At 45.2% G+C, this 57,671-nt stretch carries 53 protein-coding genes (1 of these 53 cut by a window edge); 30 read left to right on the top strand and 23 right to left on the bottom strand.

What is annotated here, in order from left to right:
• The 3 genes from QUA53_RS14730 to QUA53_RS14720 all read right to left on the bottom strand — a co-directional run.
• On the bottom strand, nt 1-253 hold the 5' end (the start) of the coding sequence (locus QUA53_RS14730) for a 16S rRNA (cytosine(967)-C(5))-methyltransferase (RefSeq protein WP_333098002.1). 1,097 nt of this gene lie to the left of the window's left edge; the window shows 253 of its 1,350 coding nt (coding positions 1-253); it begins with the start codon at nt 251-253; its stop codon lies beyond the left edge, outside the window.
• Between the two features lie 115 nt (nt 254-368).
• The gene (locus QUA53_RS14725) at nt 369-1,085 is read right to left on the bottom strand and encodes a Uma2 family endonuclease (RefSeq protein ID WP_333098005.1); all 717 of its coding nucleotides are present in this window, start codon (nt 1,083-1,085) and stop codon (nt 369-371) included.
• A gap of 167 nt (nt 1,086-1,252) precedes the next feature.
• Complete coding sequence (locus QUA53_RS14720) at nt 1,253-4,204, bottom strand: tetratricopeptide repeat protein (protein WP_333098007.1); 2,952 nt, start codon at nt 4,202-4,204, stop codon at nt 1,253-1,255.
• Nucleotides 4,205-4,575: 371 nt separating this feature from the next.
• On the opposite strand from QUA53_RS14720, the gene QUA53_RS14715 reads away from it, so the two are divergent.
• Entirely contained in the window at nt 4,576-4,845 is a 270-nt protein-coding gene (locus tag QUA53_RS14715; protein WP_333098010.1) for a hypothetical protein, read from the top strand.
• Between the two features lie 190 nt (nt 4,846-5,035).
• Nucleotides 5,036-5,740 (top strand): hypothetical protein, encoded by a 705-nt coding sequence (locus QUA53_RS14710; RefSeq protein WP_333098012.1) that lies wholly within the window; start codon nt 5,036-5,038, stop codon nt 5,738-5,740.
• A 453-nt stretch (nt 5,741-6,193) separates the two neighbouring features.
• On the opposite strand, the gene QUA53_RS14705 is transcribed toward QUA53_RS14710, so the two are convergent.
• Together QUA53_RS14705 and QUA53_RS14700 are read right to left on the bottom strand one after the other, a co-directional pair.
• A complete protein-coding gene (locus QUA53_RS14705; protein WP_333098014.1) occupies nt 6,194-6,640 on the bottom strand; it encodes an NADAR family protein in 447 nt (148 codons plus the stop codon).
• 48 nt (nt 6,641-6,688) lie between these two features.
• Nucleotides 6,689-7,402, bottom strand: coding sequence for a hypothetical protein (locus QUA53_RS14700; protein WP_333098015.1), 714 nt, complete (start codon nt 7,400-7,402; stop codon nt 6,689-6,691).
• Nucleotides 7,403-7,523: 121 nt separating this feature from the next.
• On the opposite strand from QUA53_RS14700, the gene QUA53_RS14695 reads away from it, so the two are divergent.
• The 6 genes from QUA53_RS14695 to QUA53_RS14670 all read left to right on the top strand — a co-directional run bounded on the left by QUA53_RS14695 (nt 7,524) and on the right by QUA53_RS14670 (nt 12,532).
• The gene (locus tag QUA53_RS14695; protein ID WP_333098016.1) at nt 7,524-8,594 is read left to right on the top strand and encodes a dipeptide epimerase; all 1,071 of its coding nucleotides are present in this window, start codon (nt 7,524-7,526) and stop codon (nt 8,592-8,594) included.
• A gap of 158 nt (nt 8,595-8,752) precedes the next feature.
• Nucleotides 8,753-9,826 carry a DUF1611 domain-containing protein gene (locus tag QUA53_RS14690; RefSeq protein ID WP_333098018.1) on the top strand — a complete coding sequence of 358 codons (1,074 nt, stop codon included), beginning with the start codon at nt 8,753-8,755 and terminating at the stop codon, nt 9,824-9,826.
• A 19-nt stretch (nt 9,827-9,845) separates the two neighbouring features.
• Nucleotides 9,846-10,475: a restriction endonuclease subunit R gene (locus tag QUA53_RS14685; RefSeq protein ID WP_333098020.1), complete on the top strand. Its 630-nt coding sequence runs from the start codon at nt 9,846-9,848 to the stop codon at nt 10,473-10,475.
• The gene (locus QUA53_RS14680) at nt 10,475-10,951 is read left to right on the top strand and encodes a GNAT family N-acetyltransferase (RefSeq protein ID WP_333098022.1); all 477 of its coding nucleotides are present in this window, start codon (nt 10,475-10,477) and stop codon (nt 10,949-10,951) included. The genes QUA53_RS14685 and QUA53_RS14680 overlap by 1 nt, the downstream gene beginning before the upstream one ends.
• A 911-nt stretch (nt 10,952-11,862) precedes the next feature.
• Nucleotides 11,863-12,150: an NfeD family protein gene (locus QUA53_RS14675; protein WP_333098023.1), complete on the top strand. Its 288-nt coding sequence runs from the start codon at nt 11,863-11,865 to the stop codon at nt 12,148-12,150.
• 94 nt (nt 12,151-12,244) lie between these two features.
• Nucleotides 12,245-12,532: an NfeD family protein gene (locus QUA53_RS14670; RefSeq protein WP_333098024.1), complete on the top strand. Its 288-nt coding sequence runs from the start codon at nt 12,245-12,247 to the stop codon at nt 12,530-12,532.
• A gap of 174 nt (nt 12,533-12,706) precedes the next feature.
• Here QUA53_RS14670 and QUA53_RS14665 read toward each other — a convergent pair whose 3' ends face one another.
• Together QUA53_RS14665 and QUA53_RS14660 are read right to left on the bottom strand one after the other, a co-directional pair.
• Complete coding sequence (locus QUA53_RS14665; protein ID WP_333098026.1) at nt 12,707-13,966, bottom strand: Rpn family recombination-promoting nuclease/putative transposase; 1,260 nt, start codon at nt 13,964-13,966, stop codon at nt 12,707-12,709.
• A 40-nt stretch (nt 13,967-14,006) separates the two neighbouring features.
• Nucleotides 14,007-14,177 (bottom strand): hypothetical protein, encoded by a 171-nt coding sequence (locus tag QUA53_RS14660; RefSeq protein WP_333098028.1) that lies wholly within the window; start codon nt 14,175-14,177, stop codon nt 14,007-14,009.
• A gap of 161 nt (nt 14,178-14,338) precedes the next feature.
• Between QUA53_RS14660 and QUA53_RS14655 the strand changes: the two genes are divergently transcribed.
• The 3 genes from QUA53_RS14655 to QUA53_RS14645 all read left to right on the top strand — a co-directional run bounded on the left by QUA53_RS14655 (nt 14,339) and on the right by QUA53_RS14645 (nt 18,610).
• Nucleotides 14,339-16,693 (top strand): NACHT domain-containing protein, encoded by a 2,355-nt coding sequence (locus QUA53_RS14655; protein ID WP_333098030.1) that lies wholly within the window; start codon nt 14,339-14,341, stop codon nt 16,691-16,693.
• Nucleotides 16,694-16,805: 112 nt separating this feature from the next.
• Nucleotides 16,806-17,684, top strand: coding sequence for a glycine--tRNA ligase subunit alpha (gene glyQ, locus QUA53_RS14650; protein WP_333098032.1), 879 nt, complete (start codon nt 16,806-16,808; stop codon nt 17,682-17,684).
• Nucleotides 17,685-17,842: 158 nt separating this feature from the next.
• The gene (locus QUA53_RS14645; protein ID WP_333098034.1) at nt 17,843-18,610 is read left to right on the top strand and encodes an ATP-binding cassette domain-containing protein; all 768 of its coding nucleotides are present in this window, start codon (nt 17,843-17,845) and stop codon (nt 18,608-18,610) included.
• 105 nt (nt 18,611-18,715) lie between these two features.
• On the opposite strand, the gene QUA53_RS14640 is transcribed toward QUA53_RS14645, so the two are convergent.
• From QUA53_RS14640 to QUA53_RS14630, 3 genes are all read right to left on the bottom strand, one after another.
• The gene (locus QUA53_RS14640; protein WP_333098035.1) at nt 18,716-20,293 is read right to left on the bottom strand and encodes a DHA2 family efflux MFS transporter permease subunit; all 1,578 of its coding nucleotides are present in this window, start codon (nt 20,291-20,293) and stop codon (nt 18,716-18,718) included.
• A 176-nt stretch (nt 20,294-20,469) separates the two neighbouring features.
• Complete coding sequence (locus tag QUA53_RS14635) at nt 20,470-21,741, bottom strand: MFS transporter (protein ID WP_333098036.1); 1,272 nt, start codon at nt 21,739-21,741, stop codon at nt 20,470-20,472.
• A 290-nt stretch (nt 21,742-22,031) separates the two neighbouring features.
• On the bottom strand, nt 22,032-22,544 hold the full coding sequence (locus QUA53_RS14630) for a DUF2808 domain-containing protein (protein WP_333098037.1): 513 nt from the start codon (nt 22,542-22,544) through the stop codon (nt 22,032-22,034).
• A gap of 444 nt (nt 22,545-22,988) precedes the next feature.
• On the opposite strand from QUA53_RS14630, the gene QUA53_RS14625 reads away from it, so the two are divergent.
• The 3 genes from QUA53_RS14625 to QUA53_RS14615 all read left to right on the top strand — a co-directional run bounded on the left by QUA53_RS14625 (nt 22,989) and on the right by QUA53_RS14615 (nt 26,133).
• A complete protein-coding gene (locus QUA53_RS14625) occupies nt 22,989-24,137 on the top strand; it encodes a Re/Si-specific NAD(P)(+) transhydrogenase subunit alpha (protein WP_333098039.1) in 1,149 nt (382 codons plus the stop codon).
• 296 nt (nt 24,138-24,433) lie between these two features.
• Complete coding sequence (locus QUA53_RS14620) at nt 24,434-24,727, top strand: NAD(P) transhydrogenase subunit alpha (protein ID WP_006633295.1); 294 nt, start codon at nt 24,434-24,436, stop codon at nt 24,725-24,727.
• A complete protein-coding gene (locus QUA53_RS14615; RefSeq protein WP_333098041.1) occupies nt 24,724-26,133 on the top strand; it encodes an NAD(P)(+) transhydrogenase (Re/Si-specific) subunit beta in 1,410 nt (469 codons plus the stop codon). The genes QUA53_RS14620 and QUA53_RS14615 overlap by 4 nt, the downstream gene beginning before the upstream one ends.
• Nucleotides 26,134-26,300: 167 nt before the next feature.
• Here the strand turns inward: QUA53_RS14615 and QUA53_RS14610 are convergent, their stop codons facing one another.
• Nucleotides 26,301-26,498: a type II toxin-antitoxin system HicB family antitoxin gene (locus QUA53_RS14610; RefSeq protein ID WP_333098043.1), complete on the bottom strand. Its 198-nt coding sequence runs from the start codon at nt 26,496-26,498 to the stop codon at nt 26,301-26,303.
• 57 nt (nt 26,499-26,555) lie between these two features.
• Here QUA53_RS14610 and QUA53_RS14605 point away from each other — a divergent pair, with 57 nt between their 5' ends.
• The 9 genes from QUA53_RS14605 (at nt 26,556) to QUA53_RS14565 (ending at nt 37,933) form a co-directional block, all read left to right on the top strand.
• On the top strand, nt 26,556-27,563 hold the full coding sequence (locus tag QUA53_RS14605) for a hypothetical protein (protein WP_333098045.1): 1,008 nt from the start codon (nt 26,556-26,558) through the stop codon (nt 27,561-27,563).
• Nucleotides 27,564-27,596: 33 nt separating this feature from the next.
• Nucleotides 27,597-27,782, top strand: coding sequence for a hypothetical protein (locus QUA53_RS14600; RefSeq protein ID WP_333098047.1), 186 nt, complete (start codon nt 27,597-27,599; stop codon nt 27,780-27,782).
• 56 nt (nt 27,783-27,838) lie between these two features.
• On the top strand, nt 27,839-28,186 hold the full coding sequence (locus QUA53_RS14595) for a DUF433 domain-containing protein (RefSeq protein WP_333098049.1): 348 nt from the start codon (nt 27,839-27,841) through the stop codon (nt 28,184-28,186).
• A 3-nt stretch (nt 28,187-28,189) separates the two neighbouring features.
• Nucleotides 28,190-28,531, top strand: coding sequence for a DUF5615 family PIN-like protein (locus QUA53_RS14590; protein ID WP_333098051.1), 342 nt, complete (start codon nt 28,190-28,192; stop codon nt 28,529-28,531).
• A gap of 102 nt (nt 28,532-28,633) precedes the next feature.
• The gene (locus QUA53_RS14585; RefSeq protein ID WP_333098053.1) at nt 28,634-31,303 is read left to right on the top strand and encodes a protein-arginine deiminase family protein; all 2,670 of its coding nucleotides are present in this window, start codon (nt 28,634-28,636) and stop codon (nt 31,301-31,303) included.
• A gap of 199 nt (nt 31,304-31,502) precedes the next feature.
• On the top strand, nt 31,503-32,420 hold the full coding sequence (locus QUA53_RS14580) for a hypothetical protein (protein WP_333098055.1): 918 nt from the start codon (nt 31,503-31,505) through the stop codon (nt 32,418-32,420).
• Between the two features lie 85 nt (nt 32,421-32,505).
• Complete coding sequence (gene pruA, locus QUA53_RS14575; RefSeq protein WP_333098057.1) at nt 32,506-35,481, top strand: L-glutamate gamma-semialdehyde dehydrogenase; 2,976 nt, start codon at nt 32,506-32,508, stop codon at nt 35,479-35,481.
• A gap of 124 nt (nt 35,482-35,605) precedes the next feature.
• Nucleotides 35,606-37,276, top strand: coding sequence for a glycosyltransferase family 39 protein (locus QUA53_RS14570; RefSeq protein ID WP_333098058.1), 1,671 nt, complete (start codon nt 35,606-35,608; stop codon nt 37,274-37,276).
• Nucleotides 37,277-37,453: 177 nt separating this feature from the next.
• On the top strand, nt 37,454-37,933 hold the full coding sequence (locus QUA53_RS14565; protein ID WP_333098060.1) for a hypothetical protein: 480 nt from the start codon (nt 37,454-37,456) through the stop codon (nt 37,931-37,933).
• 134 nt (nt 37,934-38,067) lie between these two features.
• On the opposite strand, the gene QUA53_RS14560 is transcribed toward QUA53_RS14565, so the two are convergent.
• A complete protein-coding gene (locus QUA53_RS14560; RefSeq protein ID WP_333098062.1) occupies nt 38,068-40,113 on the bottom strand; it encodes a S8 family serine peptidase in 2,046 nt (681 codons plus the stop codon).
• A gap of 255 nt (nt 40,114-40,368) precedes the next feature.
• Here QUA53_RS14560 and QUA53_RS14555 point away from each other — a divergent pair, with 255 nt between their 5' ends.
• From QUA53_RS14555 to QUA53_RS14540, 4 genes are all read left to right on the top strand, one after another.
• Nucleotides 40,369-41,430, top strand: a complete 1,062-nt coding sequence (locus QUA53_RS14555; protein WP_333098064.1) for a UPF0104 family protein — start codon at nt 40,369-40,371, stop codon at nt 41,428-41,430.
• A gap of 214 nt (nt 41,431-41,644) precedes the next feature.
• Entirely contained in the window at nt 41,645-42,298 is a 654-nt protein-coding gene (locus QUA53_RS14550; RefSeq protein ID WP_333098066.1) for a DUF1190 domain-containing protein, read from the top strand.
• Between the two features lie 295 nt (nt 42,299-42,593).
• Complete coding sequence (locus QUA53_RS14545) at nt 42,594-43,901, top strand: glutathionylspermidine synthase family protein (protein WP_333098067.1); 1,308 nt, start codon at nt 42,594-42,596, stop codon at nt 43,899-43,901.
• Nucleotides 43,902-43,919: 18 nt separating this feature from the next.
• A complete protein-coding gene (locus tag QUA53_RS14540; RefSeq protein ID WP_333098068.1) occupies nt 43,920-44,645 on the top strand; it encodes a hypothetical protein in 726 nt (241 codons plus the stop codon).
• Between the two features lie 147 nt (nt 44,646-44,792).
• On the opposite strand, the gene QUA53_RS14535 is transcribed toward QUA53_RS14540, so the two are convergent.
• The 7 genes from QUA53_RS14535 to QUA53_RS14505 all read right to left on the bottom strand — a co-directional run bounded on the left by QUA53_RS14535 (nt 44,793) and on the right by QUA53_RS14505 (nt 49,705).
• Nucleotides 44,793-45,542: an amino acid ABC transporter ATP-binding protein gene (locus QUA53_RS14535; protein WP_333098070.1), complete on the bottom strand. Its 750-nt coding sequence runs from the start codon at nt 45,540-45,542 to the stop codon at nt 44,793-44,795.
• The gene (locus QUA53_RS14530; protein ID WP_333098072.1) at nt 45,508-46,971 is read right to left on the bottom strand and encodes an ABC transporter substrate-binding protein/permease; all 1,464 of its coding nucleotides are present in this window, start codon (nt 46,969-46,971) and stop codon (nt 45,508-45,510) included. Before QUA53_RS14530 ends, QUA53_RS14535 begins: the two co-directional genes overlap by 35 nt.
• Nucleotides 46,972-47,500: 529 nt before the next feature.
• Nucleotides 47,501-47,740 (bottom strand): hypothetical protein, encoded by a 240-nt coding sequence (locus QUA53_RS14525; RefSeq protein ID WP_333098073.1) that lies wholly within the window; start codon nt 47,738-47,740, stop codon nt 47,501-47,503.
• Nucleotides 47,741-47,752: 12 nt separating this feature from the next.
• On the bottom strand, nt 47,753-48,439 hold the full coding sequence (locus tag QUA53_RS14520) for a hypothetical protein (protein WP_333098076.1): 687 nt from the start codon (nt 48,437-48,439) through the stop codon (nt 47,753-47,755).
• A gap of 79 nt (nt 48,440-48,518) precedes the next feature.
• Nucleotides 48,519-48,929 (bottom strand): hypothetical protein, encoded by a 411-nt coding sequence (locus tag QUA53_RS14515; protein WP_333098077.1) that lies wholly within the window; start codon nt 48,927-48,929, stop codon nt 48,519-48,521.
• A gap of 4 nt (nt 48,930-48,933) precedes the next feature.
• Complete coding sequence (locus tag QUA53_RS14510) at nt 48,934-49,272, bottom strand: hypothetical protein (RefSeq protein WP_333098079.1); 339 nt, start codon at nt 49,270-49,272, stop codon at nt 48,934-48,936.
• 73 nt (nt 49,273-49,345) lie between these two features.
• Nucleotides 49,346-49,705 (bottom strand): hypothetical protein, encoded by a 360-nt coding sequence (locus tag QUA53_RS14505; protein WP_333098080.1) that lies wholly within the window; start codon nt 49,703-49,705, stop codon nt 49,346-49,348.
• 349 nt (nt 49,706-50,054) lie between these two features.
• On the opposite strand from QUA53_RS14505, the gene QUA53_RS14500 reads away from it, so the two are divergent.
• Nucleotides 50,055-50,372 carry a TIGR03985 family CRISPR-associated protein gene (locus QUA53_RS14500; protein ID WP_333098095.1) on the top strand — a complete coding sequence of 106 codons (318 nt, stop codon included), beginning with the start codon at nt 50,055-50,057 and terminating at the stop codon, nt 50,370-50,372.
• Nucleotides 50,373-50,587: 215 nt separating this feature from the next.
• Here the strand turns inward: QUA53_RS14500 and QUA53_RS14495 are convergent, their stop codons facing one another.
• The gene (locus QUA53_RS14495) at nt 50,588-51,508 is read right to left on the bottom strand and encodes a cation diffusion facilitator family transporter (protein ID WP_333098082.1); all 921 of its coding nucleotides are present in this window, start codon (nt 51,506-51,508) and stop codon (nt 50,588-50,590) included.
• A 241-nt stretch (nt 51,509-51,749) separates the two neighbouring features.
• Between QUA53_RS14495 and QUA53_RS14490 the strand changes: the two genes are divergently transcribed.
• A complete protein-coding gene (locus QUA53_RS14490) occupies nt 51,750-52,097 on the top strand; it encodes a hypothetical protein (RefSeq protein WP_333098085.1) in 348 nt (115 codons plus the stop codon).
• Between the two features lie 126 nt (nt 52,098-52,223).
• Here the strand turns inward: QUA53_RS14490 and QUA53_RS14485 are convergent, their stop codons facing one another.
• From QUA53_RS14485 to mtnA, 3 genes are read right to left on the bottom strand one after another with little or no spacing between them, the layout of a single operon-like run.
• Nucleotides 52,224-53,081 carry a rhodanese-like domain-containing protein gene (locus tag QUA53_RS14485; RefSeq protein ID WP_333098087.1) on the bottom strand — a complete coding sequence of 286 codons (858 nt, stop codon included), beginning with the start codon at nt 53,079-53,081 and terminating at the stop codon, nt 52,224-52,226.
• A gap of 3 nt (nt 53,082-53,084) precedes the next feature.
• On the bottom strand, nt 53,085-53,603 hold the full coding sequence (locus tag QUA53_RS14480; RefSeq protein WP_333098089.1) for a type IV pilin-like G/H family protein: 519 nt from the start codon (nt 53,601-53,603) through the stop codon (nt 53,085-53,087).
• Between the two features lie 3 nt (nt 53,604-53,606).
• Nucleotides 53,607-54,668, bottom strand: a complete 1,062-nt coding sequence (gene mtnA / locus QUA53_RS14475; RefSeq protein WP_333098090.1) for an S-methyl-5-thioribose-1-phosphate isomerase — start codon at nt 54,666-54,668, stop codon at nt 53,607-53,609.
• A 532-nt stretch (nt 54,669-55,200) separates the two neighbouring features.
• Here mtnA and QUA53_RS14470 point away from each other — a divergent pair.
• Nucleotides 55,201-57,671 (top strand): DUF4347 domain-containing protein (locus tag QUA53_RS14470; protein ID WP_333248929.1); only part of this gene is annotated, 2,471 nt, incomplete at its 3' end.

Raw genomic sequence — 57,671 nt, 5'->3', positions numbered from 1 at the left:
ATAAGCCTAAATGTAGGATGGTGCGAAGTTCGGGCGGTTGTTGCGAGGATTTCTTTGTGGCTAGTTTGTCGATGATAAAGTCGATCGATCGCATTCTCCTGACGCTACCGTAAACTAATTCTGTCACTAAACGCCGATCGAGGTCGTTGAGTTGAGAATTGCCGAAAGCGCGATCGAGTGCGGCATCTGCGAATGCACCGCGGCGGTGGACTTCGCGGAGTGCGAGAAAAGCTATTTGGCGGGGATTTTGCATAATTAAGATATGGGGGTCTAGAAACCGGGTTTTTTACGATAAGATGCGTTACAGCCCGCAGATTTGGTGAAAAACCCATTTTCCGATCGCCCGTGATTCGAGGACTATTATAATCTCAAATGTCCTCTGGATTTATGCCCATTTCTCGGAGTTTTTCTGAAAGGCGATCGGCTTTTTGCTGTGCTAACTCTTTATCTTGCCGTTCTTGTTCCATTTGTTGTCGTTCTTGTTCCATTTGTTGCTGCGCTTGTTCCATTTGTCTTGATAACTCCACATAAGACAAAAACTTTAGTCCGTCAGGACGATAAATTTCCAAGTCTCCCGATGCAGTTTCAAAACGTGTCTGCAAACGCGGACTTACCCAACCCTCCATTGATTCAATATAGTTGAGTTGTCCGTCACTTCGCACCCAACCTATTAACTCATTATCCTCTGGATCGTAGACATAATATTCTTCGAATCCATAATTCTCATAGAACTTAAACAGCTTAAACATTGCTGTCATGCGGTTGCCGGGCGAAATGATTTCAAAAACAACTTGCGGCGCAATATTATCTTCAACCCACTGTTTGTATGAACCTCTGTCACCTTTGGGTCTGCCAAAGACTACCATAGTATCAGGTGCTTGGCGATTTTTGTTATCTCCTTCGACGGGATACCACAGCAAATCACCTGCTACAAAGACATTTTGGTTGTCTTTGAATAAGGCATCTATTCCACCTTGAATTTTTACTATTAATTGGAACTGTTTGGTATTGTCAGACATCGGTTTTCCGTCGCTGTCTGGGTAGATGATTTCTGGCAAAGTTTGAGGGGGAATTGTTGTTGTCATGGGGATGACTCCATTGCTAGTAGCATCAATTTCTATTTTATATCTATTTTATAGGACTTACGCATGGGGTCCAGAAACCGGGTTTTTTTACGAAATTACTTCGTTCGTACTCGAAGATTAGGTAAAAAACCCGGTTTCTTTGTGGGAGTGCGTAAGTCCTGTTTTACTTATTCGGGTTTGGTTGACACCAATGGTTCTAATAAATTGCGTTCTTCTATGGCAAGTTCTAGCAAAACTCGTCTGTCGCCCTTGGTTTCCTTATAGCGGACTGTTGCATCCAGCAGGCGGATGGGAACTTGGAATTCTTCGTAGTTGCTGGTTAGTTCTTGCCACAATTCTAACCAAGTGCGTGCGGCTTTGTAGCTTACCATTTCTGACATAAGCGCGGGAATATTTCGCACAATTCCATTTCCTAAAAGTGAGAGAGATTTGTGTTTTTCGTAAACTGCAACTAGGCTGGTGATGCGATTTTTCCATATCGCTGCATCGTGCGTGTTTACGAACAGGTTGCTGGTAATTAACTCGGCATCATCTGCATCAGCTTCCTCGCCGGGTTCTAGGCGTTGGAATGCGTCGTATAAGGCGGCGATACCTTCATCCCAACGATTTAATCCGAGAATGGCAATGGCGCGATAGAAGAAGACGGATGAATCTTTATCTTCAAGTGCGATCGCTTTATCGCAAGATATTAAAGCTTCTTCATAGCGGCCGAGATTATTCAGTACAAAACCTCGATTAGCCCAAGCCCAGTCATAATTGGCATCAATTTCGAGCGCCCGATCGTAAGATTCTAAGGCTTCATCATAGCGCTTGAGGTTGTCTAGTACATAGCCCTGTAAAACCCAAGCCGGCTGATAATTGGCATCAATTTCGAGCGCCCGATCGAAGGATACTAAGGCTTCATCATAGCGCTTGAGGTTGTCTAGTACATTGCCTCGGAAAACCCAAGCCCACTGATAATTGGCATCTAGTTCGAGCGCCCGATCAAAGGATACTAAGGCTTCATCATAGCGTTTGAGGTTGTTGAGTACATTGCCTCGATGAGCCCAAGCCCACTGATAATTGGCATCAATTTCGAGCGCCCGATCGTAAGATTCTAAGGCTTCTTCATAGCGTTTGAGGTTTTTGAGTAGATTGCCTCGTAACACCCAAACAGGCGAATCATTGGGATCAAGCTCTATCGCCCTATCGTAACATTCTAAGGCTTCTTCATAGCGTTCGAGGTAGTTGAGTACATTACCTCTGTTAGCCCAAGCCCACTGATAATTGGCATCAAGTTCGAGCGCCCTATCGTAAGATTCTAAAGCTTCTTCATAGCGTTTGAGGTTGTCGAGTACATCGCCTCTGTTAGCCCAATCCCACGGATCATTGTCGTCAAGTTCGATCGCCAGATCAAAGGATTCTAAGGCTTCTTCATAGTGTTTGAGGTTGTTGAGTAGATAGCCTCGCTTAGCCCACTGCCACGGATCATACTCGTCAAGTTCGATCGCCCTATCATAGGATACTAAGGCTTCATCATAGCGTTTGAGGTTGTCGAGTACATCGCCTCGATGAGCCCAAGCCCTCGCATAATTGGAGTCACTTTCAATAGCCTTATCTAAACATTCTAATGCTTCATCGTAGCGTTCCAGGCTATTTAAACAGCGTCCCTTTTCTACCCAATCCCTTGCCTGGCCGCGACTTGTTACCAATTTTTCCGCATATTCTAAAGCCGAAACATAGTCTTTCTGTTCAAAACAATTTTCAATTTCATCAAAATAAGCCTTCAGACGCGGGTCTTCCTCATTTCTGTCAATAGCCTCAAGCGCCCGCGTATAATATTCTCGTTCCATCACAGCATCAGGTGGAATCGGTTTCAAACCTTGCCGATACATAAAATGACTTTCTTTCTCCGCCAAATCAACATCAGCCATCCTCAATCCCAATCGCTGCAGCAATTCTTGCCGCGTATACCAAACCCGAATAAAATCCACAATTAATCGAATCGGTTGATTTCGCTGCTTCTTTACCTCCAGACAAAAACGCATCAATGGTTCCCGCAATTCATACCACGATTCCCGTCCTATCTCCTCAGTTTTTACATAACCCTTATCTCGCAAATCTTTAAGTTGGCTAGATACAGTTCGCTGCTCAATAAAACAGCGCTTAGCAATTTGTTTGACTGGTGCAGCACCACCTCGATCGCACAAAAAGTCAACAATCTTTCGCTGCTGATTTGATAGATATTTCATCCTATCCTGATAGTAGGGCGTGAGGCTATCCAGCATTTCCATGAACGGTTCTACCAATTTATCGAGCGATTCAGGAGTCATCAGAAAAGCCGAAAAAACAATATACACGCGAGGACTGCCACCAGAAAGGTAATGCAAAACTTTAATGCGATCGCGCCCTGTTGGACTTTGAATAAAAGATGCTAAATCACTATTTCCTTCTAAGGTGGCAATATGATTTAATAAAGCTACAGCATCATCGAGCTTAAACTCATCTAATTCATGTAAATCAAAAAAATTATAAAAAGGATTATTAGAGTGCTTGACTCCATCAAACAAACTTTGTGATGTTGCCAAAATTGTCAAAAACGAATAATTGTGAAGATACGCCCTCAACTGCTTCTGCCCGAAATCCCCCAAGCCGCTAAACACGTCTTCTAAATTTTCGACAATCAACAACAGCACCCGCTTGCCAACAAAGTCTCTCAGCAATTCTGCTGCCTTAAATTCAGCTTGCTCCGGCGACAAATCATAAAGCTTTTCAACATCATCATGTAACTCAGCTTCATATGCAGCCGGATATTTTTTAGCAATTGCTCGGAATATTCCCCGCAATAAATCCAAAAAAGACGCAATCCCCCATTCTTCTTCCTGCAGCCACGCAATTAGCAATTTATCCCGCAAATCCTCCATCTTAACAACGCGATGATAAATCAGGGAAACCAAGTGTGTTTTGCCAATGCCGCGCGGCCCAATTAGCAGTTGAAAATGCTTGTTATTTGTTAGCGCGCTCTCTCGAATTAGCTCTACTAATCGTTCGGCTAGTGTGTGACGCTGTACTAAGATAGCTTCCAGGGTTTCTGGTGCCATCAAGCTAGGAGTAAATCGAGAGATAAATGTATTTTTCATAATATCTATTGGGTTTAATTGCTTCCCCGCCTGTGCCTGGGAACCGATATCTAGAGGCTCTGCCTCGTCGGTTGCGGAGGAAAACAGGAGGCACAGCCTCCGGATCAGCGTCCCCAGGCAGAGCCGGGAACGAGAAAATGCTTGTTATACAAGGCTTTTAGACTTTGTACGTCTAATTTGCCATAGGTTTTAAAAATATACGTTATTTTTGTTGTATATTTTTAAAAGCAGTGTTAGACTGCCTTTAACAAGCAAACAAGCGCCCCTAGCTGTTACTAGAGACGCTTTCGATCGCTTATCAGCGGGAGTCACTGGCTGGAACCAGTAGCACTCTCATGTTGTTTATGGTCTATATAGACCGAGGATTTCTCATGACTAATTATAACAGCGAACAGCTCAATCTGTTCACCCAGCCGATCGCAGTTTTGGTGGAAATGGGCTGCACTGTTGAACGTGCCGCCAAATTAGTAAAATGCTCAGAAAGCTCAATCTACTTCCCGCTAAGGCAAAATAAGCCGTATTTGCGGGAGGTTCCCACAGGTAAATGGCAAGTTTACTCTACGGGCAAAAAAGATAGATCAATTCTTGTGAATGTTGCCTTCATTTATTCTCCAAAAGATAAGTATTGGAGACTTGCTTGAACTCAAATCTCAAGGCTGCGTTAGTCCAAAGCTTAACGCAGCCTTCTGCCTCTTCGGTGGCTGAGGAAAACAGCAAGCAGAGCCTCCAAATCTGCGTCCCCAGGCAGAGCCTGGGAACAAGAAAAAATCTCAAAAATATTCCTTAAGACTTGTTACAATACACAAAACTTCATACTTTCCCCAACACTGGATGACCTTTTTCAACGCCTCCGAACCCCTAATCCGCTGCAAACAGGAACATCTCGACGTACAAGACCGCGAAGGCCTGTTGCAACTCCGCTGGCAAATTGGAAATATTACTCTTTTCTCAGGACTTTATACCCGCATCGACCAAACTTTTCTGCTTTGGGGTTTGGTGACAGGGGGGATTTTTTTTACGGCTCAATTTGTCCCCATCAGTTGGAGCTTTCAGGCGATTATGTGGTCAAGTTTGACTCTAATTGGCACTGCGGCAATGGCGGTTTTGACTTTATTTTGGGTAAGAGTCGAGCGAGTTAGCTGGATTCTTTACTCTTGGGCGATTTTGATGATAACTGGTTTGGTTCTGACCGATTGCAGTATTTTTGCCGGTTGGGGAAGTTTGTTGCTGCACCTTTGCGATTTGTGGTTGGGGTTGAGCGCGATCGGCTATTTGTTGACTGGACTCGGTTTGCGATCGCGCACTTTTCTCTTGATTGGACTAACTCATTTATTTAGCATCCCTCTATTAACTTTTGTTGCACCTTGGCAATATCTAACCACAGGAATAATTATGGCCGGCTGTTTGTTGTTATTGTCCGAATTGCAGTGGGATATGCGATCGCCGATCGACAATACTTTGCTAAGCGCAGAACAGAAAGAATTTAACCGAATTCAACAGCAACTGCGGCAGAGTGGCGCGATTATATCCAAATAAATCACAAATGTAAAGAATTCTGTACAATAGCTAACACTTTCCCCAAATCCAACACAATAGAAAGATGCAGCATCAATAAAAAACACACTTTAACCAGAACAGGAGTTTTGCTGTTTGACCTGTAAATCGCCAACCTAAGGAGAACGGTGTCCGGGAGGCGACTGGCGAACAAATGCTGTACTTGTGACGATAAAAGTTAATTCTGGTTGACAGTAGTTGTTGAAATCAAAATGTGGTGCAGGGTTTTTACCGTTTCCCCTGCTTTGCAGTCTTCTCGGAGAGGCTAAACCCTCTACCAGAACAGCCTGAGGAGATTGGCACAAAATTCGACTGTTTGTCAGGCGGATTTTTGAGTCAGCGTGTTTAATAAAATTGGGAAAATGCTCGCTTAGAGCTTTGCAGGACTTACTATTAAACAAGTCCTGCTTTATGATGGGCAATTTAAATTAGGTTTTACTCGAACGTGCGTTTTCGGAATATTTCCCTTACTTCCATTAAAATCTGGCCCAACATATTTTTGCCGCTGCCATCTTTACCGCAACCCCAATAGTAATCACTAGGGGAATTTTCGACTATTTCCTCATCGCCAGTAGCTAGTAAAATTTCTCTAATTTCGGCATGAGTTTCAAATTTGTGGAGTACGGCTTTTCGCATAATATCATCTTTGACTTGTTCCCAATCTTTGCGGAGAGGACGAGAGCGATCGCGCCCCATCTTTGCGGCATCTTTCGGCGTTTTTGCTTGGCGAATTTGGTCGTAATGAGCCGTTTTGGGAAACTTTTGTGCTTGAAAATAATGCTCAGTAGTTGACCAATATTCTCCGTCTAACTCGAATCCATGACTGGAAAAATTAGAAAAACAGCCGTATTCGCTGCCAGTGGTGTAGAAGTAGATAGGCATAAAGTCGGCAATTTCAATTTCGTTAAGAATGTTGGTCGATCGTCAGTTTTACCTCTCTCGATTATCCACTATCTTCAACCGCAAATCAATAGTTTCGAGATGGGAACCGATGTAAGACAGCAGGGCGTAGATAAATACGATCACCCCTACCATTTCCAAAATTTCTTCAACAGAAGCCATTAAACCGTAGATCAAATTTCGCTGACCTACCGCATCTGCATAATAGCCACAAACCATTTCCATGCCAAGTGCTCCACCGACATATATACTGCCTGCCAGTAAAAATAAATCCCTTGTTTTCCGGGGTAGGTGCCGGAGAAACTTGAGATAAGCCAGCCCAGTAACCACAACAAAAATCGCCCCCGGAATTACCCAAATGAAGTAAAAAAGTCCCCCTAAATCTAGTGCCTTTCGCAAGTCGTTAATAATTAATATTTCGTGCAGACTCAAGATTTCATCTAACGAAAAAAATACAAAGATGAACCCCAGCGCTTTCCAGTGTCCAAAATAGCGATCGCCCTGCTTCTTCTTAGCACTAGCAATAATACCTAGCAAAATCGCGCAAAACAGCAAAGTAAATGACGAGTACCAGGAAGGATAATTTATTTCTCTGTCTAAGTTAAACAAACTAATCCAGCGTTGTTGATAGTTAAAACCGTAGCGGAGAACTTGTACGATGCAACCAGCAACAGCAAAAAAGAGCACCCAAATGCTGAGAGAGAAAGCAACTCTCTTCGGCGAAACAGAAATAATGAATTTCATCAAGTTTTTGATAAACTAGAACAAGCAAAATCAAACTATAAAGTAAAAAGTAAAAAATCGCAAGAGCGGCGCAATCCGCCCCCTCGGATTTTTATCTAGAAAAAATCACCGATCACTGACAATGCACGTTCAAATTGAAACCTTCACTGTCCGCAAGCGGTTTGCGCTTACCATCAGTCGCGGTACCACAGCCCAAAGTACGAATTTATGGGTAAAATTAGCACACGAAGGCATCGAAGGTTGGGGAGAAGCATCGCCCTTTTCCACAGGTTCTCTGCCCCAAACTACCGAAATTCTGCTAGCCACATTGCAAGAAGTTGCACCGCTGCTAGAAAAGTTTACTCCCTTCGATCGCCAAAAAATCGAACAAGTATTAACAGAGGTCAACTTACCCTCAGCCGCCCGCGCCGGCATCGACACGGCAATGCACGACTGGCTGGGTAAAAAAGCAGGCTTGCCGCTGTGGAAAATGTGGGGATTAGATCGATCGCGCATCGTCCCCACCTCGGTCACAATCGGCATTAATTCGCCCTCTGGTGCAAGAGAAAGAGTCCGCGATTGGTTTGGCAAAGATCCAGCAGGTATCAAATACCGCGCCGTCAAGGTCAAATTAGGCAATCCCGCAGGAATCGAAGCCGACAAAGCTATGTTAATAGCAGTGCTTGACGAAGCACCAGCTAACCTTAAAATCAGTGTTGATGCTAACGGCGGTTGGAGTTTAAAAGATGCTGCCGAGATGTGTCACTGGCTAGAAAAATATAAGATAAATTATGTCGAACAGCCGCTTTCACCCGTCGCCGATATGGATGAATTCTCAGAACTGTACCGTCAATCGCCCCTGCCAATTTTTGCTGATGAAAGTTGCTTTAATAGTTCCGATATACCCAAGTTAGCCCACTGCGTCCACGGCATCAATATCAAAATGATGAAATCAGGGGGATTGACCGAAGCAATGCGGATGATTCACACAGCCAAAGCCTGCAATTTGCAAGTAATGTTCGGCTGCTATTCAGATAGCGCGATCGCAAATACAGCAGCAGCACAACTTTCACCGCTAGCTGACTATTTGGATTTGGACAGTCACTTAAATTTATTAGACGATCCTTTCACAGGTGCGATCGTAGAAAATGGGTGTTTGATGCCAAACGGGCGATCGGGATTGGGAGTGCGGCGAATTGAGATTGGAGAATAGAAGTAAGTAGGTTGGCGCAAATAAACTTTACCATGTAACAGAATATCAAGCTATCATAAACTTTGTAATTGCTTTCTTTCGGTTCGCGAAAGCTAAAGTTTCACTCACTGCGTCCAGGCCTGATGTATTTTCAAGCTTCATCTACTTAAAGTGAACCAATGACTAAAAACTATCCCATCAAAAATGGCAAAGTTGCTATCTTACTGCATGAGGGAATTATTGGTCCTTCCGGCAAAACAGGCTTAGCATTTTTGCGCTACAGCGAAGCACAAATTGTAGCAGTAATAGACCGCCAATGTGCAGGACAATCTTTACCTGAATTAACGGGCATTCGTCAACAAGTACCGATAGTTGCTTCCGTTGCAGAAGCACTGCAATTTGCACCGGATATTCTGCTAATTGGTATCGCTCCTTCCGGCGGTGTTTTGCCTGCGGAATGGCTACCAGAAATTAATCAAGCGGTAGCAGCAGGTTTGTCTGTTGTCAACGGTTTGCACGCGAAACTGGCACCTTTGATAACAGTTCCCTTAACCGAAAATCAATGGATTTGGGACGTGCGTCAGGAACCAAAATCTGTGGGTGCGATCGCCTCTGCCGCTGCCGCTAAATTAAGCTGTCGCCGCGTGTTAACTGTCGGCACAGATATGAGTGTTGGCAAAATGTCAACCAGTCTGGAACTCAACCGCATTTGCTTGCAGCGGGGTTTGCGTTCCAAATTTTTAGCAACCGGACAAACGGGTTTAATGATCGGAAATGAAGGCCTTCCTTTGGATGCAGTGCGAGTTGATTTCGCCGCTGGTGCTGTCGAACAAATGGCGATAAAATTGGGTGCTGAATGCGATATTTTGCACGTAGAAGGGCAAGGTTCGCTATTGCATCCGGGTTCGACGGCGACGCTGCCGCTGTTGCGGGGTTCGCAGCCAACTCACTTAATTTTAGCGCACCGAGCCGGACAAACTAGCATTCGCAATCACCCGCACGTATCGATTCCCAGGTTATCAAAGGTGGTTGAATTGTACGAAATGGTAGCTGCTGCTGCGGGTGCTTTTGCAAGGGGAAAAGTGAGCGCGATCGCCCTCAACACTCATCACTTAAATGAGGCAGATGCGCTGTTAGCAATAGCTGAAGTTCAAGCAGAAACGGGATTGGCTTGTACCGATCCGGTAAGGTTTGGCGCGGAGTTGTTGTTGGAGGCGATCGATAGTTTATCTGCTACAATAAATTACAACTAGCATATCGCTACAGAAAACTATGACACAATCACTTCAAGCAAAAACACTGACACTACGTGAGGTTAAAACAAAATTTAACTTGCAACTTGCAGAAGACGAGCAATTTTTCCCAGAGTGGATTGACGATTTACCAGAAATTACTGATGAAGAAAAGCGATATCTAGACAAAGTAAAAGCTGGCTATACTAACAGTGCTGAGTACCCCATGATAGAAGATACCGTAAAAATGGTGGTACTGGCTCCCTTGCTATTTTTAGCAGATTTTTACCTGACTCCCTTTCACATAGAGTCAGAAAAATCGGTGGAACTGGTTACAGTGGATGAAGATATACTGGTCAGAGGAAGCATTGATATTCTGCTTTTAATGGAATCTTTTTGGGTTGTGGCAATCGAAGCCAAGCGAACTCAATACTCCCTTGAGGCAGGACTTCCCCAGCTACTCTTTTATATGCTGAGTAACCCCAATCCAGACAGACCAACTTTTGGGCTGCTGACAAATGGCAGCAACTTCAGATTCCTTAAATTGATTAAACAAGACACTCCACAGTACGCTTTATCTTATGAGTTCGTAATCGATCGCGCCCAGGACTTTTACGAGGTATTCCGCATTTTTAAACGAATTGCTGCTGTAGTTACCAACTATAACTAATGACAGAAACTTCTTTTTCCTTACCCTCTGAATGCGCTATCCGCCCCGCCTCAGCTCAAGATATCAAATCAATTAAAAAGTTAGTTTGGAGCGCCCGACTCGATCCAACTCAGTTGCGCTGGCAGCAATTCTGGGTCATCGAATGCGAGGGAAAATTGGCAGCTTGCGGACAGTTGCGGAACTTTGCGGGCGCGCAAGAATTGGGCAGTTTGGTAGTGGCGAAAGATTGGCGCGATCGAGGTTTGGGAAGCTACCTCACAAAATATTTAATTCAACAAGCTACAGAACCGCTATATTTAGAATGTTTGGGAAAGCGACTCGCATCATTTTATACTCGCTTTGGCTTCGTAGAAGTTTCCGTACAAGAATTGCCACAGTCGCTTAAATTCAAGTTTGGTTTGTCTCAATTAGCTAAAACTTTATTCAAAATTCCCGTAACAATTATGCAGTATCAAGCAGGCTGTCTACAATTATGACTTTTATGAATTTAAGATTCTGAATTTATGAATGGATTTTAAGTTCGACCTGTTCAATAATTGGATAACAGGGTGCGATCGACCTGCAGCGATCAAAAACTCCTACCGCCTCCTGATATCTGCGTAAGTCTCGATCGCCTATTGTCTATGCCTAAATAGGTAGGTACAAATCAATATCGCATGGGGAGGGTGGGTGAGTTGCCAAGTTTACTTGCTTATATCACAGATCCGCTTACGGGCCGCCGATGGCGCACAGGGTGTCAGAAACCGGGTTTTTAGAGGTTTGGTGCGTAAGTTAGGACTAGATATTTATGGATATTCCGGATTGGGCGATCGAGACTGCGTAAATTCATAGTTCACTGTTCGCGGTAGTCCAGTTAGCTAAATTGGCACAGCAAGCAGCCTGATATTTAGGCAAAAACCTTTGAAAAATGGTTGTTTGCAGGTCTAGGAGTGTCATATGCCAGTACCAGACTCGGAAAGTGGACTGGCGATCGCCCCAAAGACCTTCGACTCCTGGCAAATTAGTAAATGTAAAGCAAGTGAGTCACAACCCAATCAAAACATAAAACCCAAAAATAAAACATCTTCACAGCGGTAGTAATGCGGAATCAGTCAATCTCTAATGTAGCTAACCACATCTACCCTTAAGGTAAATCCCACCAACTGCTCAACCACTAAATCCTTAATTCAATACCTCGGAATTACTGGATTTAGACTCCCCGCAACCGCTTCTCAAACCCCCTCAACATTTCAAAAATTCTTTGCTTTTTATCCTGATAAAACCACGGAAGGCAAGAACAATGAAATATGAAGGCAATCAATCTTAACCGAGGAAATGCAGCCTCTCAAATAGCATAAACCGACAATTACACATCCCCATATATTTTAACACAACAGGAGTAAATATCATGTTCAACGTAGTAAAAGCTTTCGGCTCGATTTTCTCTACCCAAGGATACAGCACAGCTAACAATATGCTTATCCAAAATTACGTCAACACCAATTTTAACTACTTCAACGAAGAAGCAGTCGTCGATGAATCGATTTACCCGAATCAAACAGGTCGCGTCCGCTTCCAAGGTAGCTGGTGGCCCGCACGGTGCGATCGCCAAATCACCCTCACACCGGGAGACACCGTTTATGTCATCGGCGTTGACAACATCACTCTGTTAGTTTCCCTCGCTCCTGCAGACTAAATCAGAGTATCAACAACCAGGAAATGCAACCTTTAAAATAGCATCAATAGGCGATTAAACTTCCATATATTTTAACACAAAAGGAGTCAACAAAATGTTTAACGTAGTAAAAGCTTTCGGTTCTATTTTTTCTCTTCACACCTACAGCACAGAAAAGAATATGTTAATCGACAACTACATCAACACCAATTTTAACTATTTCAACGAAGAAGCAGTCGTTGATGAATCGATTTACCCGAATCAAACAGGTCGCGTCCGCTTCCAAGGTAGCTGGTGGCCCGCACGGTGCGATAGCCAAATCACCCTCACACCGGGAGACACGGTTTATGTCATCGGCGTTGACAACATCACTCTGTTAGTTTCCCTCGCTCCCGCAGACTAAACTAGAAAGTAATCTCAACTTTTTCACTGTCTGAGCCCCGACTTATTCAAGAAGTCGGGGCTCAGACTATTCTGTTTTTTAGTGGCAATTTGGCGCTCGCTTCCACTCAACACCTGACGCAAGACATCAATATCTGTCTCAGTTTATTTACCAATAGAAATATGGCCGATCGCGCTACAATAAAATGGCATTTTTGAGAGCTTGTTTGTTGAGGCGATCGCCGAGTTGAGATTCGCTACTTTCTCGGGTGACTGCTGCTTTTTCTGATGCCTTAGCGATCGGCGGTAGTGGTTCGAGAAGTTGGGCTTGAGCTTCCTGAATTGAAGGGTAATTTTCAGCCCAGGATGAAATCGCTTCTGAAAGGACTTCGATCTCATCGGATAAGGGTTCAATTAGCTGGGCTAGTTCGGTTAATTGTTCGGCCCCGAAGAGCGATCGCTGCTGAGTTAATAGTTCGATAAACGAGTCGATATTTTGTTCGGGGAGTGACATCGATTCCCATTGAATCTTGTTAATTGTTTGCCGAACAAATTCGAGAGACAAATCTAATAATTGCGCGATCGTCTGTAAATTCATTCCAAACGCTATCATCCGACGAATGGCTTCTAACTTCGCCTGCCGCTCACCTTGTTCGAGTCCTTCTTCTAAACCTTCTTGCTTAACTTCCTGGTAAAATCGAGTTTGTCTGAGTTCGCTTAAATTCAACATGGCGGCAATTTCCTCGCGGCTTTTCTGGGGGAGTTTGTAGACGATAATTGTTTCGATGAGGTTAATTAAATCGCGTAGAACGGTTGGATCGGACAACTGTTGTCGGGCCATTGCGATCGACTGACGTGCTTGTTCTGCAGCTGTCTCTGCTGGCTCGATTACCAGTTTAACAACTTTGACTCCGAGCGATCGATCTGCGGCTTCTGGCAATTCATCGAGGTAAATCCGTTGGACGCGCTGGCTGGTTAAGAGTTCCTGAAATTGCAGCATCTGTTCGTGTTCGATGCGGCGATTGGGATAGATGACAACCACGCGCCAAGGATTGAGGGGTTTGTATTGTCGCAGATAGAGAAAGAGTTCGCCAAAGATGCGGTAGTACAAGTCGGCATCGGGTTGAAACTGAACTTCAGCTAAGTAAAATGGTTTTTCAGGTTCTTCGGTTTTGGGGAGAAATAAACCGTCGATGCGGAATGCGAGTTGTTTGATTTCGCGGGAGGTGAATTCATAGGCGGCGGCTTCGTCTGGAGGGCGATCGATCAGTTCAAAGAAGAAGCTGGGAAATTCCTGAAACAGGCTGTAGAAAATGGTGTCTGTTTTCATGAGTTGTCGAGGCGAATCGAAGATGGATACTATACCATGCCAAGATTGGTAAATGCGATCGCTCGATAGTTTGAGTAGCGATCGCATCCACTCATTTTTCAGATTTTCGCTTGTCGATTTCGGCAATCGGCAACGACAATTTTTTCTCAATCTCCTCGTTTAGCATTTAGCTTTTATCTATTTCACTCTCCTCATCTTTCTGCAACGCAGCCAAGATTTGAAAGCACAGCCGAAGCAGAAAGAGCAGAAATCCTGCTTGGGGATTGAGCCAGGTGGCAACACCCACTACAGTAAACTCGATTACTTTGAGCCATTTATTTTTGTTGGACTTAGACATTAGAATCACCTTTATTTAATGCTTAAATCCATTGGAACAATTAGAATTGAGAGTTATTTAAACTGACTTGACTGACTTAGGCTGATTTAATCTGACTTAGGCTGGCTTCGGGCAAAAAAAGTAGCTAAACTATCTGTGTACCGTTTGCTCGTTTGCTCGTAATGCCCTTTCCTCATGACTTCTTGACCGAAATCGCTCGCCCGAAAAAGCTGACTGACCTAGAGATAGCTGTTTTTTTGCTGCTATTTGGTCAAGATAAAAATAAGGTGCAAATTGCCATTGAGCTTGATACAACTGAAAGCGTTGTTAGTACGCGGCTAACAGGGGTTTACAAAAAGTTTGGAATCAACGATCCGGGTCCTGTTAAAGAAAGGGAGTTACGGCGCTATTTAGAGGATCTCCAGAAACGTAAACCAGCGAGTTCACTGTCAAATCTGCCTGCGGAGAGCGTCAAAGATCCTGTTGATGCGTTGGTTCAGCAGGTACGATCGCGCCTCCATGATGACATCCAACGCTTACATGGCACGATGCCACTGGGGATTGATCGTTGGGTGCCATTGGGTGACTTGTTTGTGGATGTCAATATTCTGGAGGAACTCAGCAGTAGTCGTAAATCGGAATTGGATGACTTGTGGCAGCACTTCCGCCAAAATCCCAGCTACCGCAGTTTGGATCGCATTGGTTTGGGCAAAGAGCTAAAACGGTTATCAGGTTTAGAGGTGCTGGCAAAGAATGCGAACCTGATGGTAGTGGGCAAACCGGGTTCGGGAAAGACCACGTATTTGCAGCGAGTGGTGATGGAGTGCAATGCAGGAAATTTACAAGTGCACCTGATTCCCGTATTGATTAAACTGCGAGAGTTTGTGGACGATGGGCGTGAGGTTGCCTACTCGCTAGAGCGTTATCTAGAGCGGTGCTGGCGGTTATCGGATGCAAAAACTCAATTGGTACTCGATCAAGGTCGGGCGCTGGTGTTGCTGGATGGGTTGGATGAGGTGACGGGAGAAGATGGGAAGAACATCGCCAAGGAAATCAAGCGGTTTGCTCGTGCCTATCCGCAGGTGCAGGTAATTGTGACCTGTCGAACGCAGAGTCAGGAATCGCGGTTTGAGCGGTTTGATTATGTGGAGGTGGCGGATTTTAATGAAACGCAGGCGCGGGCTTTTGCCCAACATTGGTATAAGGCGGTGATGGGGGATGAGTCGGGGGGACTGGCAAAAGCCGAGGAGTTTCTGGGGCTGCTCTTTTTGGAGGAGAATAAGCCGATTCGGGAGTTAGCAATTACGCCGATTTTGCTGAGTTTGACTTGTGCGGTGTTTCACCAGACCGGGAAGTTTTACTCGAAGCGTTCCAAGCTTTATGAAGAGGGGTTGGAGTTGCTGCTGGACCAGTGGGACAAGTCGCGGGAGATTGAGCGGGATGAGATTTATCACGAGTTGTCGGTAGAGCAGAAGCTGGAGTTATTGAGCCATTTGGCGGTGAAGAAGTTTGAGCAAAAGCAATATGTGCTATTTGAGCAGGTGGAGATTGAAGAGTATATTGCGGAGTTTTTGGCGATTGGGCAGCGGGATAGTCGGGCGGTGTTGAGGGCGATGGAAGCGCAGCATGGATTGTTGATTGAGCGATCTCAAAAAATATGGTCTTTTTCGCATCTAACTTTTCAAGAATATTGTACTGCTTACTCCTTTGCAAAGATTCACAGTCGTGACTCAGAAGACAAAGCAACATTGCAAGCACTAGCTCATCATGTTAATGAGAATCAATGGAAAGAAGTATTTTTTTTGACTACCGAAATGTTGGATGATGCCAGTATTCTAATATTGAACATGGAATCAGCAGTCCATAAATTGAGCGCCGTTGGTAAACTTACGGCTTGGTTGGACTGGGCACATTCCTCAACAAATAAGGCAACAGGAAAATTTAAACCGGTTATAAAAAGATTGATAGCTATGTACATTGCTTGTCCATTGTCTCCTGATTGTATCCATAATATGGCTCTCGACAAGTGTATGGATTACCTTTCAAGTTTGATAAAGAAGATAGAGCCTTCTGACGAAATAAATGAGGTGTTGAGCAAGTTAGACACCCTATGTGGCAGCCGTTCTCGTCCTAATTATAAAGTTATTTATTTAGCTCAAGAACTTGTACCTCTTATTCATCATTTAGAAATTTTCAGTGCGGTGGATTTTGAAAAATTAACTATAGAACTTCAACTCTTAGAAACTCAAACTACAAAAAATGAGATAATTTATGACAAAGAATCACACAATGTACTTCAATCTTTTGTAGAGCGGGTTTTACAAGTATGGGCTGAAAGTTTAAGTCTTCAGCAAGAATGGGAATCAATGTTGAGAACCGAAGCTGAATTATTGAATTATCTCTATGCAAACGAAATGGTAATAGCTTGTAAAGAAAGGGCAGTAAAAATTTCGATAAAAACATGGGAATCAGTTCTTGAGAGAATGTTACTACCGAGCGCGGAAATCGAAAAACGTAAACGTGAAAAAGCAGAGTAGGGCAATTCGCTATAAATCCTGTCTTATCTAATTTCGGCAGGGATTATTTGAATAAACCGTGCCTTGAGTATGCTTAAATAAGTTGAGACACATACTAGCCATATTGAACCCAGTGAATTTTCAATCAGTCATTGCAACTTTGAATCAATTCTGGAGCGATCGAGGATGCCTGATCGCCCAATCCTACGACACAGAAAAAGGTGCAGGAACCATGAATCCCCACACCTTTCTCAGAGCAATCGGCCCTGAACCTTGGTCTGTCGCCTACATCGAACCCTGTCGCCGCCCCACAGACGGACGCTACGGCGAAAATCCCAACCGCTTCCAACATTACTATCAATATCAAGTTTTAATTAAACCCTCTCCTCCCAACATCCAAGACATCTATTTAGACTCCCTCAGAGCATTAGGAATTCGCCCAGAAGACCACGACATTCGTTTCGTAGAAGACAACTGGGAATCGCCCACCCTCGGAGCTTGGGGGGTCGGCTGGGAAGTCTGGCTCGATGGCATGGAAATCACCCAATTTACCTACTTTCAACAGTGCGGTAGCATTGACTGTCGCCCCGTCTCGATTGAAATTACCTACGGACTAGAACGCCTAGCAATGTATCTCCAAGAAGTCGATGCTATGACGAAAATTCAGTGGAAAGATGGCATAACTTACGGCGACGTTCACCTGCAAGGAGAAATAGAACAGTGTACTTATAACTTTGAAGCTTCCAATCCAGAATTGCTGTTTACTCTATTTGGATTGTACGAACAAGAAGCCGAACAACTGACAAAAAAAGGATTGGTTTTGCCTAGTCTTGATTATGTGCTAAAATGTTCTCACACTTTCAATTTACTCGATGCTAGAGGTGTGATTTCGGTAACGGAAAGAACTCGGTATATCACCAAAATTCGCAATTTGGCGCGGCGAGTGGCTCAGCTTTATTTGGAACAGCGCGAAAAGCTGGGTTTTCCTTTAGAAAAAGCTGTAAAAGTTTGAGTTTGAGTTGGAGTGTGGGGCGGGCATCTTGCCTGCCTTAAGAACGGGTAAGATGCCCGTTCCATAAAGAGTGAGTTGGATTGTGGGGCGGGCATCTTCCCTGCCTTAATAACGGGCAAGATGCCCGTTCCACGAAGGTCATATTTTTAATTAATTAAATGCCTAATTATTCAGACAATAATACAGAAACCAATCCTCAACTGCGAATTGACGGTGTAAGCTTGAAAACACCGATCGCCTCCAGTTACTTGTTGGAAAATATATCGTTTCAGGTACACAAGGGATCTCGCGTGGCAATTGTTGGCCCTTCAGGTGCCGGCAAAACAACGCTGTTGCGACTGCTAAATCGGCTCAGCAGTCCCACCAGCGGCTCGATTTATCTGGAAAATACAGAATATCGCCAAATACCTGCGATCGAACTCCGCAAACAAATCACCCTCATCCTGCAAGAATCCAAGCTTTTGGGAATGTCGGTGCGAGAAGCATTGGCTTATCCTTTGAAGCTGCGGGGCGTGACTTCATCAAACATTGCTGAGAGAATTAGCGGGGCGATCGAACAACTGCACATACCCCAAGAATGGCTCGATCGCACCGAATTGCAGCTTTCCACAGGCCAAAAACAGCTCGTGGCGATCGCCCGCGGCATCATCCTGCAACCAAAAATCTTGCTTTTAGACGAGCCCACATCCGCCCTAGACGCAGGAAAAGCCGCCCACCTTTTGCAAGTATTGACACAGCTAACAAACGGCCAAACCACAATTTTAATGGTAAACCATCAATTAGAATTAGCCGAGCAATTTAGCACGCGAATTCTGCATTTACAGCGCGGAAAGCTCATCGGGGACTCGCCCTCTCATCAAATAAATTGGGCGCAACTGCGGCAAAATTTAATCCAAGCAGAAGCAGAAGCTCAACAAGAATGGTGAATAAGCTAAAAAACATTTAGTTGGCAGTTTGAAAACTCTTAAAATTATCGTGGGGTGGGCATCCTGCCCGCCCCAAAGATGCAGCGCACTCCGCGCCCTACAGCATCAATGAGCTCCCCCAGCACCCGCACCCGCTTTCACCTTTTTAAAACCCAAAATAGCAATCCCACTTAACAGCAAAGCAAGTCCCACAAAGTAAAAACAATCATTAAAAGCCATTACATAAGCTTCACGGCGCACAATATTATCAATTGCTTTAATGGCTTGGTCTTTTGCCACGCTTAAATCTGAACCGCGACTCACAAAATACTGAGTCATTTGATTGATTCGCTCCTGCGTTGCCGGATTGTACAAAGAAACAGATTCCGCCAATCGATTCGAGTGAAATTGCTCGCGTTGCGTAACCAAAGTTCCTAACGCCGCAATCCCCATCGAACCTCCCATATTTCGCATCATATTAAACAAACCAGAAGCAGAACCAGCCTCGTGTTTCTCCATACCAGCAGTGGCAATAGTTGACAGCGGCACCATAATTAAAGGCTGCCCCATTGCCCTTACTAATTGCGACCAACGTAACTGATCGATACCCGTATCATGAGTCATACTGGCATTCATAAAACAACTCACCGCAAACAAACTCACACCTATGCCAATCATCAGCCGCATATCCATTCGCTGCATCAACTTCGGCACCATAGGCACGATGAATAACTGCGGCACCCCACCCCACATAATCACCTCGCCAATTTGCATGGCATTGTACTGCTGAATCTGACCTAAATACAGCGGCAAAATAAACACTGAACCGTACAATCCTACTCCCAAGGATACATTGACAATAGTAGCTAAACCGAAATTGCGGCGAGTCAGCAATCGCAAGTTAATAAACGGTCGTTTGCGAGTTAGTTCAATCCAGAAAAAAGCGCTGATAAATATTGCGGCAACTATGCTAAGACGGACAATAAAATCCGAACTCAACCAGTCCTTGCGGCTTCCTTCTTCTAACACGACTTGCAGGGAACCCAAGCCGATCGCCATCGAGATAATTCCCCACCAGTCGCCCTCTTGTAGCAGTTCGAGTTTCAGCGGTGTGGGGGCAACGGCGTACCACACAGCAGCTAGCAGCATCAGCCCTGGAATTAAATTTAAATAAAAGACATATTGCCAGCCGTAATTCTCAGTCAGCCACCCTCCCAATGTCGGCCCGATGGATGGTGCAAAAGTAGCTGTCATTGCAAACATCGCCATACCGATTGGCTGCTTTTTGGGCGGCAAATTAGTCAGCAAAAATGTAAAAGACATCGGAATTAAAACGCCGCCTGACAATCCCTGCAAAGCCCGAAATACAATCATTGAATTCAAATTCCACGCCCAAGCGCAGCACATGGAAAAGAAGACAAAGAAAGCGGCATTTACCAAGATGTAGCGACGGAAAGAAAACACCTGCGACAGCCAACCAGTCAGCGGAATTACTACAATTTCTGCGACTAGATACGCGGTGGAAATCCAAGAACCTTCTTCTAAGGTTGCGCCTAAAGCTGCTTGAATATCTCTGAGAGATGCGTTGGTGATTTGGATGTCCAAAACCGCCATGAAAGCGCCGAGAATTGTTCCCATGACGCCGATCCAGGTTTTTAAGGGAACGCGATCGCTCTGCTGTGGAATTGCACTTGTATTTGCCATTGGTTTAACCTCTGGTTGCGTAATTAATTTGGATGTTTTAACCGCAGAGGGCCCAGAGGGCGCAGAGAAATAGAAGAGAGGAGTTTACAAATTGTTGAGGATTGCTAGAAATACAGTCAGATATTAGCTTTGGGAATCTTGTTTAATGTTGGCATTTGTGATTTGACGCTAAATCGCTAGTGCGGAATTAAACCCATTTTTTGATACAGTGGTCGGATTAAGTTTTTTAAAGCTGGCAACTGTTTGGTAAAAACTATGGAGCCTAAAACACAAATTATACCTCCAATGATGACTGTATTGGGAGCGCCGATATAATTTGCCAATCCGCCGGCAACTAAATTCCCAAACGGTGTCACTCCAAAAAATGCCATCGTGTATATGCTCATTACTCTTCCGCGTTTGTCGTCTTCCACAATTGTTTGCAAAAATGTGTTTCCTCCTGCAAATTGGATAATGAAACCAAAGCCAACGAACAACATCATGATTAATGACAGCCACAAGACGCGGGACAAACCAAAACCTATCAGTCCAAATCCCATAATTGCAGGTGAAATCGCAATCCATTTGCCGAGGCCAACTATACTTTTGCGCGAAATCAAATAAATCGCCCCCCCAAAGGCTCCAACTCCGGAAGCAGCCATCAAAAAGCCCAGAGTTTGGGCATCGCCGTGCAGGAGTTTGGTGGCAAAAATTGGGACTAAAACTGTGTGGGACATTCCGGCTAAACTGACTAATGCTAATAGCAGTAAAATTGCTCGAATCGGGGGAAACCCGAAGGCATAAACGAATCCTTCTTTTAATCTTTGTAAGGGTTTGGTATTAGTTGCTGCAATTTTACGGGGTTTGATTTGCATCGCTAATAAGCCTGCAATTACAGCAATGTAGCTGAGTCCGTCAATAAGAAAGCAATAACTTGCGCCGACTGTAGCTATCAGCAAACCTGCCATTGCTGGGCCGATTAGTCTGGCTGCATTGAACATCGAAGCATTAATGGCGATCGCATTTGCTAAATTTTCTTTCTTTTCTACAAGTTCCGGTACAAAAGCTTGCCGTGCCGGCGCGTCAAAGGCATTAATTGCGCCTTGAAAGAAACTCAGTACCAGGATCTGCCAAATGTTCACCACTCCTGTTAGCGCTAAAAATGCTAGGGCTAAGGATTGAACCATCGCTAATATTTGAGTGGCAATTAGGACTCGGTGGCGGTTCCAGCGATCGATTAAAACTCCTGCAAAAGGCAGTAAAATTAATGTGGGGATTTGACTTGTAAATCCCACCACGCCGAGCATCCAAGGTGAATCGCTCAAATTGTAGACAAGCCAAACAGTAGCGACTTGTGTCATCCAATTGCCAATCAGGGAGATGCCTTGTCCTGCAAAAAACAGGCGATAATTTCTCGATCGCAGTGCTGGAGGAATTTGTATTGTTTTGATTTTTGCTAGTAGATTCATGCGTGATTACGGCTAGAGCAATCCTATTTGATTGGTAAACATCTTGTAGGGGTAGCGCCCCTGGGCTTACCCCTAATTAGCGAAGGGCAACCATCGGGGGACTGCCCCTAGACTCATTATTACGAATCATTGAGAATTGCGATATGAGCCGAAGGTTCTATTTTACAACTCCCGAAAACCCGGATTTGAGTAGTGTAAAATTTTTCGCACACTGAAAAAAGATCGCCACAGTTAAATTTAACTGTGGCGATCGCTTGGCTAACGAGAAATTACTTCCCCGAACTCTTGCCTCAATTAATGCTCAACAGCCAAGTACCGAGGTAACGCAGCAAGGGAACGTCTCCGGGGGTGCGGATGCGGACGTTGAAATGGTACATTCCGCCCGGAGATGGGTTTCTGACGTTGGAGAGTACAACCTCAACATTGTTGCCTGCAGGAATTGGTTCTTTGGGATAAATTTCTATGAATCGATTTTCTTTGTCCCAGATTACTTCTTGCAATTCTATTGTTTTGTCTTTGACGCGCACTTTAATGTCTTTTTGGTCGAACTCGCCTTTGTAGTAGTCTGGATAGGATATGTTCAGTTGGGCGATCGCCAAACTTACTTTCTTGGAAGGAATTCGCAGCCGATATCTGTCGCCACTCATCCCGGCTGTACCGTAATCCAAGCGATAGCTTAATTGATTGGCGCGATCGGGGCCGCCGAAAATCGTGAATCCTGGCATGGACTGGGCTAAACTGATGGCGGGTAATCCAGCCACCAAGCAACCTGTAACCGCTAGTGCTGAAAATAATCGTCGCATAACAACTCCTCTAATTAAACTCTTGGTGAACCTTAAATATTGCTCGCCCGAAATTTGCGATCGTGCCTACAATATATCGAATGTCTCAGCAATTTGATGAGGGCGAGCGACCGCCGGCTGAGGTCACTTTTTTTTGCGTAATTTTTGCGTAATACTGATAACAGACATTCAAACTACAGAATTAGGCGACATAAAATTATATCATAATCGGTGGCAAACTTAACAATATAGCGAATTTGAATGTATAAGATAAGTTAAAGATACGGGTCGAATTTGGGCGATCGGCTTTAGTATCAACGAGAGAAGTTTAGGGGAACGGCTGCTTCAATGTAAAGCAAGGCATCGGGCGATTAAAAATCGCACTTCAAGAAACCTGCGGAGGCAGGTTTTGTGTGTGTAGGCGCGGTTTCAACCGCCCTGGGAAGGCTTAAATAAGGAGAGTTCATGAAATTAGCGATCGCAAAAGAAATAGCAGCAGGGGAACGCCGGGTGGCTTTAGTACCCGACGCTGTAGCCCGATTAGTCAAACAGGGCGTCGAAGTTTGGGTTGAGGCCGGTGCGGGGGCAAAATCCTTTTTCTCGGATCTTGCTTACGAAGAAGCGGGAGCTCAGGTTGTCGCCGATACCGCTAGGCTGTGGGGCGAAGCCGATGTCGTCGTGAAAATCGGGGCCCTGCAAGAATCAGAAGTTCCTCAACTTCGAGAAGGAGGAGTTTTCATCGGATTTTTGAATCCTCTGGGAGATCCAGCTTTAGTGCAGCGTTTAGCCGATCGCAAAGTAACGGCCTTCAGCATGGAAATGATCCCGCGCACCAGCCGCGCTCAAAGCATGGATGCGCTGTCATCTCAGGGTAACGTCGCCGGTTACAAAGCGGTACTGATCGCAGCCGCAGCTTTGCCAAAGTATTTTCCGATGCTGACAACGGCGGCGGGTACAATTCGCCCTGCGAAAGTATTGGTAATGGGTGTGGGCGTTGCTGGCTTGCAGGCGATCGCCACGGCGCGCCGCTTGGGTGCGGTAGTCGAAGCCTTCGACATCCGCCCGGAAACAAAAGAACAAGTGCAAAGTTTGGGCGCTAAATTCCTTGATGTCGAACTCAAGGAAGAAACCGTCGCCGCCGGAGGTTACGCTAAAGAATTATCAGAAGCCGCCAAAGAATACACCCGCCAAGTGCTCACCCAACACGTCAGCGCTTCCGATGCAGTTATTACAACGGCTCAGGTTCCTGGCAGAAAAGCACCTATTTTAGTTACTAGAGAAATGGTTTCTCAAATGAAGCCCGGATCGGTAATTGTTGACCTCGCGGCGGAACAAGGCGGCAATTGCGAATGTTCTGAAGCGGGGAAAGATGTTGAATGGAACGGCGTTAATGTCATCGGCCCGATTAATGTGCCCTCGTCGATGCCCGTACACGCTAGCGAAACTTACTCGAAGAATATCTCGGCTTTACTTCAGTTGATGGTGAAAGATAAGGAACTCAATTTGAATTTTGAAGACGATATCATTGCTGGTGCTTGCGTCGCCCGCGATGGTGAGATTAGCAATCAGCGAGTTCGCGATGCTTTGGCAGCTCAGGCTTCAGCCGTAAGTTAGATTCTGTCTGTCGTTATGACGCAAAGTCCGGCAAGGGTTGAAATCCCTGCCTCAAAGCTAAAGTCCTCTTAAGAGGACTGAAGAACTGATTAAATATCTCCAAAAAAGGCTTTTTTTGTTTGGTGACTAGGGTCAGATCCCCCCTAGCCCCCCTTAAGAAGGGGGGAACAAGAAGTATTCAAAGTCTCCCTTCTTAAGGGGGATTTAGGGGGATCGAGACTCGGCAACAAACGAGAGATCTAAAGGACTTTAGCGTTAATTTCACACCAATTACCAATTACCAATTACCAATTGTCATGGCAGAAGGATTGATTGCAGGTTTAGTGGTGTTTACTCTGGCGTCGTTTGTGGGATTTGAAGTAATTAATAAAGTCCCGCCGACGCTGCACACACCTTTGATGTCGGGTTCCAATGCGATTTCGGGAATTGCGGTTTTAGGTGCAATTCTGATTTCTGGCCAAGGCAATGTGACTGTTACTTCGATTTTGGGGACGATCGCGATCGCCCTGGCCACAATTAACGTTGTCGGCGGTTTCTTAGTAACCGATCGAATGCTGCAAATGTTCAAGAAAAAAGAGGTTAAAGCGTGAGCGATTTTCTGCCCAGTGGCATTCAACTAGGTTATTTAGTTGCCGCATCTTTGTTTATTATCGGTTTGAAACAGTTGGGTTCCCCTGCAACTGCCCGTCAAGGTAATGTGTTAGCTGCGATCGGGATGTTAATTGCGATCGTCGGTACGTTGCTGGAAAAGCAAGTAGTCAGCTACGAATTGATTGCTGTCGGAATTATCGTCGGTTCCATTTTGGGAACAATTATGGCGAATACTGTGGCGATGACGGATATGCCGCAGATGGTGGGTTTGCTTAACGGTTTCGGGGGCGCGGCTTCTGCACTCGTTGCTGTGGGTGAATTCTGGCGCTATCTCAGCATCCCGGAATCGCCAACTCCAGACGCGACAATCACGATCCTTTTGGGTGTGTTGATTGGCGGAATTACTTTCACTGGTAGCCTTGTGGCGTTTGCGAAACTGCAAGAATTGCTACCGGGTGCGCCGATGACGTTTCCGCTGCAACAGCCGTTTAATGCCATGCTGGCGATCGCACTTTTAGCCGGCAGCGGTTATATGCTGTTTAACCCGGAGAATGTGCCGGTATTCCTGGCTTTGGTGGCGATTTCCAATATTCTGGGAATCATGTTTGTGCTACCGATTGGGGGCGGCGATATGCCGGTGGTAGTGTCGCTGCTTAACTCTTATTCGGGGATTGCGGCGAGTGTGGCTGGGTTCATTTTGATGAACAATATGCTGATTATCGCCGGTGCATTGGTGGGCGCGTCGGGGATTATTTTGACGCAAATCATGTGCAAGGCGATGAATCGATCCTTGGGTAGTGTGCTGTTTAGCGCGTTTGGTAGCGGTGGCGGTAGTGCTGGGGCTGCTGCTGGGGCTGCTGGTGCGATCGATAAAACTGTTCGCAGCATCAATCTCGAAGAAAGTGCGATGATGTTGGGTTATGCGCGATCGGTTGTGATTATTCCGGGTTACGGAATGGCTGTAGCGCAAGCACAGCACGCGGTGCGCGAGTTAGCCGACGGTTTGGAAAAAATGGGTGTTGACGTGAAATACGCGATTCACCCGGTGGCTGGGCGGATGCCGGGGCACATGAATGTGCTGCTGGCGGAAGCAAACGTGCCTTATCCGCAGTTGTACGATATGGACGATATCAATCCGCAGTTTGACGAAACTGATGTGGCTTTGGTAATCGGGGCTAACGATGTAGTGAATCCGGCGGCGCGTCACGATACGGCGAGCCCGATTTACGGGATGCCGATTTTGGAGGTTGATAAGGCCAAGCATACGATCGTGATTAAGCGCGGGATGAGTGCTGGTTTTTCGGGTGTTGATAACGAATTGTTTTACAAGGATAAGACGATGATGTTGTTTGGTAGCGCTAAGGATGTGGTTGCCAAATTGGTTTCTGAGGTGAAGCAGTTGTAGGATTTTGCAACCGCAGATTAAGGCAGATTAACGCGGATGATTAAACCCGGTTTCTTGTAGAAACCGGGTTTTTGTTGGGGTTTTGTTTTGATATCAATATTCTTCTGTCTCAAGCGAGAGGGACTTCGTTTGACTCTTAAGCGATTGAAATCGCCGAGTCTTATAAGCTAATAGTTTGTATGCAGCCGATTCTTGACTTCCGAAGGATCGGCTGTCTCAAAAAATAGTTCCAACGCTTCGATGAGATTTCGTCGGGCTTCTTCTATATTGTCACCTTGGCTGGCAATATCAAGTTCTGGGCAAAGGGATATATATCCGTCACCTTCTCGTTCAATAATTGCTGTAAACTTTTGTGTTGACTTCATAGGAGATTGGGTTGTAGGATGTATAGATGGTTGTAGTGGCTAAATAATTGAATAAGTATGCTCAAGAAATCAGATATATACAGGCTTGTACATGATTACATTGAAGTTGATTATGATGGGGATATGCGTGACTTTTCTTACCAAAAACTCCGCGAGTTTTATCCTTACTGCTGCGACTTGGAGATTAACGTAGAAGATCATATATATGGCACTACAAGAGAAACGTTCATGCGCATACTTGAAGAGGCAAGCCCGCTAGATCAAGCTAAAATTATAAAAGGCGTATTCAAAAAGTATCCTCTTTCATACTTTGAGGAAACAGATAGAGAGACAAAGCAATTAATTTACGACGAGTATCAAGAAATCATAGCAAGACTACAATGTTCAGTGCAGGGTGTTAGCAATGAGGCAAAAAACCTGATATTCGCGGCAAATGGACCTAAGCATGAAATTGTCTTAGGTGATGCAATCAGGAATGAGATTAAGATTGTCAAAAATCAAGAATACTGTCTCATATATGATAGACCACTTTTGGAAAAAGGGCTTCTATGGGAAGAGTTAGTAGACTGGTGGCGAGACGAAGAAGAACTACATAATCTGACACGTACTGACCAGCGTAATCACCTGTTCCATCGACTCAAAATTTCTCTGGGGGACAATCACCCAGAAAAGATTTTACTTGACACGTACTACAGCTATTTTTGGGAAAAATTGAAAGAAAAACTACCAGCACTAATTCCTCAAGTGTACTTGCATTATGACCCCTATACATCGAAACAGCTCAAAGATGAAAAACGATTAAGCCGAGAAAGAATGGATTTCCTGCTTCTTCTTCCTTACCGAAAGAATATTGTAATTGAAATAGATGGGAAGCAACACTATTCCGAAAATGGCAAAGCCAGCCCTAAACTCTATGCAGAAATGGTTGCAGAAGATAGACGCTTAAGACTTGCAGGCTATGAATTATACAGGTTTGGTGGTTATGAGTTTTTGGATGATGCAAAGGCAAAACGAACTGTGGAAAACTTCTTTGACGACCTATTTAAGTTACACTCCATTATCTAGGCATTAAAAAAGCTCCCGCAGTGTGCTCCGGTCATGCTTGTATCGGCACTCGGATACCAGTTTGGTCATTGGTGTGCTAGCCTTCTGGATGCAAATAATGTGCGAATTTTGCAAGAATTTCCTCATTTGAGTACACCAGATTTGGCGAAGGCTTGGGCTTCTGCTGAGGCACACCCAGAGGAGATTGAAACTGCGCTCGCTAGAAACGCGGAAGCCTAAAACATGGCGCGAATTTGCTATAATCTAACTAATATCAAATCCGAGCGATCGCACTTATGACTATACAAGAATTAGAAACTCAAATCTCAACATTAAATGCGGTTGATAAAGCTAAACTAATCAGCATTCTAACTCAAACTTTAACCAACGGTTCTCTAGGCATTAAAAAAACTCCTGGTGTGTGCGGAGGCGATGCTTGTATCGGTAATACTCGCATACCAGTTTGGTCACTGGTGTGCGATCGACGTTTAGGTGCTTCCGATGGTATCATCCTAGAATCCTTTCCCGATCTAACCGCCGCTGACTTGGTAAATGCGTGGGCTTATGCTGATGCTTACCCAGAGGAAATTGAACAGGCAATTAGAGAAAACGATGAAGTTATGGAAGAAAGCGAGGTTTATTAAAAGTTGGCACGTTTTTACACAGATGAAAACTTCCCGCTAGCAGTGGTAGAATTACTGCGGGCTTTGGGTCATGATGTATTAACAGCGAGGGAAGCAGGGAATGCAAATCTTCAAATTCCTGACGAAGATGTGTTAGCTTTTGCTGCGAGCAATTCCCGAACAGTTTTAACGCGCAATCGCCGTCATTTCATGCGATTACACATTCAAAACTCTGACCATAGTGGTATTGTTGTTTGCACGGAAGACCCAAATTTTGAAAGGCTGGCGACGCGAATTAATGATGCTATTTCTACGGTCGATACTTTGAACGGTAAATTGATTCGAGTTAACCGTCCTTCGACATGAAAAAAAGCAGCTCCCCCAAACCCATCCTACAAATCTTATAATTAAATCCCCCATTGCTCCCAAGATTAGGTAAAATTATTGGCGTGTCTGAGGATAAACTATATGCGCTGGGTTCGATATATTGCGATCGCGATCGTCAATGGTTTCGGTGTCGTCATCGGTATTATTTGGATTGCAGTCCCCACAACAGTGGCTCAACCTTCCCTAAACTACCAACTCGCACTCTCTGCGCGACAGTCAGAGGGCGAAACTCCGCAATCCCTCCCCGAACTCTACAAATTGCGCGATCGCCTGAAAGTACAATTAGATAACCTTGCGAAAACTCCCGACAGCACCCCGTTTCCGGCAGAACTTTGGAAGTCAGCAATCCACCGCCAGCAATCTCAAACTCTGACGCAGCAACTTCAAAACGTTCAGAGTCAGATTCAAATAGAAGAAAGAGCCAAATATAATTGGGATGATGCTGCTAAATTAGCCGCCCAAGCAGTCTTAATTGGACGCACTTCTAATCCTTCTTCTGCTACTTGGGAACAGTCCCAGCGGCTGTGGGAGTTGGCTATCAATACGTTGCGACTCATTCCTCACGATTCTTTTTTGGCCGATGGGGCGATCGACAAAACCATCGAATATCAAGGAAATCTCAGTGTCGCTACCTATGAAATGCAAGTTGCACGTTCTGTGGAGAAAGTTAGAGCCGAGGAAGAAGAGATAAGAGAGCGAGCCCGCAAAGAGCAAGAGAAAAAAGAATTTGCTCGTCGAGAAATAGAGAGAAAAGAGCAAGAAAAAAAAGACCGGGCTCGAAAAGAACTAGAAAGACAAGAATTCCAAAGGCAAGAATTAGCCAGGAAAGAGCTGGAAAGGCAAGAATTAGCCCGTAAAGAACTTGAAAGGCAAGAGTTGGAAAAGCAAGAATTAGCCCGTAAAGAACTTGAAAGGCAAGAATTCCAAAGGCAAGAGTTAGCCAGGAAAGAAGTTGAAAGGCAAGAAGCAGCCAGAAAAGAACTGGAAGGGCAAGAACTTGAAAAGCAAGAGTTAGCCCGACAAGAACTGGAAAGACAAGAACTTGAAAGGCAAGAGTTAGCCCGACAAGAACTGGAAAGACAAGAACTTGAAAGGCAAGAACTAGAGAGAAATCAACAAGCAACTTCTCAACCAACTCCTGAATCAACTGCAACACCAACTCCCGCCCCAGTTACACCCGCCGCGTCGTCGCCGAACTTTTTCTTTGCGGGAGATACTAACAGAGATGGCCAAATTAACGAGCAAGACGAAGCCGGAAAAGAACAATGGTCTTTGTCGAAGGGCGCGCTAATTTTATTTAACGATCGCAATAACGATCGCGGCAAGATACCGACTTGGAAACAAACCAAAGTTAGCGCTCCCCGCCGTGCAGCAATGCTTTCTCAAGTTAACTTAACACTGTCTGAAAACTTCAAAACCTCTCAGTTATTTATCACGGCTGACAGCATAGCTAGCCCTCACATCAGAGTTTTCCAGAAGACGGGCGACGGCTGGCAACCTGTAGATATATCCGGTGCTAAACCTCTTATTTTTAGCACGAATATTGTTTTAGGTGTCGAAGCCAAACAATTTGCCGATCGCAATTGGAACGGCACTGTAAATCTCAAAGCAACTGCCCAAAACAACGGTCAAAAAATCGCCTCCACAACAATCCAAATGGGCGTTAGTCCTTGGATGATAGCGCCAAATACAGCACCAGTAACCGAAGTTCAAGTCAGCGACAGAGGCTCGGTAAACAGCGAATTTATCTCGCAATTAAAAGAAGCAGTAGAACCCACGGGCGCTCAAGTAAAAATTCTCCAGGGCGATCGCACTTGGATGCAAGATACCCAGAAAAACGGCTACGTTCAATTGCCAGAAAAATCGGATCTACGCCTGTTTAATGTAGCCCTAAAAAGCAATAGCGATTCAGAGAAAAACCCGCCTCTTAAATCAACTCAAGACCGGGATTTGAAAGTAGTTAAAATTGGCAATCCTCGTTCTTTAGACCCTGTAAGTCAGTGGTCTGAGGGCTACGGCAATTTGCAGGTGACACCGCCGATTCCCGGACACCCAATGGGTCGAGTTTATTACGGGAATTCGGGAAATGCTAGTTTTAATCCAGAGGTACTTGATTTTATTCAAGCTCAGCGAATTCAAGGGCCACCAGTGGATCTTGATACTTCTTGGCTTTTGACTCGCCAAGTCGATGAAATTATCAATTTTATTCCCACTCAAACTCCCGGACAATATGTAATGGCGATCGCCAGTCCCGAAGCCGGAGTTAAGCTGTTGGAAGAATTGCAGGGAAGAGGTTACGGCGATGTGACGGTCAATCGCGGTTTGAGCACTCAAACAACTGTCAGCGCCGCTTTGCAAAATCGCGCTTTAATTCAACACAATCTCTATTTGCAAAATCAGAAACTTAATCCGATTATAGAGAAGCTGAAAAGAGAATTTTTACTCCGAGACGACCAAATTATTCAAGTTCCGGTGATGTTTGGCTACAGCGGCTATGCTTGGTGGCCTAATATGGTCAATTCGGTGCCAGTTAACGGCAAGTTGTTAGTTTCAAATCCGCGCGGGCCAATGATTGAGGGTGTAGATTACACTCAGGAAAGATTGCGCCAACTGCTGCTTCCTGCTGGCGTCAGCGTTAGTTTTCTGGATGACAGATATTATCAAGAATTGAAAGGAAACGTGCAGTCGGCGACGAATACTGTGAGGAAGCCTGAAGATCGGCCTTTTTGGCAGTCTTTGCCTAATAATTGAACCCAGCAGTAATTTGCGATCGCAATTTGTACTCAATATTTACGGAAAATGGGTAAATTGCGATCGCCGCAGCCGATAGATTTCTCGCTCGACAGGGACGGCATTTTGTCAAGGGCCTTGCCGTATTGGTGCAGTGCAGGCGATCGCACCAGTAACGTAAAATGTCTAAAAGCGGTCTTTGTAAAATAAATTTAGCCCCATGAGCGACGAACAGGAAAAAAAACAAATTTTTACTCAGCAACCGGAAACAATTTCCACTGCTAGCGATGAGTTAGATCGCAGTGAAATTGACAGGACAGATTCAACTTCCGCATCAGCAGAAACTCCCGCCGAAATTGCCGCGCCCGAAGATATTTCAGCCCCAATCGATGAGGCCGAAACAATTCCACTTACCGCCGATAGCGCCCCGGAAACCACTCAACTTCCAAGTTATCCGACTCCAACAATTCCAACTGCCAACTCCGATCCAAAACCAGCCCGCTCTTGGCAAATCTTAGCAGTTTTTCTCAGCGGAATTTTGGTCGGTTCAGTCCTGAGTCTCGGCAGTTTGCTAGGGTGGAGAATGTATCAGGAAAGAGCGAACCTTCAAATCAAACTACCCGCTGACGTACCCCTTCCCGAAAGCCCTCCCCCTGTCCCAGCAGCGCCCGCCAACCGCCTGCCCGGACTTCCCCCAGCACCCGGCCCGGCACGGCCCGCCGATCGCCAACCGTCGCCCAATCCCACTCAAATACCATCTCTGTCAGGGGTTCCGCAAATTGCTTCGCCGTCGCCGTCGCCGTTGCCTTCTCCTTCTCCTTCTCCCGCTGTGGTTGAAACCCCTGTAACCGAGCGAGTGTACTTTCAAGCTGGTGCTACGGGAACTACTCTAAACAGTAGTTTGCGAGCCAACATATCCAAGCGCTATTTACTGGAGTGCAATAGCGGCCAAAGCATGACAATAAATGTTCAACAAGGTCAAGTTAGTGCAGCAATTATTGCTCCTAACGGTGAAAAAATAGGTACTGCAAATAGTACCAGTCAGTGGCAAGGTCAACTAGCCAGCAGCGGCGATTATACTATTGAAATTTCCGGCGACCGCCAAGCAAACTACGGTGTTAGAATTGAAGTCAAATAGCAAGTACAATTGTATCAGGGGGTAGTTACCCAATACATAAACCCGCCCTGGTTGCGAATTACAAATTACCCATTACTAATTACCAATGGTCGCACAAGTATCTCCAAGCATCTATGAAGCAAAAACTCAAGAAATTGCCAAAGAAATCCTGCGGGCAACTCAAGAGAAAAAGCGATCGTTTTTTGGCCAACTCCAAGACCAAATGCGCTGGGATGACAAACTGATGGATTGGGCGATGGCTAGCCCAGGACTGCGGGTGCAGTTGTTTCGATTTATTGACTGTTTGCCGGCCCTCCGCAGCAGGCCGGAAATTGCCCGCCATCTGCAAGAATATCTGACCGCCCAAGAGGTTGAATTGCCCGAAGCCTTGAAAAAATTGCTCAACTTTGCTAGCCCTGATTCAGTTCCGGGTCAATTGGCGGCGACGACGGTTGCGCCTGCTGTGGAAACTTTGGCACACAAGTATATTTCTGGGGAAAATATCAAGCAGGTAATTAAAACCTTAGAGCGACTTCGCAAAGATAAAATGGGTTTTACAGTTGACCTTTTGGGGGAAGCTGTCATTACTGAAGCGGAGGCGCAAATTTATCTTAACCGCTATTTGGAATTGATGGAGGAACTGGCTAAGGCAGCGAAGAATTGGCCGCAAGTAGATGCAATTGATAAAGCTGATGATGAAACTTTGCCGCGAGTGCAAGTATCCGTAAAATTAACAGCTTTTTATTCTCAGTTTGACCCTTTGGATGCTAAAGGTAGCGAGGAGAAAGTAAGCGAGAGAATTCGCATTTTACTGCGCCGCGCGAAGGAATTGGGAGCGGCCGTTCATTTCGATATGGAACAATATGCTTACAAAAGTTTAACTCTGAGCATTCTCAAAGACTTATTGTTAGAAGAAGAGTTTCGCAGTCGCACGGATATTGGAATTACATTGCAAGCATATTTGCGCGACAGTTCCCAAGATTTGCGAAACCTGATCTCCTGGGCAAAAAAACGCGGAAATCCGGTAACAGTGCGTCTGGTAAAAGGCGCTTACTGGGATCAGGAAACTATCAAAGCGATGCAGAAAGATTGGCCGCAGCCGGTCTACAATGACAAAGTTGCTACCGATGCTAATTTCGAGCAGATGACGCAGTTGCTGCTAGAAAATCACGAATATTTGTATGCAGCTATTGGCAGTCATAATGTACGATCGCAAGCGAGGGCGATCGCCATTGCCGAAACTCTCAATATACCGCGCCGCCGCTTTGAAATGCAAGTGCTGTATGGCATGGGCGACAAATTGGCTAAGCTTTTGGTTGATCGGGGTTATCGCGTCCGAGTCTACTGCCCCTACGGCGATTTGCTGCCGGGAATGGCTTATTTGATCCGCCGTTTGCTGGAAAATACCGCCAACAGTTCTTTCATCCGGCAAAGTTCCGAAGAAATGCCAATCGAACAATTGTTAGCCGCGCCCGTTGCTAATGGAAATGACCAGCTAGTTTACAGCAAAGTATTTCCCAACGTTGCCGATACAGACTACGCCAATACCAAATTGCGGCAACAAGCAGAAACAGCCATCAAATCAGTGCGCGCCAACTTAGGTAAAACCTATTTACCGCTTATCAATGGCGAGTACCAAAATACTGAAGCAACAGTTAATTCTCTCAACCCTTCCAATCCCACAGAAGTAGTTGGCACCATCGGATTGCTTTCAGAAGAACAGGCCAAACAAGCCCTGGAAGCAGCAAAATCAGCCTCCACCAGTTGGCGGAGAACCCCCGTTCGCCAGCGCGCCGGCGTCCTCCGCAAAGCCGCTGAGTTGATGGAACAGCGGCGGCACGAACTGTCAGCTTGGATGGTGTTTGAAGTCGGAAAACCCGTCAGAGAATGCGATGCCGAAGTCTCCGAAGCTATTGATTTTTGCCACTACTACGCCGACGAAATGGAACGGTTAGAACAAGGGAAAAATTACGACATCCCCGGAGAAACTAACCGCTATAGCTATCAGCCGCGCGGCATTTCTTTAATCATTTCACCTTGGAATTTTCCCCTAGCAATTCCCGTTGGCATGACAGTTGCATCGCTGGTGGCAGGTAATTGTACTTTGCTCAAACCTGCGGAAGTTTCCTCAGTAATTGCAGCAAAAATCACAGAAATTTTGCTCGAAGCGGGAATCCCCAAAGGGGTATTTCAATACGTGCCTTGCAAAGGTTCAACCGTCGGCGCATACATGGTAAAACATCCTGACGTTCACATGATTACTTTCACCGGTTCTCAGGAAGTTGGCTGTCAGATTTATGCCGATGCTGCGATTTTGCAGCCTGGACAAAAACACCTGAAACGAGTAATTGCTGAAATGGGCGGCAAGAATGCAATTATTGTCGATGAAAGTGCGGATTTAGACCAAGCAGTTGCAGGCGTAGTTTATTCGGCATTTGGCTACAGCGGCCAAAAATGTTCCGCTTGTTCGCGAGTAATTGTAGTCGAATCGGTGTACGATAATTTTGTGGCAAGATTGGTAGAAGCGACGCGATCGCTCAATGTCGGCCCAGCAGAAAATCCCGGCACTCAAGTCGGCCCTGTGATCGATGCAAATGCCCACTCGCGCATCTGCGAATACATCGAAAAAGGTCGCGCTGAAGCTAAGATAGCTTTAGAAATGCCGGCACCGGAAACCGGTTATTTTGTCGGCCCAGTCATTGTTACGGAAGTATCGCCGACAGCAACTCTCGCCCAAGAAGAAATTTTCGGCCCAGTTTTGTCGGTGATTCGGGCAAAAAATTTCAGCGAAGCGATTGTTATTGCTAACGGTACGAATTTTGCTTTAACCGGCGGATTGTATTCTCGCACGCCTTCGCATATCGATCGAGCCGCATCCGATTTTGAAGTCGGAAATCTGTACATCAATCGCGGAATTACCGGCGCTGTGGTATCGCGGCAACCCTTCGGAGGATTCAAACTTTCGGGAGTTGGTTCTAAAGCAGGTGGCCCGGATTATTTGCTGCAATTCCTCGAACCCCGCACGATAACTGAAAATATTCAGCGGCAGGGTTTTGCGCCGATTGAAGGAATCGATGATTAATCATTCCTTTGTTGGCAGTGAGGACTGAAGTCCTCTCTCTGGCTGTTAAGTTGGTAAGGTGCGCTAGGCGCACCTTACGGCTGGGGTAACAGAAAAAATTTGTGCGAGATTAGCTAGTTATAAAATGGAATATACGAAAGATCGCGATCGACTAAATTCTCACAACCCTCCACTTGACAAGTGGCTGCGATTTTTAATTATAGCCGTATTAGTCATAGGCATTTTATTTCGATTCGCCAATCTCGATCGCAAATTTTACTGGATCGACGAAACATATACTTCTTTGAGAGTTTCCGGCTACACCGAAGCCGAAATAATCAAACAAATTTCGTACCAGAAAATAACCTCGCCTGCGGATTTACAAAAGTATCAGCAGATAAATTCAGAAAAAACTGTAAGGGATACCCTGAATTCTTTAGCAACAGAAGACCCCCAACACCCGCCGCTGTATTACGTACTAGCGCGGTATTGGGCGCAATGGTTCGGCAGTTCTGTTGCAGCAATGAGAAGTTTGGCCGCCGTGATTAGCCTGCTAGTATTTCCCGCAACTTATTGGCTGGCTTGGGAGTTATTTGAATCTTCAGCCGTAGCGTGGATGGCGATCGCAATTTTCGCAATTTCTCCCTACCACATCCTATTTGCCCAAGAAGCGAGACAGTACAGTTTGTGGACAGTAACTACTATTTTATCCTGTGCAGCCTTGCTGCGAGCAATGCGCCCTGATTCAACTCAAAATGCTGTCGCCCTCGTTCTTTCCTGGGCGCTTTATGCAGGCACAGCAACACTGGGATTTTACACACACTTGTTATTTGTCTGCGTCGCTGCCGCCCACGCTATCTACGTCGCAGTTATTGCCAACTGGCGCGATATAAAAACATTCATTTCCTATTATGTAGCATCTTTAATCGCTTTGATCGGCTTCATGCCTTCCCTGGTACATACTGTAGAAAACTTCAATCAAGTTAGAAGCACAACAGCATGGGCAGAACAAACAAATTACTTAAGATTAGTCAGCCGGTGGGTTGGTTCTATCAGCATAGCATTTTTTGATATTGGCATTGATGGAACTGCCAACGCCACACAACTAGCTTTGCTAATTCCAGTTGGTATCATGATTTTAGCTTTGGTCGGCTATGCCCTTTATTATCTATGCCGAAAAACACCAAAGCGAGTGTGGTTGATTGTATTGTTATTAATTGCAACAACTGCTTTGTTTTTAGCAGTACCAGATCTAATCAAGGGTGGAAGGCGATCGGGAAATCCGCGATATTTAGTTCCTTGTTATGTGGGAATTCAGCTAGCAGTGGCTTACCTGCTGTCTGCAAAAATTAGTAACAATTTGGAGAAGTTAAAACAGCCAAAACTGTGGAAAATCGTTATAGTTGCAGTTTTGTCCGCAGGTATTATATCCGGTGGAGTTAGTTCTCAAGCAGATATTTGGTGGAATAAAGGCAGCGGTTGGTTGGGTGCCTTGGAAGTAGCCGCGAATGTCAATCAAGCCAGCAATCCGCTAATTATCAGCGATGCCAATATCGCATATATCATGCCTTTAAGTTATTACCTAGAACCCAAAGTCAAACTGCTAATAGAACCCCACTGTTACACTTCTTGCTACAAAAATCGAGAATTGCTAAAGAAAAAACCCCAACCCCCGCAAATTCCCGGCGGTTTCAGTGAGTTGTTTTTATACAGACCGTCCTCTACTTTGCGCTCGGCAATTCAGCAACAAAACTATCAAATCGATCCGGCTGACACTAAAGTCGATCTTAATCTGTGGAAAATTACCAAGAAATAATCTCAAATATTAAGGCCCAAAACACGGGTTTGCTGCCAAAAAATAAATGTCTTATTCACTGCGACATACTGGCCATAAACGGCTTTTTTGGAAGTATGTCGCAAGTATAGTTCGATAGGTTAGCTTTTCGTGGTAAGCTAAAAGTTAAGAGTCAAAAAATAACATCAAAAATATCAAATGACAGTCACTGAAACCTCCAACATTCGTAAGCTGCTGTGCGATCCAGACTTAGGGCTGATTCCTCACCTAGAAAAGTGCCTGAAAGATTTGCACTCATCTGCGATCGCCAGTGGAGAGAAATTCAAGGTAGAACCTTACGATATAGAACTCAAAAGCTGCCACACCCAGAAGCATCCCAACGACCAAAAACCTCTCGTCACCCAGTCAGTGTTAATAAAAGTTCCCCTGACTGGGAAAGTTCAAGACAAGATGCACCTATATCTGATCGCAACTGAGTTGCAGAACCAAATCGACATTAAAATTATCGACTGGAGTGCCTTAGAACGCCGCCAATACGACATTCAGGGCATCCCCTTAAAGCAGCCGATCACAAAAATAGACGGCCAGATGAATTACGAATTAGTATTCGATCGACCAAGCTACTGCTGCATCACCCTGTGCCGCCAATTTGACTTAACTTACGCTGCCAATTTTTAATACCAATTCCCAAAAGTAGGGACACGGCATTCCGTGTCCGGGGCGGGGAGTATGACACGGCATTGCGGTGTCCCTACGGTTCGCTTTTAATAATTGGTAGAAGATTGAGGATTGGAGATCGCACCAAATCCAATTCAAACCGCTCGATTCGCAGTTTCCGCAAGAACCCTCTTAATATCACCAGGAGTCAGACTCGGATTAGCTTGCAACATCAAAGCTATCACGCCGGATACTTGTGGCACTCCCATTGAAGTACCCGCAAAATATCGATAGGGAATCCCCGGTTGAGAAAGCGGCACAGTTGAATAAACGTCACCAGAATCCGTCGTCCCACCGTCGCCGCCCGGAGCAACAAAATAATTAATAGTCTCCGCACCCGCCCGGTTAGAATAATCCGCAAACAAGCCATTTCGGGTAACACCACCGACAGCAATTCCTACCTCATTGGCAAACCGAGCCGGATAATCTACTTGTGGGCGAGCATCATTTCCTGCCGCCGAAATCACGATCGCCCCTTGAGCTTCGGCCGCTCGAATCGCATCCAATTCTTGAGCATTCAACTGTAGACCGCCCAAACTCACATTTATTATCTTTGCTCCATTTGCCACCGCATAATTAATCGCATTAATTTCATCCCGAATTTTACCCACCCCTGCCCCATCAAGTATTTTCACAGGCATAATCTTCGCAGTCGGAGCCGTTCCAGTAATCCCAACCCCATCTTTTTTCGCAGCAACTAAACCCGATATATGAGTGCCGTGATTGTTATCATCCATCGGGTCATTATCGTTGTTGACAAAATCCCATCCCCGGAAATCGTCAACAAAGCCATTGTTGTCATCATCAACCCCGTTGCTAGCTTTATTGCGACCGATCGCATCAACACCGGTTTCCCCCGCATTGCTCCAAATATTCCCCGTCAAATCCGGGTGATTGTAGTCAACTCCGCTGTCGATAACTGCCACCACAATTCCGTCTCCAGTCAAGCCCCGGGCCCAAACCTCTGGAGCTTTAATTAAATCTCTGCCCCACTCGTCGCCGCCCAAATCGGGAACATCAGGAAAAGTTGCAGTACCTTGAGCTTTAGCAACTGCCGCTGCTGCATTCACCAAACCGAACCCAAAACGAGAGTCAAAACCTTGCAAGTTGCTCGCATTGTTAGTCAAAACAGTTGCAGGGGTTGCAGACAGATTGAGGGTGAAATTTGTACTGCCTTGGTATTGATAAACTCGGACAAAGTAAGTTCCTGCGGCTAAACCGTCGATGTCGATCGCTTCCGGCGATAAATTCGGTTGTTGAGAAGAAGCAATAATATCGGTGAAGTCAATAGAATTGTCGCCGTTAAGATCTTTAATTAGAGCAACATCAACATCCGCCGTCAAACCGCTGACAGTTAATTTAAAGTCGCTAGTTGCAGGCAAAGTAAAGCGGTAAAGGCCGTCTGGCCGGGCGTTGTTAAGAGAGTCGGCGATCGTTTGAGTGCCGCCCAAAACGCCTAAATCGCGAGCTTGATCCAGTTGGTTGCCCAATACGGTAGTTGCAGAGATGAATGTATTGGCGAGGTTTTGTGGAGATGCGTTGGCTACCAAGCCTAAAATAGCATTGGATTGGCGAATTTTAATTAATGTATTGGAAATACCGGGGGCGATCGATATTTCTTCGAGAATCAAGTCAGCTTCGGTAAGATTGTCAGTCAGTCCGATCGAATCCACAAAACTGTTAAAGTCAGTAATAACGTCTGCAGCAGCCGGATCGGAGACTGCGGAGTCGCTGCGGAGGACAAAGGTATCTGGGCCCAAACCCCCTGTCAGCATATCTTTGCCGCCATCGCCCACTAAAACGTCGCTGCCGTCGCCGCCGGTGAGGGCGTCCTCTCCCTTACCTCCCTGCAAGGTATCGCTGCCGGCATCGCCAAACAGGATGTCGCTGCTGACACCGCCGTTGAGCAAATCGTTGTCCGCACCCCCTAACAGCGTATCGGAATTGCTGCCGCCGAGAATGCGATCGTTACCATTATCACCGCTAATGCGATCGGCATCCGACGCACCGACAATAAAATCGTTGCCGCTGAGGGCAAAAAATCCGTTAGGATAAGGAGTCAAAAAGCCCGGAGTCAAGGCGAAACTATTGGGGCTATCATCTAAAAGATAGGAAAGACCGTCAGGGCTCGGGCCGGGCATAGAAATGTACTCCTAGTGAGGTATATCGATCTAAATTTTAGATTTTAAATTTAAGTTTGTGGTTAAAAACGCCCTAAATAGTCTGTAATGCGCGCATTACGCACAGTCTGTAGAGGTCTGCATAGGTTAGGTTAAACAGATTTAATTCCGTCATATCATGCCGTGTAAATCAAGCACAATTCCGCCTTACCCCCTCTAAAATATAAAATCTAAAACAGTATAACTTAATCCCAAATTCAAAATCGGGATCGGAAAATGGGAAAACAACACTTGCATCGAATTCAGAAATTTTTCAACCTCGCGAAATCGCATTTAAAGCCTTATTTGCGCTATTTGATTTTGGGCGGGACGTTTTTATTTATTGCCAAAGCTTTTTTAACTCACTGGCGAGAAGTCGCGAATATCCAAATTCGAGCCGAAAGTTTTCCCTTGCTGGCGATCGCCCTTGGCGTCACTTTATTGTCTCTAATTTTTGTCGGCTGGGTGTGGATGTTGATTTTGCGGGAATTCCGTCAACCTGTAACTGCGGCGTGGGCGATTCAAGTTTTTCTCAAAACTAATATTGCCAAGTATTTACCGGGGAATATTTGGCATTTTTGGGGTAGAATATTGGACGCGAAAAAAGCCGGTATTTTTCCCAAAGCTGCTACTCTCAGCGTATTGCTGGAACCGCTGCTGATGGCTTCTGCGGGCGTTTTGATTGGGTTGATTTGTTTTGACAAATTCAATTGGTTGTTGCGGCTTGTCGGTTGTGCTGCTATTTTGACGGCGATTCATCCCCGCATTTTAAATCCGATCGTTCTATTTGTAGAGCGGTTGAAGTTATCAAAGAACAATGGGGAAAATTCAAATACTGGGGAGGCTGGGGGCGAGGCACATAATTTTCGTGCAGAGTCTACCTCAAATGTACCTAAAAAAACATCGAATGTCAAGTCTAACCGCAAAATTAATTTGCCAATTAAACGCTATCCTTTAGTGCCGTTAATCGGACAAATGTGTTTTATCGGATTGCGTGGCTGTGGTTTTTTGCTAACGGTAATGGCTTTAACTCCGGTGGAATTTAGCAATATTCCCAACTTGTTAGGTGCTTTTTGTTTTGCGTTTGTTGTCGGTTTAGTTGTACCGGGAGCACCGGGGGGAATGGGAGTATTTGAAGCAACGGCGATCGCCCTGCTGTCCGATCGCTTTTCTACGGGTATAATTCTGAGTGCGGTGGCTTTGTATCGGATAATTAGCATTCTAGCGGATGTTTCGGGTGCTGCTTTGGCAAAGCTCGATCGGCAGCGAAATCAGCGCAGTCAAAAAAGGCGAATTTGAAATCAAATATTTGAGGAATATAATTTGCTGCGTTCGAGGAATCCCTGAATCGGGCAATGTAGTAAAAGCTATAATCAAAGTCGTGAGTGCCAACTCACAGACTTAGGTAAATTACTTGAACTGTGGCTGACTGTGTAAATCCAATCATCTCAGTGGCAGCAAATTCATCACATTACAGGTTCTTTGAAATAATGACTCTAACCTCCGGTTAGCCATGACTCATAACAACAATCGAACGACAACAATTCGTTACCTTCTAATTACATCAGGTGTACTGGCGATCGGCGGATTAGGCTATCTTGCTTATACGATGTTGCACCAACCCAACGAAGTACGCTACTACGAATCCGAACAGCAATGTATTGTAGATGCGACGAACCAAAGCAACGGGTTCACCAAAGAGCAGTGTCAGGCCCAGTTCCGGTACGCAATGCAGGAATACGAACGCATTACGCCCGTGTATCGCACGCAGCCAGAATGCCAAGAAGACACAGCAAGCATTTGCTCGCAGGTATCGAATTCCAACGTTGCTACCCCCGGATGGCGACCAGAGTTCGGCGGCTTCTATTTCACCGATGATGTCGATGATGATGCCCCTCCAACAGTGGTCAACGGCGTCAACGGCGGCTCCTACACGGTTTATCCAGTGCAACCCGTTTACCGCTCCAACATCGGAATTGTAACTCCAGATAGAACCCTGATTACTCGTCCCCTACCGGGCATACCGCTAGATTCTCCGTACTTTTCCTCCAGTGGCGACACCCCAAATCGCCCCCCAGGCCACGCAGCTCAGGGAACCATAAAGGGACGAGGGAGGTTTGGTAATGCTGTCCGCTCCACGGCTCCTTTGGGAAGCGGAGGCAAATGACATCGATTCCGGTTGCACTCCTTATCATTGTTGACTGTTGACTGTTGACTGTTGACTGTTGACTGTAGAAGGAGGGGTCAAAAAAATGAAAAATGCGCGAATTATTTGTTGGCATCGGGATTCGACTTTACGCCCGACTTCGGATCACGGATTTGATATCATTTCGGCGCAGCCGGAATTGATATGATGCAAGCATTTTTGAGCGGCGATTCCTCCCACAACTATTTTTTCTCTAGTTCTTTTCTCTGTTTTTGTAGCTCATTGAGTTCCACACCACTAGCTAGGCGCTTCAACCATGTATCCCTTTTTGTTTCAGCGACGACGCAACTGGCAGCAGCACGTATTAGATAACGCCTACCAATGTCAGCCTCTTGCAGACATCAACCAACGCTACTGGGCAGAAGCCTTAGACCGTCCCTTTGGGGTGATGTTTTCGCGCCAGGAAGAGGCGAGGATCTGGGATGCTACTGAGGCTCTTTGGGATATGTGTCGGGAGTTTTTGGACTGGTTTTTCACCGCCGACGGTCTAGAAAATCGGATGAAAAAACTCGCTATTCCCCCTGCTTTCTGGGAAGCAATTCAGGTTTCGTGGGATCGGGTTGACGAAGCAGAAGATATGTCTCTTTATACCCGTTTCGATCTTGCCGTAGCTGAAGATGGAAAAATTAGCCTTCTAGAAATCAACGGCGAAACTCCTCTCTTGGGTGCAGAAACAGTCTATCAATGGCTGTGGTTAGATGACATGAAAAAAACCAGCCGAGATTTGCGATCGCTTCCCAACGATGCCAATCAGTTCAACAACTTTTGGGACGAAGTTGCGGGTCGATTCCGCACTCTAAGTCGTCATTATGATTTAAAGCAGTTCGGCCTGAGCTTGTTAATTGACGAGCATCTGTCAGAAGATACCGAGATGGCAGGACAACTGGTCGAAATTATTAATCAAGAATTGGGAAACGATCGCTTTTTCACCCAACTTGTAGGATTGCGTAACCATCTGGGCGTGGATGAAGAAGGATTTTTTGTCGATCAATTCAATAATCGGATCTTGCGGCTGTGGAAAATCGTCGATTGGCTGGATTTGCAACTCGCCAGCCAATCCTTTAACGCAGATGAAGCCCTAGCATCGCGCCTGATAGCAGGGGACGTGAAAATCATTGAACCGCTGTGGAAACAGATTTTAAGCAATAAAGGATCGATGGTGTGGATGTGGGAATTATTTGGCAACCACCCAGTGTACGCTCAATTATTGCTACCCACTTTCTTCACAGATACTATCTCGATCGAATCCACAGCATTACTGACCCAAATGCACGTCAAAAAGCCTCTCGTCGGTCTAGAAGGTGTTGGGGTTTCTATTGAAACAGGCGATTTTGTTGCCGGAGCGGTTCATACCCGCGAGGCGATGGGCTACGATCGCGAAGGATTCATTATTCAGTCCTATCAACCCTTGCCCGAATATTTTGGCTACCACTTCGTCGTAGGTTCCTGGATTGTCGGCGATACTCCATCTGGCATCGTATTGCGCGGAGATACCAATCCGATCACCGGACGACATTGCTTAATCGTTCCGCATATCGTGAGCGATCGTCTGGTGAATACTTAACTTCTAATCAGAAAAACTATGAAATTACAAACTCATGATGTCCGGGGAGTTCCGATTCTTAGCAGTGAGTGGAGTGTAGATGAATTTATTGCCGATGAGTTGAAAATTCCCGAAGTCGCGCCTGCAATTCAGGCTGGATTTATGGATCTCCTGAGCCGAGATGTGTTCTCTGAGGGAGACAGTCAGCCACTCTACGAGCATCTGCTCTCTCGCAGTTCGGAGTTCTCGTTAGAATTCATGAGTGCGATCGAACTTTGGCTGCAAGACGAATTACGGCACTACGTTGCTCTACGTAAGGTCTATCACATGGTATCAGGTTTGTCCCCAGAGGCGATCGACCAAAAAAACCAGAGTCGGGTGCATGAACTCGAACCGATCTCGTTTCTGATTGAGAACGAATTCACCATTCTAGTTGGTTTAATGTTTGACGAAATGGGTTCCGTGTGGTCTTATCACCGGGATATTAAGGAATTCTACCAACACTATGGGAACGGCTTTGCTCGCGTAGGACATTTGGTGACGCAGGATGAGGGGCGGCATTTTAGGAATGCTGCGACTCTCATCCAACATCGCCATCCCGACAAAATCGATCGGATCGAACCCTTATTAGAAAAGATTAGCGAGATGGAAGCCAATCTTGCTTATTATCCCAAGACTTTCTTTCTCGATCACGCTCAGGAAAGACACCGCTTTCCGAAAGATTTTAATACCCAGGTGATTCAAAGAATTCTCTCCTTTTTCTAACAGAATTACCAAGTTAATCATCGGAGCAAAATTATTATACTTTCCGTGGCGATCGAGCATCTCCAACCTGACGCAGCCTACCGCAACTTTCTCTTTCTCCTCTAACTCTGTGCCCTCTGCGGTTAAAAACTCTAATTCTTATATGAATTAAAGCATTTTTTCCAGAAATTGCTTGGCGCGATCGCACTTCGGGTTGCTAAAAAACTCCTGCGGTGGCACATCTTCTGCCACCTTTCCGCCATCCAGAAACAATATCCGGTGGGCGACTTCCCGCGCAAAACCCATTTCGTGAGTTACAATTGCCATTGTAATTCCCGTTTTCGTCAAAGCTTTCATTACATCTAACACTTCTTTAACCATTTCTGGATCGAGTGCAGAAGTCGGTTCGTCCATCAACAAAATATCCGGTTCCATAGCCAAACAGCGGGCGATCGCCACCCGCTGTTTTTGTCCCCCCGAAAGCTTAGAAGGATAAACATCTGCCTTATCTGACAAACCCACTTTTTCCAGCAATTCTAACCCCTTCAGACGCGCCTCATCCTTAGCCACCTGCTTCACCTTTACAGGGGCATACATCACATTTTGCAGCACAGTCATGTGTGGGAACAAGTGGAAATGCTGAAAAACCATACCCACTTTCTGGCGGATTTTCATAATATCTACCTTCGGCAAAGTAATATCCACTCCGTCAATGTATATGTGTCCCGAAGTCGGAATTTCCAGTAAATTCAAACACCGCAAAAAAGTAGACTTGCCGCACCCCGAAGGGCCGATAATGGCAATCACTTCTCCTTTATGAATCTCAGTAGTTATTTCGCGCAAAACCTTCAGATTGCCAAAAGATTTATACAGGCGATCGACCTTAACTACTAGTTTGGAGTCTGCGTTCGAGTACATTTGCCCCCCAAGTTAAACTAAGCACCATCAAATAATAAATTGCGCCGACAAATATCAAAGGTTCAAAGTAAATATACTTTTCTGCTCCCACAATTGTAGCGCGGCGCAGCAAGTCTTCTACGCCAATTACTGAAACTAAAGCTGAATCCTTCAGCAAAGCAATACTTTCATTCACCAATGCAGGCAAAATATTTTTCAACGCTTGCGGCAAGATAATATCGCCCATCATCAGTTTGTAGGGAACGCCAAGGGATTCTGCGGCTTCTTTTTGACCTTTATCTACGGCTTGAATTCCCGCGCGGATTGTTTCGGAAATATAAGCCCCAGAATTCAGGAAAAAAGTAATCACGCCAGCTTGCAGCGCCGATATATTATAGCCCGTAAGCTGCGGCGTTGCAAAATAAACTAAAGTCAACTGCAAAATTAGCGGCGTTCCGCGAAAAATTGAGGTGTAAGCAGTGGCAAACCAGAACAGCGGTTTAATGCTAGAAATCTTAAACAGAGATAGCACGATTCCCCAGATAAATCCGAGAAATGCCGACAGCAAGGTAAAAGTCAGCGTTACCCCAAGCCCGGACAAAATATAAGGTAAACTCGGCACGATTTTGCCAAAATCTAACCCGAACTTGGGCGCTACCGCAGGCTGATTTGCTTGAGCAGGTTCTTGCGAAATTGGTCGAGAAAACCATTTAGTAGCTAGTTCCTTAATTTGACCGCTGGCTTTCATTTGCTGGAGGACTCGGTTGAATTCTGGAACTAATCTCGAACCTTTCGGAAAGGCGATCGCCGAACCGCTTTCTTCAGTATTCGGGATTGTGTTAAATTCCAAGTCCGGGTTCGCTGCTGCATAACCCGTAGCGACAGTATCCTCGATCACTCCTGCGGCGATGCGGTTCGATTTAATTTCTTGAATGATGTCAGGAATCCTATTGAGAGCAGCCAGTTGCACACCGGGCATTTTTTTCACAGCTTCCTGCTGAATGCTTCCGAGTTGAACGCCTACTTTTTTCCCGGCTAAATCTTCAGCTTTGGTCAAATTGCTGCCTTTATTGGCGACAATTGTATTTTGAGCTTCGTAGTAAAGGTCAGAAAAATTAACATTTTTTTTCCTTTCTGCTGTGGGAGTCATTCCAGCCATCACAAAATCGGCTCTGCCCGCCTGCAAAGCGGGAATTAAGCCGTTAAAATCCATGCCAATTACTTTCAGTTCGTAGCCCAATTCTTTAGTAATATATTTGGCAATGTCGATGTCAAAACCGATGATTTCGTTGCCGCTAACAGCCGTATCTTTAAATTCATAGGGCGGGTAGTCTGGGGAAGTCGCCAGTGTTAAAGTCTTGTTGGCTTGGGCGTAGCTGGCGATCGCAATTAAACAAAAGGCGATCGCGATTGCCGCCGCCAGCATTGATTTTAATTTTAAACGTTTCATATCGAACATTGTCCTAAAAAATCCCCTCGCCCAGAAAATATACCACAAATCGGAATCAAGTCACGATTGTAAAGGAAGATATACTCCTGGACGCACGGGTTGCCAGAAACGGGGTTTGATGGACAAACAAACTGCATAATTAGCCTTTAACAAGGGTAAAAAACCCGGTTATAAAGGTATTAATGCGCCCAGGGCTAAAGATAAATAATTGTGCCACTAATTTATATTTAAAAAATGTCCCCATTGAGTGGAGGTAATTTTAAATTATTTTAGGACTGCATCAATTGTTTTGTAAGCGCTGAAGGGCATAGTTATTTCCTGAGAAAAATATTAATATTTTGTCAAGAACGGTTGTATCTTGAGCGTCAGAAAATAGGATCTCGAAGTTTTTCAACTCCTTAAAAATCGATGCCATCCCAGAGTTCAGAAATGGGATAAACTTTGCCATCGCGAACTTGTTGGAGGAAGCGAGGAAGGCTTTCTAAAATGAAGTTCTTCTAGTTCATTATCGGGGTCGATTGCGTCAGTTTCAGTCGTTTGAAAGGGAAACGGACATTCCCTTTGTATTCCTGATGGCAACAGCAATAAGCTCTCCTCGAAGCTCACGTTCTGACTCTGTTAACAAATAGCCTTGCTCATTCAGATAACCTGTGGGCATTTGCTTAATATCTATGTCAATACCAGGTCTAATTCCTAGTAATCTAGCACTGCGACCTATTTTGGGCTTACCATTTTGCTCCGCCATGCCACGATAGTAAAGTTTTGCCATCAGCGAATCTTTTCAAATCGTAAGCTCATCATTCATTTTTTGAAGATTCTCAAGGTCAGATTTATGAAGCTGTGTTTGTCGTTCTGTAAGCCACTGATAAAATTGTTCAACTAGGACAAAGTATTTATTTGATAAAGAAATTAGACACAAACTATCTCCTGATTCTTTTAAATAAGACATTGAGATTTTGTCCCATCCATCCCACTGCTTCAGAAGCTCAACATCAAGACGCAGACTCATTGCTATATCTTCCGCAAATTCGATTTCCAACTCTGGGATAGGTAAGGTGTAATGCTGTGTGTAGTTTCGCAGCCTCTGGACAAACTTTTGAACAGGATTATTAGCGAGTTCCCCAGCAAGTTTTTTATCGTATTCCTTTTTAAACTCTTGGTTAAAGTACAGCCTATTAACAATGACTCTTGTGTGATCAACTAATGATTTTGCCGACGCAAGAAAGTTATGAAATAGTCTTGAAGTTTCATCAATTAAACGCTCAAGGTTCTCTCTTTGTTCAGAACTGTACATAAACAAAGATTCTCTCGGATCGTTGAGATGCTCCAGATGGTATACAAGCTCATCGTAATTTCTCTTAAAGACCCGATAGCTTGCACTTAAAGCTTCCAAGTTCCGATAAATTTCCATCTCTGATGAGGCTTGTAACTTATCGAAACGGTTGCCAAATTCAGTCTTGTAATCCATACATTTTTTGAACAAACAGCTTTATAAATTCAGTACATTTTCACTCCCGAGTTCACCCTGCAAAAATGTACAATTAGAGTTAAGAAGCATCAAATACTAGCATTTTTTTGTTATAATAATTTTCAAGCTCCGTAACATTTCTGGCTAGCTCGAAAAACTCATCTTCTTTTTTTATGGCCTTAGAATGATTGAAAATTTCTTTTCGCAAAACTAGCCATAAGCTTTCACTAACAAAGTAATATCTTGATTGTGGATGTAATTGAATTTCTGAACCAGTCTTCAAGAATTTTGCTATCTCAGGAGTGCAAGCACTTAATGTCAGAGATGGAGTTTCTATAGCTTCAAAAAATTTTGTTTCTACCGTTTCATCAATCTTTTCTTCTTCTTGCAAAATTTTTGTTAACTCTTTCAAAATCGCATCATGCTGACAATCTTTCGTGAATTCTTCAGAAAAATACTTAAGTCTTGCAAAATGAATAGATTGAGACATACTTTCAATTACTCCCTTGTTTAATGTATGCCACTAACTCAGGTAAACTTTTGGCTTTTTCCAAATTCTTAACGAGTTTATCAACTGAGTCACAATCATAATATTGTATATCTATACTATCAAATTCTTGCTTCAGTTGTTCTAACAAATTTTTATTGTCACTGTCTAGACGATTAACTGGAAAAATATAGCGAAACCCTGTTGGCTGATTTGTTGTGAGTAACTTTTTGGCATCGTTGATCCACTTTTTCAGACTCCCTTGGTTGATAGGATGGCCTAGTCGTTCAGGAGAAGATTTACACTCGTATATAAAATTCCCTTCTCGAAAATATTGGGGTGCCATAAGCTTAATTCTCAGTAACTCTTGTACTTGTTCCTAATTGAATGCTTGTAATGTGAGTATCAGAAAGGCAGATTTAAGCAGACTTTCTTAAATCACGAAAATGAGCTTTGACTGTGAACTGATTTCCCAATTTGCTAACTCGACTATGCTGTGAAATAGCTACAATTTTACCCGTTAGCAACCCTTGGATTAAATCATCTGCTCTTCCCGACAAAGCTACAAAATCTGTACATTGTTCGTTATCTTTTAAATTATCTACATAATCAACACCTGGCTCCATGCGAAACTGTATCATCAAATCTTTCAATATAGTCTTGAAAGATTTATCAATGACTGTTCCTTTTTCAAAATAATTTAAACGGCTCCACTCCGGCAAGCATTCCAATGCTTGACTTAAAGCGTTTTTAATAGAACCAAGTCCAAACCTTGACATTGAAACCTCTACTAAAATTTAGTGTGATTACTGATTTTTTTTTAATTAGGTTGAGGCAGGTAAGCCTAATAATTAAAGTACACTCTAGCATCACTACAGCCGAATGTCAACATCTACCTGCAACCCATCAAAAAACACCACTGCCCCAATCCACCGAGGGCATCGCCCCCCACCCTCACAGAAATCAAAATCTACTCTCGACTCCTAGACTGAGAAAAACGCCCCATTCCACCATTCCTACTTTCTCTCTGCAAAACCCCCACCTCATCCAATCTATTATGACTTGGCTGCAACGGACTATCTTAGAAACTTAAAGCCGATCGCTAATAAAATAACATCATTAAAATAAATACAAGCGTTCACTTTTCATCAAAGTTATATGCAGGGAATCAGCATTCACCATACCTGTACCGCCATAGATATCGATCGCGCCGCCACATTAATCACACAATACACTCCCAACCCAGAACACCGATCAGCACTTTTACAAATCCTCCAGTCTCGCCCAACCGACGATGCTTACTACCAAGTCACTTACCGAGAGACAGACTACTACCCGCTGAGGTGGTTGCGCGCTTTAGGTTCAGAAGTCGAAATTCTGCTACCTTGGGACTTGCGACAGAAAATGGCCGTAGAAATCCAAAAAACTGGCAACTTATACCAATAGTCTTTTGCTCAATAATTATCAAAGCTATTGTGGAAAACTTGCCGATTTCTGTGGAAAACCCCGCTTTTCCTGTGGAAAACTGCTACTAAATTAAGTGCGATCGCTCTAACCCGATTGATAGGATTTAAAAAATTGGAGGAATTGCGGTAAGTAAAAATACTTTCCCGATTCTTCAATTAATCCGTGTATCCGTGTCAAAATCACTGGTTGTGCCTTCATTTTTCAGAATCGTAGCTAATTTGGTCGGACTCGTAAGCCGGTGGCTCAACGTGAATTAAGATGCGTACAGGGCTGAAACGTTCTTCCAAACGGGCTTCTACTTCTTCTGTAATCCGGTGAGCTGTTTCTACATCGACAGCATCCACAATCATGTGCATCTCAATAAATACTTGACGCCCTACAACGCCACGGGAGGCGATCGAGTGACAGTTGACTACCCCCGGTACATCGATCGCGATCGCGTGAATAACTTCCGGTGCGATCGCCATTTCATCCACCAACCAAGGCAGATTTTCCCTTAAAACCTTCCAACCGCTGCTAAATACCAAAACAGCCACAGGAAAAGACAAAAACACATCCAGGAACTGTAATTGAGGTATATTCCAAACCTGCCCTTGCCAAACACCAATCAACCCGCCGATGACCATAATTGTCACCCAAACATCGCTCATCGTGTGCTGAGCGTCAGCCACTAAAATCGCGCTACCGAGACGTTTGCCAACTCTGCGCTCGTAAAAAGTGACAAAAATATTAATCCCCAGTACAATCAGCAAAATCCACAGTTCATTTGGGGATATTTTGACAACTTTACCCCCGTTAATCAGCCTTTCGACAGCACCGCTGATAATTTCAAAACAGGCAATTCCCAGAAAAGCAGCAATTCCCAGAGCTCCGAGAGCATCAAATTTTTGGTGTCCGTAGGGATGATCGCGATCGGGCTGCGGATTGGCATAATGATTAGTTACCAATCCTAAAATATTATTAGCGCTGTCCGTGACACTGTGCAAAGCATCTGCCAGCAAACTGAGGGAACCAGTCACCCATCCCACGGCTGCTTTAATTGCCATCACCAGCAAATTGAGCAATAAGGTAATTATTAAAACCTTGCGGACTTCGGAACGGTTATCGGCAACCATAAAATCTCCTCGATCGGCCGTCAAGTTTTCTGGCTTCTAGTTTAAAGCTTATCAAGTCATAAAAAGTTAAAACTCTTGCGGAATCTAGCTTGCGACTAGATTTATATTCATTAATTTAGCCTAGCTTCTTGAGACAAGTTTTAATTAATACCAGTTTCGCAGTCCAATTGAGCTGGAATGTACTTCTTTTGGGTTACTATATTTTTTATCATTAACAATAGTATGTTAAATTTCATTGCCCATGTCTCTTTCTCCGCTGACACTGAATTTAGTCGAAGGTTCTGTCTCCTTTAGCTTTTCCCCGCAAGCCGCGCGGGATTTGCAAAGCGAAATTGCAGCTTTGATGGAAAGCTTGAAAGCTGTAGCAGCCAAAACCGCTGGCGCTAAAGCTTCTCCGCAAAAACCGATGGAATATCGGTATGCAGGAGATGTATTTTTGGAAGTTTTCTGCAACCCGAATATCTGGCCAACTCCTTTTGCTGCGAAAGTGCTGATTACGGTTAGGGACGATCGCGTGCGCGTCACCACCGAAGCCGAACTCAGCCGCCTGCGCGACGATCTCGCTCAGTATCTCGAACAAGTCGGTTGATAATCTCAACCTCGATCGTTTGTAGTTAATAGGTTGAATTTGAGTTCAGATACCATTCTCAAGAACAGGCTTTCCGGCCTGTTCCACAAACATTAAATTTTCTTGTGGGGAGTAGGGGTTGGGCTTCTAGCCCGCCCGTGAAAGGATTAGTGACAAAGGATAGCTATCTGCAGGCGATGCCGACCATTCCCACATTGAACCAGCATAATTCTTAGCATTAAATCCCACATTTGTCAAGACACAAGTCAACCATGCAGAACGAATTCCCCCGGAGCAATAACTCACAATTTGAGTTGACTGTGAAACTCCTTTTTGCTGCAAAATAGCGACAATTTCCCCGCGCTCCAGCAGTTGTCCCTGTTTGTCCATTAACCGTTTGTAATATAGGTGAACCGCATCGGGAATGTGGCCGCCCCGCTGTTCTCCGTAAGGCGTTTTACCTGCATATTCTCGCGGCTCTCTGGCATCAATAATGACTAAATTTTCATCTCCTAAAATAGCTTTCAATTCATCCCGCTGAATTTCCCAATTCGAGCGGCGAGATATTACAAAATCTCCTGTTTGGGGTGGATTGTTTGCAGCTTTTACTCGATTAATCCCAGCTTTGATTAAAGCCCGATATCCTCCATCGACAAAAACGGCTTTTTCGTGTCCCAAAGTCCGCAACATCCAAACAATTCGCCCATCTTCGCCCCACCCTTTAATCTGATCGGCAACAACTATGACAGGTTTGTCTTGACAAATGCCAATTGCTTGCAGTTTTTGAGTTAAAACTGTGTTATTTTCGAGAATTTTTCCCTTTTGGGGAAAGTGCGATTGAGAAAATTCCTGCCAAGTTACGGGAATAGCAGGTGGGAGATGGCAAAACCACTTTAAAACAGGTTGACGAGCATCGAGCAGAGTAGCGCCCCCTGACAGTAATTGCTTAGCTAAATCGGCGCTTACTATCCAATTATCTGCCAAATTATACAGTAAATTCGACATAATTTATGGAGCAATTTTTGCTGTACCAGCAGCGCATTCTAAAACCCCTTTGGTATTAGTTGGATTAGCGGGTTTAGTCTTGCCAGGAGCAGCATTTATACACAAGATGGTTTGGGTCTTGTTTCCCACCAAAAAGACTCCCCCCACAAAACTTTTGAAATTAGCTTGCTTCGATACTCCGTAGTTAAATACAGCACCTTTTTTCACCATGCCGATCGAGTAGCTGTAATTGGCTGCGTCAGGTTTAACTTGGAGACCGAGATAAACCAATAGATTGGAAACAGAACTTGTAAAGCCTGCTTTTTCAGCATAGTAAACTTGCTGGGCTTTATTCATCGAACCCACAAAATTTTTCGCTTGTGATTCCTTAGCTTTAAGCGTTCGTGACACTTGTGCTTCCGAGACGGGACTGAAAATAACTGGCAGAGTTAGAGCTGCGATCGCAACTTTGATCTGCCAGTTGCTGCTATAAATCCTGTTTAATTTCACAGACACCCGGTGGAATGAGCGGTTGAGAAACATATATTAAACTAATTGTTTTGCATGAAACTGTTTCAACGCCCCAGGAGCAACCGTGCCGTGTTCTGTGATTATTCCCGATATTAATTCCGCCGGAGTTACGTCAAAAGCGGGATTGTAAAATTCGACTCCCAGAGGACAAATTCGCGTAGTTCCAACTTGATACATTTCAACTGGATCGCGTTCTTCAATGGGAATTTTGCTGCCATCGGAAAGTTCAAAATCAATGGTTGACAGAGGAGCGGCAACAAAAAACGGGACGTTGTGAGCTTTGGCAACAATTGCTAAACTGTAAGTGCCAATTTTATTGGCAGCGTCGCCGTTAGCAGCGATTCTGTCTGCACCGACAACTACTGCGTGAATCATGCCGAGTTTCATGCAGTGAGCTGCCATATTGTCTGCTATTAAAGTGACGGGAATTCCTTCTTGCACGCATTCCCAAGTTGTCAGTTTGGCACCTTGGAGACGGGGCCGAGTTTCGTCTGCAAAAACTCTTCCGAGTCTTCCTTCTCGCCAAGCAGAACGAAATACACCTAAAGCAGTTCCGTAGCCTGCTGTTGCTAATGCACCTGCATTGCAGTGAGTTAGTAAGTTCAATTTTTCAGGTGTAGCGGGCAGAACTTCTAAACCTTTGTCGCCGATATCTTTACAAGTTTGCAAGTCTTCTGCTTGAATGGTTTTGGCCATTTCTAACAAAGTTTTTTGCACTTGTTCGACAGAACCGCTAGTTCTCTCGGCAGTTTTGAGCATTCGCGATATTGCCCAAAACAAATTAACCGCAGTGGGACGAGTCGATCGCAATAACTCGCCAACTTGTTCTAATTTAGTAAAAAACTCCGTACGATCGCCCGTGTCGATTTCTCGCGCCCCCAAATACATCCCGTAGGCTGCTGCTACCCCGATCGCCGGAGCACCTCGGACTATCATAGTTTTAATCGCCTCAGCCATATCTTCGTAGCGACTAATTTCCACTACACCGTATTCTTTCGGGAGTCGGTTTTGGTCAATTAGCAGAACTCGGTCTTCTTTCCAAGTGACGGGCGAAACAGGGGAGTTTTGAGGGGTCATCGATTTCAATGATGTGAGGGACAAGTTTCTATGATGCCATGAAGGCGACTATTCCTCTATGTTATGAGGGACACGCTGAATTTGCCAAAATCCCAGCCCTGCGGTTTTAGCTTCGAGACAGGAGATTTGAGATTGAATAATTGCTGCATACCCACCACTCTCTGGGTTTGGAACTTATACAGAGTTGGATTCTTTTTCACCAAAGTGTACTTAGTAAAAAACCGAACATTAAGTTGTGTAAATTATACTTACGTTTTTTGAAAAATTTCCGTAATCGGGAACAAGCTAGCTTTACCTGGGGTCTGCTTTTTTTAAGTTGAGAATGAAAAAGTGCGATCGAGCAACTTTCCAGAGCCAACAGATTTACAAGAATCACAAAAATAGATAATCGTAAAGCTTTGTCTGTACAACTTGTACTGACTTAAAGGCAGGTTTTGTGCTAGCCGTATTTCTGGTGCATTGAAGTAGGGACTATCATCGCACGGAAACAACATTTTGAAAACCTAATTAGGTGCATGGGGGAACAGTAATTATGAAAAACCTACAAATAGTCTTCGTAGATTCAGCAGTTGAAGATTGGCAAAGTCTGGCCGCAGGAGTTAAAACGGGTAGAGAGGTAATTTTAGTCGATCGCACGCGGGACGGCATCGAACAAATTTCCGAAGCATTGCAGAGCCGCAAAGGTATAGAAAGCGTTCACATTATTTCTCACGGGGATTCGGGAAGTTTGCAGCTAGGGCCAACTAGCCTGACTTCTGACAATTTAGAAACATATCGCGGCTGTTTGAAACGGTGGTTTTCGTCATCTGTCAACTCACTTCAAAATCGATTTGAAATTCTGCTTTACGGTTGCAACGTAGCAGCAGGTAAAAAAGGAGAAGCTTTTATACAAAAGCTGAGCAAGTTAACAAAAGCTAATATTGCTGCTTCTGCAGATATTACTGGCAGTGCCCAAAAAGGCGGAAACTGGGTACTTGAATACGCTACTGGAGCGATTAAAACAGGATTGGCGATCGAGCCGGAGGTAATGGCAAATTACGCGCATACCTTGGCGACGTTTACTGTTTTTAATACCAACGATGCTGGGCCGGGTTCGCTGCGACAAGCGATTACGGATGCGAATGCAGCGGCCGCACCGCCGCACAATATTAACTTTGCCATTCCGGGTGCAGGCGTGCAGACGATCACGCCCCTCTCGCTCTTGCCAAATATTAACGTTCCCACCATCATCGACGGCACTAGCCAACCGGGGTTCGCCGGCACCCCGCTCATCGAAATCAATGGAGCCAATACAGTTGGTGTCAGCGGTTTTCGCGTTTTGGGTGGTGGCAGCACCTTGCGCGGATTGATCGTTAACCGCTTCGGCAACACTGGCATTTCCCTTGAAAGCAACGGCAACATCGTAGCGGGAAACTACATCGGCATCAACAGCGCCGGCTCTGCAGCCTCGCCCAACGCCTTATTTGGCGTGGCGGTTCAGAATGGTGGTAGCAATAATATTATTGGGGGGATTGCAGCGACGGATCGCAACGTCATTTCTGGGAATACAGCCGACGGTATCATCATCGTCGGCGGTACAGGAGGCAACCAAGTGCTGGGCAACTACGTCGGCATCAACGCTGCTGGAACCGCCGCCTTGCCCAATGCCAGCGGCGTTACCGTTGTCGGCGTACCGAACAACACTGTTAGCGGAAATGTCATTTCCGGCAACACCAATAGCGGTACGGTGATTCTCAATCCAGGTGCCACGAACAACATTCTGACAGGCAACTTCATCGGCACTAATTTTGACGGCACCGCCCCTGTCCCTAACACTGCTTTCGGGGTAGCCATCCAGGGAGGTGCAACCAACAACATTGTTGGCGGGACAACCCCAGCCGCCCGCAACATTATTTCCGGCAATGGTAACGGTGTCGCCCTTGTTGACCCCACCACTGTCGGCAACTCGTTGTTCGGCAACTTCATAGGCGTCGGGGCCAACGGTACGACTCCGCTGCCCAATACTACGGGGATATTAATTAACCTCGCAAACAATAATGCGATCGGCGGTACAGCAGCAGGTCAAGGAAATACGATCGCCAGCAACCTCGGTTCAGGAGTAAACCTCCTCGCCGGTATCGGCAACCGCATCCAAAACAACTCGATCTTCGCCAACGCCGGCTTAGGCATCGACCTCGGCAACAACGGCCCCACCGCCAACGATGCAGGCGACGCCGACACCGGTGCTAACAACTTCCTAAACACCCCGGTACTCACTACCGCTACCGCCAGCGCGGGCAGCGTCACCGTCGCGGGAACTTACAACAGCATTCCCAGCGCCAATTTCACCCTCCAATTTTTCGCCAACAATCCCCCGGGAACCCAAGGTCAAACCTTAATTGCTTCTATCCCGGTAACTACAGACGCTGCAGGCAACGCTGCTTTCAATCAAACTTTCCCAGCAGCAGTCACCGCAGGCCAATTAATCACCGCGACAGCAACCGACGCCGCCGGCAACACTTCGGAATTTTCCGCACAGCCTGTTCCCGTTGTCGTACCGCTGAGTACCATCACCGGCATCAAATTTAACGACATTGACGGCAACGGCACTCAAGCTGCCGGAGAGCTTGGCGTTCCCGGAGTTACAGTTTTCCTCGACACAAACGGTGACGGCATCCTCGGTACCGGAGAAACTTCCGCAACTACTGGGGCAAATGGCAGCTTTACTTTCCCCAACTTGCCCGCAGGCACTTACAATGTCCGGGAAGTTGTACCGGCTGGAAGCCAAACAACTACGGCTAACCCGGTTGCCGTCACACTGACAGCCGGTCAAACTATTCCTGCTACCGTTAATTTTGGCAACCAAGCCATACCAGTACCGCTGAGTACCATCACCGGCATCAAATTCAACGACATTGACGGCAACGGCACTCAAGCTGCCGGAGAACTTGGCGTTCCCGGAGTTACAGTTTTCCTCGACACAAACGGTGACGGCATCCTCGGTACCGGAGAAACTTCCGCAAC

Origin of the sequence: Microcoleus sp. Pol12B3 (assembly GCF_036701355.1) — a bacterium.
GTDB lineage: Bacteria > Cyanobacteriota > Cyanobacteriia > Cyanobacteriales > Microcoleaceae > Microcoleus.
The sequence above is the reverse complement of the archived record's forward strand: the minus strand, read 5'-3'. Positions and strand labels throughout refer to the sequence as shown.

What these genes read in the sequence shown, in the direction of transcription:
- QUA53_RS14535 (WP_333098070.1), bottom strand. Translation starts at nt 45,542, where the DNA reads ATGTACTCGAACGCAGACTCCAAACTAGTAGTTAAGGTCGATCGCCTG.
- QUA53_RS14580 (WP_333098055.1), top strand. Translation starts at nt 31,503, where the DNA reads ATGAGCGACGAACAGGAAAAAAAACAAATTTTTACTCAGCAACCGGAA.
- QUA53_RS14685 (WP_333098020.1), top strand. Translation starts at nt 9,846, where the DNA reads ATGACACAATCACTTCAAGCAAAAACACTGACACTACGTGAGGTTAAA.
- QUA53_RS14585 (WP_333098053.1), top strand. Translation starts at nt 28,634, where the DNA reads ATGCGCTGGGTTCGATATATTGCGATCGCGATCGTCAATGGTTTCGGT.
- QUA53_RS14495 (WP_333098082.1), bottom strand. Translation starts at nt 51,508, where the DNA reads ATGGTTGCCGATAACCGTTCCGAAGTCCGCAAGGTTTTAATAATTACC.
- QUA53_RS14640 (WP_333098035.1), bottom strand. Translation starts at nt 20,293, where the DNA reads ATGGCAAATACAAGTGCAATTCCACAGCAGAGCGATCGCGTTCCCTTA.
- QUA53_RS14620 (WP_006633295.1), top strand. Translation starts at nt 24,434, where the DNA reads ATGGCAGAAGGATTGATTGCAGGTTTAGTGGTGTTTACTCTGGCGTCG.
- QUA53_RS14655 (WP_333098030.1), top strand. Translation starts at nt 14,339, where the DNA reads ATGCCCTTTCCTCATGACTTCTTGACCGAAATCGCTCGCCCGAAAAAG.
- QUA53_RS14525 (WP_333098073.1), bottom strand. Translation starts at nt 47,740, where the DNA reads ATGGCAAAACTTTACTATCGTGGCATGGCGGAGCAAAATGGTAAGCCC.
- QUA53_RS14695 (WP_333098016.1), top strand. Translation starts at nt 7,524, where the DNA reads ATGCACGTTCAAATTGAAACCTTCACTGTCCGCAAGCGGTTTGCGCTT.
- QUA53_RS14720 (WP_333098007.1), bottom strand. Translation starts at nt 4,204, where the DNA reads ATGAAAAATACATTTATCTCTCGATTTACTCCTAGCTTGATGGCACCA.
- QUA53_RS14660 (WP_333098028.1), bottom strand. Translation starts at nt 14,177, where the DNA reads ATGTCTAAGTCCAACAAAAATAAATGGCTCAAAGTAATCGAGTTTACT.
- QUA53_RS14715 (WP_333098010.1), top strand. Translation starts at nt 4,576, where the DNA reads ATGACTAATTATAACAGCGAACAGCTCAATCTGTTCACCCAGCCGATC.
- QUA53_RS14635 (WP_333098036.1), bottom strand. Translation starts at nt 21,741, where the DNA reads ATGAATCTACTAGCAAAAATCAAAACAATACAAATTCCTCCAGCACTG.
- QUA53_RS14710 (WP_333098012.1), top strand. Translation starts at nt 5,036, where the DNA reads ATGACCTTTTTCAACGCCTCCGAACCCCTAATCCGCTGCAAACAGGAA.
- QUA53_RS14705 (WP_333098014.1), bottom strand. Translation starts at nt 6,640, where the DNA reads ATGCCTATCTACTTCTACACCACTGGCAGCGAATACGGCTGTTTTTCT.
- QUA53_RS14555 (WP_333098064.1), top strand. Translation starts at nt 40,369, where the DNA reads ATGGGAAAACAACACTTGCATCGAATTCAGAAATTTTTCAACCTCGCG.
- pruA (WP_333098057.1), top strand. Translation starts at nt 32,506, where the DNA reads ATGGTCGCACAAGTATCTCCAAGCATCTATGAAGCAAAAACTCAAGAA.
- QUA53_RS14625 (WP_333098039.1), top strand. Translation starts at nt 22,989, where the DNA reads ATGAAATTAGCGATCGCAAAAGAAATAGCAGCAGGGGAACGCCGGGTG.
- QUA53_RS14670 (WP_333098024.1), top strand. Translation starts at nt 12,245, where the DNA reads ATGTTTAACGTAGTAAAAGCTTTCGGTTCTATTTTTTCTCTTCACACC.
- QUA53_RS14485 (WP_333098087.1), bottom strand. Translation starts at nt 53,081, where the DNA reads ATGTCGAATTTACTGTATAATTTGGCAGATAATTGGATAGTAAGCGCC.
- QUA53_RS14675 (WP_333098023.1), top strand. Translation starts at nt 11,863, where the DNA reads ATGTTCAACGTAGTAAAAGCTTTCGGCTCGATTTTCTCTACCCAAGGA.
- QUA53_RS14505 (WP_333098080.1), bottom strand. Translation starts at nt 49,705, where the DNA reads ATGTCAAGGTTTGGACTTGGTTCTATTAAAAACGCTTTAAGTCAAGCA.
- QUA53_RS14540 (WP_333098068.1), top strand. Translation starts at nt 43,920, where the DNA reads ATGAAATTACAAACTCATGATGTCCGGGGAGTTCCGATTCTTAGCAGT.
- QUA53_RS14545 (WP_333098067.1), top strand. Translation starts at nt 42,594, where the DNA reads ATGTATCCCTTTTTGTTTCAGCGACGACGCAACTGGCAGCAGCACGTA.
- QUA53_RS14690 (WP_333098018.1), top strand. Translation starts at nt 8,753, where the DNA reads ATGACTAAAAACTATCCCATCAAAAATGGCAAAGTTGCTATCTTACTG.
- QUA53_RS14645 (WP_333098034.1), top strand. Translation starts at nt 17,843, where the DNA reads ATGCCTAATTATTCAGACAATAATACAGAAACCAATCCTCAACTGCGA.
- QUA53_RS14595 (WP_333098049.1), top strand. Translation starts at nt 27,839, where the DNA reads ATGACTATACAAGAATTAGAAACTCAAATCTCAACATTAAATGCGGTT.
- QUA53_RS14605 (WP_333098045.1), top strand. Translation starts at nt 26,556, where the DNA reads ATGCTCAAGAAATCAGATATATACAGGCTTGTACATGATTACATTGAA.
- QUA53_RS14610 (WP_333098043.1), bottom strand. Translation starts at nt 26,498, where the DNA reads ATGAAGTCAACACAAAAGTTTACAGCAATTATTGAACGAGAAGGTGAC.
- QUA53_RS14490 (WP_333098085.1), top strand. Translation starts at nt 51,750, where the DNA reads ATGTCTCTTTCTCCGCTGACACTGAATTTAGTCGAAGGTTCTGTCTCC.
- QUA53_RS14510 (WP_333098079.1), bottom strand. Translation starts at nt 49,272, where the DNA reads ATGGCACCCCAATATTTTCGAGAAGGGAATTTTATATACGAGTGTAAA.
- QUA53_RS14530 (WP_333098072.1), bottom strand. Translation starts at nt 46,971, where the DNA reads ATGAAACGTTTAAAATTAAAATCAATGCTGGCGGCGGCAATCGCGATC.
- QUA53_RS14520 (WP_333098076.1), bottom strand. Translation starts at nt 48,439, where the DNA reads ATGGATTACAAGACTGAATTTGGCAACCGTTTCGATAAGTTACAAGCC.
- QUA53_RS14480 (WP_333098089.1), bottom strand. Translation starts at nt 53,603, where the DNA reads ATGTTTCTCAACCGCTCATTCCACCGGGTGTCTGTGAAATTAAACAGG.
- QUA53_RS14630 (WP_333098037.1), bottom strand. Translation starts at nt 22,544, where the DNA reads ATGCGACGATTATTTTCAGCACTAGCGGTTACAGGTTGCTTGGTGGCT.
- QUA53_RS14725 (WP_333098005.1), bottom strand. Translation starts at nt 1,085, where the DNA reads ATGACAACAACAATTCCCCCTCAAACTTTGCCAGAAATCATCTACCCA.
- mtnA (WP_333098090.1), bottom strand. Translation starts at nt 54,668, where the DNA reads ATGACCCCTCAAAACTCCCCTGTTTCGCCCGTCACTTGGAAAGAAGAC.
- QUA53_RS14560 (WP_333098062.1), bottom strand. Translation starts at nt 40,113, where the DNA reads ATGCCCGGCCCGAGCCCTGACGGTCTTTCCTATCTTTTAGATGATAGC.
- QUA53_RS14700 (WP_333098015.1), bottom strand. Translation starts at nt 7,402, where the DNA reads ATGAAATTCATTATTTCTGTTTCGCCGAAGAGAGTTGCTTTCTCTCTC.
- QUA53_RS14515 (WP_333098077.1), bottom strand. Translation starts at nt 48,929, where the DNA reads ATGTCTCAATCTATTCATTTTGCAAGACTTAAGTATTTTTCTGAAGAA.
- QUA53_RS14680 (WP_333098022.1), top strand. Translation starts at nt 10,475, where the DNA reads ATGACAGAAACTTCTTTTTCCTTACCCTCTGAATGCGCTATCCGCCCC.
- QUA53_RS14565 (WP_333098060.1), top strand. Translation starts at nt 37,454, where the DNA reads ATGACAGTCACTGAAACCTCCAACATTCGTAAGCTGCTGTGCGATCCA.
- QUA53_RS14570 (WP_333098058.1), top strand. Translation starts at nt 35,606, where the DNA reads ATGGAATATACGAAAGATCGCGATCGACTAAATTCTCACAACCCTCCA.
- QUA53_RS14550 (WP_333098066.1), top strand. Translation starts at nt 41,645, where the DNA reads ATGACTCATAACAACAATCGAACGACAACAATTCGTTACCTTCTAATT.
- QUA53_RS14600 (WP_333098047.1), top strand. Translation starts at nt 27,597, where the DNA reads ATGCTTGTATCGGCACTCGGATACCAGTTTGGTCATTGGTGTGCTAGC.